46 protein-coding genes, 2 pseudogenes and 1 riboswitch are annotated in these 47,833 nt (G+C 62.3%); of the genes and pseudogenes, 26 read left to right on the top strand and 22 right to left on the bottom strand.

The window, feature by feature from the left end:
- Nucleotides 1-85: 85 nt before the first annotated feature.
- Nucleotides 86-736 (bottom strand): 3,4-dihydroxy-2-butanone-4-phosphate synthase, encoded by a 651-nt coding sequence (ribB, locus tag AAZU54_RS22950; protein ID WP_434727717.1) that lies wholly within the window; start codon nucleotides 734-736, stop codon nucleotides 86-88.
- An 80-nt stretch (nucleotides 737-816) separates the two neighbouring features.
- Nucleotides 817-958, bottom strand: a riboswitch (FMN riboswitch).
- 93 nt (nucleotides 959-1,051) lie between these two features.
- Here ribB and AAZU54_RS22945 point away from each other — a divergent pair.
- Both AAZU54_RS22945 and AAZU54_RS22940 read left to right on the top strand, forming a co-directional pair.
- A complete protein-coding gene (locus tag AAZU54_RS22945) occupies nucleotides 1,052-2,257 on the top strand; it encodes an RtcB family protein (RefSeq protein ID WP_392467693.1) in 1,206 nt (401 codons plus the stop codon).
- 87 nt (nucleotides 2,258-2,344) lie between these two features.
- Nucleotides 2,345-3,319 (top strand): zeta toxin family protein, encoded by a 975-nt coding sequence (locus tag AAZU54_RS22940; protein WP_186556639.1) that lies wholly within the window; start codon nucleotides 2,345-2,347, stop codon nucleotides 3,317-3,319.
- Nucleotides 3,320-3,356: 37 nt separating this feature from the next.
- Here the strand turns inward: AAZU54_RS22940 and AAZU54_RS22935 are convergent, their stop codons facing one another.
- From AAZU54_RS22935 to exaC, 11 genes are all read right to left on the bottom strand, one after another.
- Nucleotides 3,357-4,247 (bottom strand): alpha/beta hydrolase, encoded by an 891-nt coding sequence (locus AAZU54_RS22935; RefSeq protein ID WP_434727716.1) that lies wholly within the window; start codon nucleotides 4,245-4,247, stop codon nucleotides 3,357-3,359.
- 51 nt (nucleotides 4,248-4,298) lie between these two features.
- Nucleotides 4,299-5,564, bottom strand: a complete 1,266-nt coding sequence (locus AAZU54_RS22930) for a hypothetical protein (RefSeq protein WP_312151753.1) — start codon at nucleotides 5,562-5,564, stop codon at nucleotides 4,299-4,301.
- Between the two features lie 286 nt (nucleotides 5,565-5,850).
- Complete coding sequence (locus tag AAZU54_RS22925) at nucleotides 5,851-6,549, bottom strand: XRE family transcriptional regulator (RefSeq protein ID WP_405129873.1); 699 nt, start codon at nucleotides 6,547-6,549, stop codon at nucleotides 5,851-5,853.
- A 188-nt stretch (nucleotides 6,550-6,737) separates the two neighbouring features.
- Nucleotides 6,738-7,265 carry an inorganic diphosphatase gene (gene ppa, locus AAZU54_RS22920; protein WP_110737970.1) on the bottom strand — a complete coding sequence of 176 codons (528 nt, stop codon included), beginning with the start codon at nucleotides 7,263-7,265 and terminating at the stop codon, nucleotides 6,738-6,740.
- Between the two features lie 105 nt (nucleotides 7,266-7,370).
- A complete protein-coding gene (locus AAZU54_RS22915; RefSeq protein WP_434727715.1) occupies nucleotides 7,371-8,186 on the bottom strand; it encodes a zinc-dependent peptidase in 816 nt (271 codons plus the stop codon).
- Nucleotides 8,187-8,193: 7 nt separating this feature from the next.
- The gene (locus AAZU54_RS22910) at nucleotides 8,194-8,841 is read right to left on the bottom strand and encodes a DedA family protein (protein WP_186556643.1); all 648 of its coding nucleotides are present in this window, start codon (nucleotides 8,839-8,841) and stop codon (nucleotides 8,194-8,196) included.
- Nucleotides 8,842-9,115: 274 nt separating this feature from the next.
- On the bottom strand, nucleotides 9,116-9,574 hold the full coding sequence (locus AAZU54_RS22905) for a GNAT family N-acetyltransferase (protein WP_186556644.1): 459 nt from the start codon (nucleotides 9,572-9,574) through the stop codon (nucleotides 9,116-9,118).
- Nucleotides 9,575-9,683: 109 nt separating this feature from the next.
- Nucleotides 9,684-10,502: an ethanolamine ammonia-lyase subunit EutC gene (eutC, locus tag AAZU54_RS22900; RefSeq protein ID WP_405129874.1), complete on the bottom strand. Its 819-nt coding sequence runs from the start codon at nucleotides 10,500-10,502 to the stop codon at nucleotides 9,684-9,686.
- Between the two features lie 8 nt (nucleotides 10,503-10,510).
- The gene (locus tag AAZU54_RS22895) at nucleotides 10,511-11,905 is read right to left on the bottom strand and encodes an ethanolamine ammonia-lyase subunit EutB (protein ID WP_186556646.1); all 1,395 of its coding nucleotides are present in this window, start codon (nucleotides 11,903-11,905) and stop codon (nucleotides 10,511-10,513) included.
- A 49-nt stretch (nucleotides 11,906-11,954) separates the two neighbouring features.
- Nucleotides 11,955-13,403, bottom strand: a complete 1,449-nt coding sequence (eat, locus tag AAZU54_RS22890) for an ethanolamine permease (protein ID WP_312151763.1) — start codon at nucleotides 13,401-13,403, stop codon at nucleotides 11,955-11,957.
- Between the two features lie 224 nt (nucleotides 13,404-13,627).
- Nucleotides 13,628-15,148, bottom strand: a complete 1,521-nt coding sequence (gene exaC / locus AAZU54_RS22885; RefSeq protein ID WP_186556648.1) for an acetaldehyde dehydrogenase ExaC — start codon at nucleotides 15,146-15,148, stop codon at nucleotides 13,628-13,630.
- A 268-nt stretch (nucleotides 15,149-15,416) separates the two neighbouring features.
- Between exaC and AAZU54_RS22880 the strand changes: the two genes are divergently transcribed.
- The 4 genes from AAZU54_RS22880 to AAZU54_RS22865 all read left to right on the top strand — a co-directional run bounded on the left by AAZU54_RS22880 (nucleotide 15,417) and on the right by AAZU54_RS22865 (nucleotide 19,776).
- Nucleotides 15,417-17,447 (top strand): sigma-54-dependent Fis family transcriptional regulator, encoded by a 2,031-nt coding sequence (locus AAZU54_RS22880; protein ID WP_434727714.1) that lies wholly within the window; start codon nucleotides 15,417-15,419, stop codon nucleotides 17,445-17,447.
- A gap of 66 nt (nucleotides 17,448-17,513) precedes the next feature.
- Nucleotides 17,514-18,863, top strand: a complete 1,350-nt coding sequence (gene mpl, locus AAZU54_RS22875; protein ID WP_264236624.1) for a UDP-N-acetylmuramate:L-alanyl-gamma-D-glutamyl-meso-diaminopimelate ligase — start codon at nucleotides 17,514-17,516, stop codon at nucleotides 18,861-18,863.
- Nucleotides 18,863-19,492: a flavin prenyltransferase UbiX gene (gene ubiX / locus AAZU54_RS22870; protein ID WP_186556651.1), complete on the top strand. Its 630-nt coding sequence runs from the start codon at nucleotides 18,863-18,865 to the stop codon at nucleotides 19,490-19,492. Before mpl ends, ubiX begins: the two co-directional genes overlap by 1 nt.
- Nucleotides 19,489-19,776, top strand: a complete 288-nt coding sequence (locus AAZU54_RS22865) for a YceK/YidQ family lipoprotein (RefSeq protein ID WP_186556652.1) — start codon at nucleotides 19,489-19,491, stop codon at nucleotides 19,774-19,776. The genes ubiX and AAZU54_RS22865 overlap by 4 nt, the downstream gene beginning before the upstream one ends.
- A gap of 149 nt (nucleotides 19,777-19,925) precedes the next feature.
- Here the strand turns inward: AAZU54_RS22865 and AAZU54_RS22860 are convergent, their stop codons facing one another.
- From AAZU54_RS22860 to AAZU54_RS22850, 3 genes are all read right to left on the bottom strand, one after another.
- Entirely contained in the window at nucleotides 19,926-20,570 is a 645-nt protein-coding gene (locus AAZU54_RS22860; protein ID WP_434727713.1) for an oxidoreductase, read from the bottom strand.
- A gap of 26 nt (nucleotides 20,571-20,596) precedes the next feature.
- Nucleotides 20,597-22,330 (bottom strand): C13 family peptidase, encoded by a 1,734-nt coding sequence (locus tag AAZU54_RS22855; RefSeq protein WP_264236627.1) that lies wholly within the window; start codon nucleotides 22,328-22,330, stop codon nucleotides 20,597-20,599.
- A gap of 203 nt (nucleotides 22,331-22,533) precedes the next feature.
- The gene (locus tag AAZU54_RS22850) at nucleotides 22,534-22,989 is read right to left on the bottom strand and encodes a MaoC family dehydratase (protein WP_186556655.1); all 456 of its coding nucleotides are present in this window, start codon (nucleotides 22,987-22,989) and stop codon (nucleotides 22,534-22,536) included.
- Nucleotides 22,990-23,148: 159 nt separating this feature from the next.
- On the opposite strand from AAZU54_RS22850, the gene AAZU54_RS22845 reads away from it, so the two are divergent.
- The 3 genes from AAZU54_RS22845 to AAZU54_RS22835 are packed head-to-tail and all read left to right on the top strand — an operon-like array spanning nucleotide 23,149 to nucleotide 24,824.
- Complete coding sequence (locus AAZU54_RS22845; protein WP_186556656.1) at nucleotides 23,149-23,511, top strand: CidA/LrgA family protein; 363 nt, start codon at nucleotides 23,149-23,151, stop codon at nucleotides 23,509-23,511.
- Complete coding sequence (locus AAZU54_RS22840; RefSeq protein ID WP_186556657.1) at nucleotides 23,508-24,224, top strand: LrgB family protein; 717 nt, start codon at nucleotides 23,508-23,510, stop codon at nucleotides 24,222-24,224. Before AAZU54_RS22845 ends, AAZU54_RS22840 begins: the two co-directional genes overlap by 4 nt.
- Before the next feature lie 9 nt (nucleotides 24,225-24,233).
- Nucleotides 24,234-24,824 (top strand): LON peptidase substrate-binding domain-containing protein, encoded by a 591-nt coding sequence (locus AAZU54_RS22835; protein WP_312151303.1) that lies wholly within the window; start codon nucleotides 24,234-24,236, stop codon nucleotides 24,822-24,824.
- Between the two features lie 82 nt (nucleotides 24,825-24,906).
- Here the strand turns inward: AAZU54_RS22835 and AAZU54_RS22830 are convergent, their stop codons facing one another.
- Both AAZU54_RS22830 and AAZU54_RS22825 read right to left on the bottom strand, forming a co-directional pair.
- Nucleotides 24,907-26,223: a bifunctional DedA family/phosphatase PAP2 family protein gene (locus tag AAZU54_RS22830; RefSeq protein ID WP_312151305.1), complete on the bottom strand. Its 1,317-nt coding sequence runs from the start codon at nucleotides 26,221-26,223 to the stop codon at nucleotides 24,907-24,909.
- Between the two features lie 3 nt (nucleotides 26,224-26,226).
- Nucleotides 26,227-26,919 (bottom strand): DNA-3-methyladenine glycosylase, encoded by a 693-nt coding sequence (locus AAZU54_RS22825; RefSeq protein WP_434727712.1) that lies wholly within the window; start codon nucleotides 26,917-26,919, stop codon nucleotides 26,227-26,229.
- A 318-nt stretch (nucleotides 26,920-27,237) separates the two neighbouring features.
- On the opposite strand from AAZU54_RS22825, the gene AAZU54_RS22820 reads away from it, so the two are divergent.
- The 13 genes from AAZU54_RS22820 (at nucleotide 27,238) to AAZU54_RS22760 (ending at nucleotide 39,755) form a co-directional block, all read left to right on the top strand.
- Nucleotides 27,238-28,509 (top strand): glutamate-5-semialdehyde dehydrogenase, encoded by a 1,272-nt coding sequence (locus AAZU54_RS22820; protein WP_434727711.1) that lies wholly within the window; start codon nucleotides 27,238-27,240, stop codon nucleotides 28,507-28,509.
- Nucleotides 28,478-29,170 (top strand): nicotinate-nucleotide adenylyltransferase, encoded by a 693-nt coding sequence (gene nadD, locus AAZU54_RS22815; protein WP_186556662.1) that lies wholly within the window; start codon nucleotides 28,478-28,480, stop codon nucleotides 29,168-29,170. The genes AAZU54_RS22820 and nadD overlap by 32 nt, the downstream gene beginning before the upstream one ends.
- A gap of 44 nt (nucleotides 29,171-29,214) precedes the next feature.
- Nucleotides 29,215-29,634 carry a ribosome silencing factor gene (gene rsfS, locus AAZU54_RS22810; protein ID WP_186556663.1) on the top strand — a complete coding sequence of 140 codons (420 nt, stop codon included), beginning with the start codon at nucleotides 29,215-29,217 and terminating at the stop codon, nucleotides 29,632-29,634.
- A gap of 12 nt (nucleotides 29,635-29,646) precedes the next feature.
- Nucleotides 29,647-30,114: a 23S rRNA (pseudouridine(1915)-N(3))-methyltransferase RlmH gene (rlmH, locus tag AAZU54_RS22805; RefSeq protein WP_009397919.1), complete on the top strand. Its 468-nt coding sequence runs from the start codon at nucleotides 29,647-29,649 to the stop codon at nucleotides 30,112-30,114.
- 17 nt (nucleotides 30,115-30,131) lie between these two features.
- A complete protein-coding gene (gene mrdA, locus AAZU54_RS22800) occupies nucleotides 30,132-32,030 on the top strand; it encodes a penicillin-binding protein 2 (RefSeq protein WP_186556664.1) in 1,899 nt (632 codons plus the stop codon).
- A 38-nt stretch (nucleotides 32,031-32,068) separates the two neighbouring features.
- A complete protein-coding gene (rodA, locus tag AAZU54_RS22795; RefSeq protein ID WP_186556704.1) occupies nucleotides 32,069-33,172 on the top strand; it encodes a rod shape-determining protein RodA in 1,104 nt (367 codons plus the stop codon).
- Nucleotides 33,173-33,189: 17 nt separating this feature from the next.
- Nucleotides 33,190-34,200, top strand: coding sequence for a lytic murein transglycosylase B (mltB, locus tag AAZU54_RS22790; RefSeq protein WP_186556665.1), 1,011 nt, complete (start codon nucleotides 33,190-33,192; stop codon nucleotides 34,198-34,200).
- Nucleotides 34,200-35,195: a septal ring lytic transglycosylase RlpA family protein gene (locus AAZU54_RS22785; RefSeq protein WP_186556666.1), complete on the top strand. Its 996-nt coding sequence runs from the start codon at nucleotides 34,200-34,202 to the stop codon at nucleotides 35,193-35,195. Before mltB ends, AAZU54_RS22785 begins: the two co-directional genes overlap by 1 nt.
- Before the next feature lie 308 nt (nucleotides 35,196-35,503).
- Nucleotides 35,504-36,664 (top strand): D-alanyl-D-alanine carboxypeptidase family protein, encoded by a 1,161-nt coding sequence (locus AAZU54_RS22780; RefSeq protein WP_186556667.1) that lies wholly within the window; start codon nucleotides 35,504-35,506, stop codon nucleotides 36,662-36,664.
- A 76-nt stretch (nucleotides 36,665-36,740) separates the two neighbouring features.
- A complete protein-coding gene (locus AAZU54_RS22775; RefSeq protein ID WP_186556668.1) occupies nucleotides 36,741-37,016 on the top strand; it encodes a DUF493 domain-containing protein in 276 nt (91 codons plus the stop codon).
- Nucleotides 37,016-37,663 (top strand): lipoyl(octanoyl) transferase LipB, encoded by a 648-nt coding sequence (lipB, locus tag AAZU54_RS22770; protein WP_186556669.1) that lies wholly within the window; start codon nucleotides 37,016-37,018, stop codon nucleotides 37,661-37,663. The genes AAZU54_RS22775 and lipB overlap by 1 nt, the downstream gene beginning before the upstream one ends.
- A gap of 2 nt (nucleotides 37,664-37,665) precedes the next feature.
- Nucleotides 37,666-38,682: a lipoyl synthase gene (lipA, locus tag AAZU54_RS22765; protein ID WP_225915626.1), complete on the top strand. Its 1,017-nt coding sequence runs from the start codon at nucleotides 37,666-37,668 to the stop codon at nucleotides 38,680-38,682.
- A gap of 134 nt (nucleotides 38,683-38,816) precedes the next feature.
- The gene (locus AAZU54_RS22760) at nucleotides 38,817-39,755 is read left to right on the top strand and encodes a S66 peptidase family protein (protein ID WP_186556670.1); all 939 of its coding nucleotides are present in this window, start codon (nucleotides 38,817-38,819) and stop codon (nucleotides 39,753-39,755) included.
- A gap of 82 nt (nucleotides 39,756-39,837) precedes the next feature.
- Here AAZU54_RS22760 and AAZU54_RS22755 read toward each other — a convergent pair whose 3' ends face one another.
- The 5 genes from AAZU54_RS22755 to leuS form a co-directional block, all read right to left on the bottom strand.
- Entirely contained in the window at nucleotides 39,838-41,154 is a 1,317-nt protein-coding gene (locus AAZU54_RS22755) for a lytic murein transglycosylase (RefSeq protein ID WP_186556671.1), read from the bottom strand.
- A 61-nt stretch (nucleotides 41,155-41,215) separates the two neighbouring features.
- Nucleotides 41,216-41,380 (bottom strand): alternative ribosome rescue factor ArfA, encoded by a 165-nt coding sequence (arfA, locus tag AAZU54_RS22750; RefSeq protein WP_186556672.1) that lies wholly within the window; start codon nucleotides 41,378-41,380, stop codon nucleotides 41,216-41,218.
- Nucleotides 41,381-41,498: 118 nt separating this feature from the next.
- On the bottom strand, nucleotides 41,499-42,536 hold the full coding sequence (gene holA, locus AAZU54_RS22745) for a DNA polymerase III subunit delta (RefSeq protein WP_186556673.1): 1,038 nt from the start codon (nucleotides 42,534-42,536) through the stop codon (nucleotides 41,499-41,501).
- Between the two features lie 39 nt (nucleotides 42,537-42,575).
- On the bottom strand, nucleotides 42,576-43,181 hold the full coding sequence (lptE, locus tag AAZU54_RS22740) for an LPS assembly lipoprotein LptE (protein WP_186556674.1): 606 nt from the start codon (nucleotides 43,179-43,181) through the stop codon (nucleotides 42,576-42,578).
- A 61-nt stretch (nucleotides 43,182-43,242) separates the two neighbouring features.
- Complete coding sequence (leuS, locus tag AAZU54_RS22735; protein ID WP_428626289.1) at nucleotides 43,243-45,849, bottom strand: leucine--tRNA ligase; 2,607 nt, start codon at nucleotides 45,847-45,849, stop codon at nucleotides 43,243-43,245.
- 238 nt (nucleotides 45,850-46,087) lie between these two features.
- On the opposite strand from leuS, the gene AAZU54_RS22730 reads away from it, so the two are divergent.
- The 4 genes and pseudogenes from AAZU54_RS22730 to AAZU54_RS22715 form a co-directional block, all read left to right on the top strand.
- Nucleotides 46,088-46,402, top strand: a complete 315-nt coding sequence (locus AAZU54_RS22730; RefSeq protein WP_186556676.1) for a hypothetical protein — start codon at nucleotides 46,088-46,090, stop codon at nucleotides 46,400-46,402.
- Between the two features lie 136 nt (nucleotides 46,403-46,538).
- A complete protein-coding gene (locus AAZU54_RS22725) occupies nucleotides 46,539-47,300 on the top strand; it encodes a YdcF family protein (protein ID WP_186556677.1) in 762 nt (253 codons plus the stop codon).
- Nucleotides 47,301-47,374: 74 nt separating this feature from the next.
- Nucleotides 47,375-47,464 (top strand): annotated as a pseudogene (locus AAZU54_RS22720) (YdcF family protein); the annotation flags it as partial.
- Between the two features lie 74 nt (nucleotides 47,465-47,538).
- Nucleotides 47,539-47,628, top strand: a pseudogene (locus AAZU54_RS22715) (YdcF family protein); the annotation flags it as partial.
- Nucleotides 47,629-47,833 lie beyond the last annotated feature (205 nt).

Genomic DNA, 47,833 nt, shown 5'->3' with positions numbered 1-47,833 from the left:
CGAGGACCTTGTAGTCACCCTGCGTCTGCGTGGGAGCGGGCTTGCCCCGCGATAGGGTTGCACAACCAGTGCTGTAGACGATGGATCAGGCGGGCACCGCCTCGCGCTCCATCATCGCTACGCGGTACTGCGCCAGCTCTTCGATGGTCAGCATTGGCATGTTGTACTGGTGGGCATACACCGCCACCTGCTCACCGCGGGCCATGGTGCCGTCGGGGTTCATCAGCTCGCACAGCACGCCGGCCGGACGCAGCCCAGCCAGGCGCGCCAGGTCCACGGTACCTTCGGTGTGACCACGGCGAGTCAGTACGCCACCGTTGCGCGCACGCAGCGGGAATACGTGGCCAGGGCTGACGATCTGGCGCTGTTCGGCAGTCGAGCGCAGCGCAGCTTCGATAGTGGTGATGCGGTCCTGGGCAGAAACGCCGGTGGTGATGCCTTCGGCCGCTTCGATGGTAACGGTGAAGCCGGTGCCATGGCGGGCCTGGTTGTTCTGCACCATCGGCGCCAGTTGCAGGGCGTCGACGGTGGCTTCATCCAGGCACAGGCAAACGATGCCGCTGCAATCGCGGATCATCATGGCCATGGTCTGCATCGAGATGTTTTCGGCGGCGGCAATGATATCCGCTTCGTCCTCGCGATCGTTGTCGTCGAGCAACAGCACCGGTCGGCCAGCCTGGAAAGCGGCAATGGCAGCCGCGACATTGGGGAATTGCTTTTGCAGCATGGGGGACATGAAACGCTCCTCGTGAATAATCGATGAACGTCTCGGGGCGAACAAAACGCGCGCGCAGCAGCACCTTTATGGCTGCTACCAAACGCCTTCTTTCATCCGGACTATGACCGTCGGCCCTGGAATCTCACCAGATCTGCTGTCCCCCGACAGGGTCGGGGCGCTCGCGGGCTCATCTTTCGATTTACCGCCGGTGGGGACTTTCACCCCGCCCTGAAGACCGGCCAAGCATACAGCACTGTGCCACCTGGTTGGCAAGCCGCCGGCCTACGACCTTCGGCGGTATCATGGGTGAAAGCTTTTTGTGGAAACGACACCATGGACATTCTCCAAGTCGCCGGCGGCAAGCCGATCAAACTGTGGACCGACGGCGTGCCGGTAGAGGAGGAAGCCCGCCAGCAGTTGCTCAACACCGCGCGCATGCCGTTCATCTTCAAGCACCTGGCGGTGATGCCGGACGTGCACCTGGGCAAGGGTTCGACCATTGGCAGTGTGATCCCCACAGTGGGGGCGATCATCCCTGCGGCAGTGGGCGTGGATATCGGTTGCGGCATGATCGCCGCACGTACCTCGCTGCATGCGCGCGACCTGCCGGACAACCTGCATGGCCTGCGCAGCGCCATCGAACAGGCCGTACCTCACGGCAAGACTTTCGGCCGGCGTGATCAGGGCGCCTGGGACACTGTGCCCAACCAGGCCGAGCGCGTGTGGAGTGGCCTGGCCGCGCGTTTCAAGGCCATCACCGACAAGTACCCACGGCTGGAGAAAACCAACAACCGCCATCACCTGGGCACGCTCGGCGGTGGTAATCATTTCATCGAAGTCTGCCTGGATGAAGCCGACCGGGTCTGGTTCATGCTGCACAGCGGCTCACGCGGGGTCGGCAATGCGATCGGCAACCTGTTCATCGAGCTGGCCCAGGCCGACATGCGTCAGCACCTGGCCAACCTGCCCGACAAGGACCTGGCCTATTTCGAAGAGGGCAGCCGGCATTTTGCCGATTATGTCGAGGCGGTGCAGTGGGCTCAGGATTTTGCCCGACACAACCGCGAACTGATGATGCTGGCGGTGGTTGGCGCCACGCGCAAGGTATTGGGTAAGCGCTTCGAGGCCAGCCTGGAGGCGGTCAACTGTCACCACAACTACGTGCAACGCGAACAGCATTTTGGTCGCGAAGTGCTGGTGACCCGCAAGGGCGCGGTGTCGGCGCGCCAGGGCGAGCTGGGCATCATTCCAGGCTCGATGGGTGCCAAGAGCTTTATCGTGCGTGGGCTGGGTAATGAGCAGTCGTTCTGCTCGTGCAGCCACGGTGCCGGGCGAGTGATGAGCCGAACCAAGGCCAAGAGCCGTTTCACTGTCGAGGATCAGCGCCGCGCCACGGCCCATGTCGAGTGCCGCAAGGACAAGCAGGTGATCGATGAGATTCCCATGGCCTACAAGGACATCGATGCTGTCATGCTGGCTCAGCGCGAGTTGGTGGAGGTTGTGCATACCTTGCGCCAGGTGGTTTGCGTCAAGGGTTAAGCGGCTTAACTATCTACCTCGCTGGTTATGCTGCGTGCTCTACCTTGTTGATCTGCCCAATACGGGGCAGATCAACAAGAGACGATTATGAGTACCCAATATCCCTTCACTGCTGTCGATGTGCAAAACGCTTTCGAGCAGCTCCATAACAGCTTGTTCAACAAGACCCGTGAGATTGATGCGGGCGATAGCTTGCCCAGTCCGAAGATCCTCATCCTCGCCGGCGCCCAGGGCTCGGGTAAAACCTACCTGCTGGAGAACACCCTGTTACGCAGCAAGCGCTACGAAAACTATGTGCGCTTGTACCTGCCTTCCTTCCGCGAGCTGCACCCGTCCTACGAGACGATGAAGCCTAACGGCGTGCTGCATGTCTACGAGCACACCGAGGATTTTATCTGGCGGTTGGGCGAGATGATCTGTAGCTATGCCATGGAGAACAAGTACAACATCATCATGGAAACGGCCCTGGATAACCCAGGTTTCGCCAAGTTCCCCCCAGTAGCGGCGAATCTTGGCTACCAGTTCGAAGTGCATGTGATTGCTTGCCAGAAGGAGCTCAGCCATTGGGCCTCGCTCGACCGGGTGGTTAAAAGCGTGGCCAAAGGCGAGCTGGAGCGCGTGGTGACCTTGACCCAGATCGAGGAAGCGCAGGCCAACGCGCGAAAGATTCTCGATGCTTTCGAAAATGCCTGCACGCAGAAGGTTGGATCGCAAATCGTCCTGTATCTGCGCGGTATGGAGACCGATATGGAAAGTCGGCCGGTCTGCTACAGCACGTGCAACGCCATCGGCGAACTAGCCCCGCAGCAGAACTACTTAGGGCAAGCGTTTGTATATCTAGCGCATCTGAGCTTCAAGATCAGTCGCAACGCCAAGGAGAGTTTTCCTTGCTCATACATTCAATACTCGCAAGTTGTGCATGCCGGATTGATGGGCAAGGAAGTGCGCCAAAAGATGGCAGCGGCTTGTTGTAAAACCTTGGGCAAGGCACAGATTACTGACATGCCGACCGCTGTGTTCCGTGAGTTGTGCCTTTATGTCCTCAGATACGTAAACCCTTGAGCCCCATGACATGTAGTGTTGACGGGCTGTGCTGAGATTACTTGGCCATCGTCTCGATCACTCGTCGCAGGGACGCCGGCAACATCGGCCCATGCCCCAACCCGTCGAAGCGTTCGAAGCGCACCTGTAGTCCCTGCACCTTCGCCAGGTCAGCGACCAGTTCGCGTGCTGGACGCTCGACATCACCCTTGACCGCTGCGCGCGGGTTGGATGGCTCGTCACCGCCGCGCATCAGCAGCAGGTTCGGTCGGGCGTCACCCAGGCGTTGTTGCAAACCCTGCGCCTCATTGACGACGGCGCCATCATGCCACCACAGCGAGGGGCTGGCGGCAGCGTAGGTGCTGAACTCGCCAGGGCGGGTGAACAGTGCATGCAGTACCGCCAGGCCGCCGTAAGAGTGCCCCCACAGGGTCTGCCGACTGGCGTCGATGGGGGCCACCTCGGCCACCATCGGCCGCATGCGCTGGCTAAGCAGATCGAAGAACTGTTGCACGCCACCGCTGGGCTGTCCGCTGAGCGGATCGAGCTGCTCGCGCTGGCCTGGCAGGTCAGGGGTGTAGTCGTAGGTGCGAGCGCTGCGCTCGATGCGTTGCGCGGTTTGATAGCCTACGGCAACCAGCAGTGGTGCCTGGCCCTTGGCGAGTTGATCGAGCAGGGCTGGGTCGAGCGCGCCGAGGGCGGCGTTGCCATCGAGCATCCACAGCACCGGATAGCCTGTTGCAGGGGCGGGTCGCTGGGGCGTGCCGATCCATAGCTGGTAGTGGCGCTTGCCGTCGGCCGAATCCAGTGTGAGGGTGGTGAAGCGGTAGGCCAGGTCCTGACGTTGCAGCAGGCTGGTGTCCATTTTCTGCTCCGGCATGGGTCGTGCCAGGGCGGGGGCGCTGGTTATCACGAGGGCCAATGCCAGGGTGAAGGTGGTCAGTTTCATCAGGCGATCTCGTTATGGCTTGCTCCGCGCGTCATCTGCTGTGACGAGTCTTCAGAAGACTTCGCTATACAAGCATCGTCCAGCCGGTTGGGTCAGCAGGGGAGGCTTGGTAGGTGGGGTCGACCAGAGCCGGCACTGGATTTGTCCTAACGCAGGAAATTTTGGCGGATTGCTCAAGGTTGCTATTTTTACCTTGGCATCGGCGATGGCCACACACTGCGGCGCGTAAGTCTCGATGTCTTTTAGGGACGTGCGCGCATAGCGGCCAGGGCACAACAGTAGAACGTCACCAAATCGATATTGGCGAAAGGCGTAAATACTGTAGAGCCCGCTTTCCTTGTCAATGTATTTTAGCTTCCACACGTTTTGGTCAAACAGGGTGGGAGGATAGTCCTTAGCGTCAAGTACATAATCCAGAGGGCGATGATCTCGGAGTTTCAACATATTGGCGGCGGAGTAAACCCAGATACTCAACATCGCCGGCATCCACAGCGCATGCAGGAATATTCCGATGATCAAGATGAAGGTCGCTTTTCCTGCACGCGCTAGCAGAGGGCCTTTGAGCCTGAAGAACACCAGTATCGGAATCAGATAGAGGATCATCGAAAAGAAACAGATCACTATCAGCCCGCCGACTTCGATGCCTTCCTCAGCACCCCGCCAAGCGAGGAGAGTGAACTGAGCAGGAAAGATGCCACACACTGCCGTGAAGGCCAGCATCGCCCCCAGCCAGGCCTTGTATGACCAACCAATAACCCGGCGGATACCGTGGGCGCTTGTCTGCGGCACCAGCTTCTGTCCCAGGGCCTTGAGTGCAGGGCGTCGATTCAACAGGTAGTCAGCGGCGATAGCCGATGCTGCAGTAATAATCCCGAACATCAGCCAAGGAGGTAACGAGTTGTCGAAAACCGACAACACCAAATTTACTGTCATCAAGACGAAGCCGCCAATGACCACCCAGGCGAAACGCAGGGCGACTGCAGCTTCCAGTTTGCGACTAGGTTTGGCCAAGTCCACACACAACATGAACACCAAGGAAGGCACCGAAAGGACCATTATGATCATCAGAAACCCGAGTACTGCGAAGACCAGCCATATCAAGAGGTTGGAAGGACTGCTGATCGAGCTGAGAATGAGTTCAGGATGGCCGATGGCCCACAAGTATTTGGAAAGCAGTAGAAGGGAAACCAGACTAGCTAGCGGGGTAATCCACCATTTGCCGTCGTTCAGTAACTTGAGAAACGCGTGAGCGTTGCTCACTGGGGGCGCTTCTATTTGGCTGGATAGTGCTGATGCAGCCCTTGCTGGTGCCGTCATGATTTCACGATCCTTGTGTCACGTGGTGTGTCAGTGCCAACTCAAATTTTACGCATTAAAAAGCCGGCTTGTGGCCGGCTTCTCGGGGACGATCTTGGCTCATTTTTGGTAAGCCGCAACCGCCTTAAACGGTATGGCCTCAAGGACCATGAAAAAGATGGCAGACGGCTGTATGAGGCGTCGCCAGGCCCTCTGGAGCGCGGCCTTGGCCGGTCTGGGGCGAAATGTGCGGGCAAGGATACTAGGGCTCGCTCGTGTTGCCCAGCAAAAAGTGGCACTGGGTGTTTCAGCCTGATACTGGCTGGCTGAAATATGACCAATGAAACACCCGGCCAAGGATTTCCAGGCCTTGCGCATGGCGTTGGGCGGGGGTGTAGCGCTCGACGGCGTAATTGCGTCGGTCGTGGCTGTGTAAACACAGGGTGTCGTTGTTGCCGAGGCTGAGACTGTGCACTTTCAGTTGGCCGTTTTGCAGTAGGGCATAGGCTTGGCCTTCGACGACTTGAGTCATGCCCCGGTCGATGGCAACGATGGCGTTCACGGGGATCAGCGGGGCCATGTTGGCGGCGGGCATGTTCACGCAGATGGCCTGTTCCACTGCCACGCCAAGCGCTTCGAGGGCTTGCTGGGGGAGCGGCAGATAGCTGTGTTGGTCGGCTTGCAGACGCCTGTTGCGCACGCTGTGTAGGGCGATGTTTACCATGCGCGTATCGTCGCCCAGCAGCGGGCTGGCTTTTGCCGGGGTGGGCGTTAAGAGGCTTTGGCGCAGGATCGGGCTTGGATGTTTAGGGCCTTCGCCGCTTAGCAGCCAGCGACGGTGCACGCAGAACAGGTCGGCGGTTTCATCGAGGCGGGCCAGAGGAATACCGCGCTTGAACCAGTTGTTGACGTGCTGGGGCGTGACGCCGCGCTGGGCAGCGAAGTCGGAAGGGGTTAGTTCGCACTCCTGAAGGAGTGACTTTAGGCGGTCACCAGAGGTAGTCATGGGTCCGAGTCTAGCGGGCAAGCGGCTGCGGGAAAATGAACCTGAGGTTTGCATGGTGTGTGAGAAATGGCGTGTATTGAGAGACGGCTCCTAGGACTGAGTAGGACTTTTCTTGGATATTGCCCTTACCGCCGTTGAGCAGGCATAAAAAAGCCCCGCCGATGCGGGGCTCTAGATACCCATCGGGCTTAGCCTTTGTAGGCTGCAACCGATTTGGTGATCGCGGCACGGGCGGCGTCAGCGCCGTCCCAGCCTTCGATCTTGACCCACTTGCCCTTCTCGAGATCTTTGTAGTTCGCGAAGAAGTGCTCGATCTGCTGGATCAGCAGCGCTGGCAGGTCGGTGTACTCTTTGACGTCGACGTACAGCTGCGACAGCTTGTCGTGCGGTACGGCGATGACTTTGGCGTCGCCGCCGCCGTCGTCGGTCATGTTCAGGATGCCGACTGGACGGGCGCGGATGACCGAGCCTGGAGCGACCGGGTAAGGGGTCACGACCAGCACGTCGAGCGGATCACCGTCGTCAGCCAGGGTGTTGGGGATGTAGCCGTAGTTGGCTGGGTAGAACATCGGGGTAGCCATGAAACGGTCGACGAACAGCGCGTCGCTGTCTTTGTCGATCTCGTATTTGATCGGCGCGTGGTTAGCCGGGATCTCGATGGCGACGTAGATGTCGTTCGGCAGGTCTTTGCCAGCCGGAATCTTGCTGTAGCTCATTGGGCAGTGCCCCCGTGTCTGATCGGAAAATTGGCGGCGATTATAGGCATATTCTGCTGGGCCACGCCACGCCCTGCCTGATGTGCGGGCGTGTGCAGGAGCATGTCAGTGCTGATGATCGCGGTACAGCGGATGTTCGGCCTGCAGTTGGCTCAGGCGTGCTAATGGATCCTGGCGGTAGAACAGCGCCAATTGCTGGTACACCTGTGGATAAGCCTGGTGCAGCAGGTCGGGGGCGCTGAAGAAATACTCGCTGGTGACGGCAAAGAATTCGCCGGGGTTTTCCGCAGCGTAGGGGTCGATGGCGGTCTCGGCGTCAGGGTTGGCGTCCAGCTGCCGGTTGAGATCGTCGTAGGCCTGTTGCATGGCCTTGGACCAGTCGCCGACGTGCATGTCGCTGTGCAGTGGCGGCAGGCCGTTGGCGTCGCCGTTGAGCATGTCGAGTTTGTGCGCCAGCTCGTGGATCACCAGGTTGTAGGCCTCCCAGCCACCCCCGCTGAGCACGCCGTCCCAGGCCAGGATCACCGGGCCTTGTTGCCAGGCTTCGCCGCTGTGTTCGCCGTCATACACGTGCTCGACGCCGCTGGCGTCGCGGTGGCGCTGGGGGCTTTTGAAGTCGTCGGGGTAGAGGATGATTTCGTGAAAGCCTTGATACCAGTCCAGGTCGCCCAGGTGCAGCAGTGGCAACTGGGCCTGGGCGGCGAGCAGCAGGCGCTGCTGGTCGTCCAGCTCGACGCCGGGCAGGGTGGTCAGGTGCTTGTTATGCAGAAACAACACGCAGGCTTCGCGCAGCCAGCGGTCTTCTTCCTCGCTGATACCGTCGAGCAGTGGCAGCTGTTCACGAACAGCCTGCCACAGCTGGGCATCGATCGGATAACGGGCCAGGGTACGTCGACGCCGCCAGGCGCGTAACGACCACATGGGCCGGTCAGTGCGCCTTGGCGGCGCGGCCGAAGCGGCCACGCAGCAAACCGAGGATCATCGGCACCAGCGACAAGACGATGATGGCGACGACCATCAGCGACAGGTGCTGCTTGATGAACGGCACATTGCCGAAGAAGAAGCCCAGGGTGACCAGGCCGCCGACCCACAACAGCGAGCCGGCGACGCTGAAGGCCAGGAAGCGCGGGTAATGCATGTGGGCGATGCCGGCGACGAACGGCGCAAAGGTGCGCAGAATCGGCAGGAAACGCGCCAGGGTCACGGTCTTGCCGCCGTGGCGCTCGTAGAATTCGTGGGTGCGCTGCAGGTAATCGCGGCGGAAGATCTTCGAATCGGGTTTGTTGAACAAGCGTTCGCCCGCCGTTCGCCCGATCACATAATTGGTACTGTCGCCCATGATTGCCGCCGCCATCAGTAGGCCGGACAGCAGTACTGGGTCCATTCCGCCGCCTGCGGCCACGGCACCAGCGATGAACAGCAGCGAGTCGCCGGGCAGGAAGGGCATCACCACCAGGCCGGTCTCGCAGAAGATCACGGCAAACAGAATGGCGTAGATCCAGGGGCCGTAGTTGGTGACCAGCAGATCGAGGTAGGCATCGAGATGCAGGATAAGGTCCAGCGGGTTGAAATCCATGTACAGCACCTGTGTTCTTGACCCGCGACTACGGGCGCGCAAAGACGGAGATCGGCAAGGCCGTAGGCTTGTTTACCTGCGAGTGGGTAAATTTTCACACATGTAGGAGGGGCATTATACGGACAAGGGGAGATTGTGCCCGGGGAGATTGTAGCGGCGGGTTACGATGGTTTGGCTGGGATGAGGGCTACGTGGGAACGGGTTGCCGCAATCGCGGGGCAAGCCCGCTCCCACGCTTGGCCACAATCCGCATAGCGACCTCGCGTGGGGTAGCTCAATCCTGGTTGATCGGCAAAATGTAGCTGGTGAACTCGGTATCTTCGCGAAAGCCCATGGATTCGTAGGTTTTCTTCGCCACCTCGTTATCACTGCTGGTCGACACCCGCATGCGCACGGCATTGGTTTCTTTGGCCATTTTCTTGGCCTCGCGCATCAGGTGGTCGGCCACCAGCATGCGCCGGGCGTCTTCGGCCACGTAGATGTCGTTGAGAATCCACACGCGCTTGAGCGACAGCGACGAAAAGCTCGGATACAGCTGGCAGAAACCCAGCAGCTTGCTGTCGTCATCATCCGCCAGCGCCAGGTAGATCACCGACTCTTTGAGCCTGAGGCGCTTCTCGAGGAAGCTGCGCGAACTGTCCGGATAGGGCAACTGCCCATAGAACTCGCGGTACTTCACGAACAACGGGTTGAGCAGGTCGAGGTGTTCCAGGGTTGCCTTGATGATGCGCATGTGCGGCCCTCAGAGTCCATTTGGGGAAACAGCGGATTGCCAGCAGCTTTCAAGGGCATGCTGCCCCAATGCAGGCTAGAAGCGCAATCCACCTTCCGTGACATGATTTTTACTCTTCCCCAAGTAGGAAGTTTCCGCTTTTGCTTGAAGAGTTTTCAGTGTCGAGGTTATGGACCTCGGCTTCGTCCTTAAGATTCACCCCCGACAGCTGGCGCCGGCAGGCTTCGCGCATCAGGTACAACAGGCGGTGAGCGGCCATGCCGTAGCTCAAGCCCTCCAGGCGTACGTTGGAAATGCAGTTGCGATAGGCGTCGGTCAGGCCGACCTTGGGGCCGTAGGTGAAGTACAGGCCAAGGCTGTCTGGCGAGCTCAGGCCAGGGCGTTCGCCGATCAACATCACGGTCATGCGTGCGCCAAGCAGTTCACCGACTTCATCGGCCACGGCAACCCGGCCTTGCTCGACCAGCACCACCGGGGCACTGCTCCAGCCGTCAGCGGCGGCCTGCTCTTCGAAGCGCGCGAGCAACGGCAAGGTATGGCGGTGTACGGCCAGGGCCGACAGACCGTCGGCGACGACGATGGCCAGGTCGACGCCACCCGGATTGGCTTGGGCGTGATCGCGCAGTTGCTGGACCGACTCCTGGTTCAGCCGGCGGCCCAGATCCGGGCGTTGCAGGTACTGGTCGCGGTCGCTGGCGGCGCTGTGCAACAGCAGGCTGTCTCGGCCGCGTTCGCTCAGTTGGCTGCGCAGGCTGGCGTGATCGAAGGCCAGGTGCACCGCATCACGGGCCTGGGCGTGAGCGAACTGGAAATCCAGCTGGGCGCCGGTCGGCAGGCTGATGCCGCTGCGGCCCAGGGCAATCCGCGCCGGGGTGAGATTGCGCAGGGCCAACCAGGGGTTGTCGTGGGTGGGCGTGTGTCGTTCCATGGTCACCTCTAGGCCAACTGCGCCAAGGCTTGGCGGAAAGCTGGCGGCAGGTTGTCGCCAAAGCGAATGCGGCCATCGGCCTGGGTGAAGATGCCGGTGCGCTCAAGCCACGCCTCGAATTCCGGTCCGGGCTTGAGGCCCAGAGTCTGGCGCGCATACAGCGCGTCGTGGAACGAGGTGGTCTGGTAATTGAGCATGATGTCGTCGGAGCCGGGGATGCCCATGATGAAGTTGATCCCGGCCACACCCAGCAGGGTCAGCAGAGTGTCCATGTCGTCCTGGTCGGCTTCGGCGTGGTTGGTGTAGCAGATGTCGCAACCCATCGGCACGCCCAGCAGCTTGCCGCAGAAGTGGTCCTCCAGGCCGGCGCGGATGATCTGCTTGCCGTTGTACAGGTATTCCGGGCCGATGAAGCCGACCACGGTGTTGACCAGAAACGGCTTGAAATGGCGGGCCACGGCATAGGCGCGGGTTTCGCAGGTCTGCTGGTCAACGCCATGGTGAGCGTTGGCCGACAGGGCGCTGCCTTGGCCGGTTTCGAAATACATCAAGTTCTGGCCGAGGGTGCCGCGCTTGAGCGACAGGCCGGCTTCATAGCCTTCCTGCAGGACATTGAGATTGATGCCAAAGCCGGCGTTGGCCGCCTCGGTGCCGGCGATGGACTGGAATACCAGGTCCAGCGGCACGCCGCGGTTGATCGCCTCGATCGAGGTGGTGACGTGAGTCAGCACGCAGGCCTGGGTGGGGATCTGGTAGCGCTGGATGATCGCATCGAGCATTTCCAGCATGGCGCAGATCGAAGAAATACTGTCGGTGGCCGGGTTGATGCCGATCATGGCGTCACCGTTGCCATACAGCAGCCCGTCGAGGATGCTCGCGGCGATCCCGGCCGGTTCATCGGTCGGATGGTTCGGTTGCAGGCGGGTCGACAGCCGACCGCGCAGGCCCATGGTGCCGCGGAACTGGGTCTCCACGCGGATTTTCTGCGCGACCAGCACCAGATCCTGCACGCGCATGATTTTCGACACTGCCGCAGCCATTTCCGGGGTCAGGCCGGGGGCGAGGGCGCGTAGGCTGTCTTGCGTGGCGTCTTCGCCGAGCAGCCAGTCGCGCAGGCCGCCCACCGTCAGGTGGCTGACCGGGGCAAAGGCTTCGGCGTCATGGCTGTCGATGATCAGTCGGGTGACTTCGTCTTGCTCATAAGGGATCAGCGCCTCACTCAAAAAATGCGTGAGCGGGATGTTGGCCAGGGCCATCTGCGCGGCGACCCGTTCGCCGTCGTTGCTGGCCGCGACCCCAGCCAGAAAGTCGCCCGAGCGCGCCGGGCTGGCCTTGGCCATGACTTCCTTGAGGCTGTCGAAGCGGTAGACCAGGTTGCCTACCGTGTGTACGAAACTTGCCATACAGACTCTCCAGAGCGCCGCAGGAGCTACCTGCGGCGCGTATCGGCGATCAGTGCAGGGCCTCTTCGGCCTTTTGGATCGCGGCGAATTCCTCTTCCGGCGTCCCCGCTACCAAGTGGTGGCGGCTGTAGAAAGCAAAGTAGGCAATTAATACCCCATAGATCACTGCCGCGCCAATCACCACGCGCGGATCGACCAGGAACCCGGCGACCACCGCCAGGCACGCCAAGACCAGGGCCACGCCCGAGGTGAAGATGCCGCCTGGGGTGCGGTACGGACGCTCCATCTTGGGGCGACGAATACGCAGGGTGATGTGTGCGGCCATCATCAGCACGTACGACAGGGTGGCGCCGAACACCGCGACCAGGATCAGCAAGTCACCCTGGCCAGTCAGCGACAGGGCGAAACCGATGATCCCCGGGATGACCAGGGCCAGCACGGGCGCTTTGCTTTTGTTGGTCTCGGACAATTTGCGTGGCAGGTAGCCGGCGCGAGAAAGCGCAAAGATCTGCCGCGAATAGGCGTAGATGATCGAGAAGAAGCTGGCGATCAGGCCAGCAAGGCCGACCAGGTTGACGAAGTTGCCCATCCAGGTTGAGCCGCCGTAAGCCTTCGACAGCGCCTCGACCAGAGGATTGCCCGAGGCCTTGAGCGCTTCGGAACCCGCGCCACCAGGGCCGATCACCAGAATCAGCAGGGCAAAGGCGAGCAGCACCAGCATGGCCCCGATCAGACCGCGCGGCAGGTCGCGTTTGGGGTTCTTGGTTTCTTCGGCAGCCAATGGCACACCTTCGACCGCCAGGAAGAACCAGATCGCATAGGGGATCGCCGCCCACACGCCGATGTAGCCGAATGGCAGGAAGCTGCTGGCGCCTGCCGCGCTGGTTGGGGCGATATCGAACAGGTTGGCTGCATCAAAATGGGGCACCATGCCGATCAGGAACACCACCAGGGCAATCGCCGCCACCGCGGTGATGATGAACATCAGTTTCAACGCCTCGCCAACACCGAAGATGTGGATACCGATGAAGATGATGTAGAAGGCGAGATAAATCATCCAGCCGCCGATGCCGAACAGTGACTGGCAATAGGCGCCGATGAACACCGCGATAGCGGCCGGGGCGATGGCGTATTCGATGAGGATCGCGGTACCGGTCAAGAAGCCACCCCAGGGGCCGAAGGCGCTACGGGCGAAGCCGTAGCCGCCGCCTGCGGTGGGGATCATCGACGACAGTTCGGCCAGCGAGAAGCACATGCACAGGTACATGGTGGCCATCAGCAGGGTGGCGAGGAACATGCCGCCCCAGCCGCCTTGGGCCAGGCCGAAGTTCCACCCGGCGTAGTCGCCGGAGATCACGTAGGCGACCCCCAGGCCGACCAGCAAGACCCAGCCGGCGGCGCCTTTTTTCAGTTCACGTTGCTGGAAATAGTCTGAGCCGACTTTTTCGAAGTCGACGGAAGCACCTGCCGGCGTGCCGGTGGATTGATCGCTTGGCATAGATTCACCTGTTGTTTTTCTTGGTGGCCGGAAGGCTTCCGGCCGATGGTGATAGGTACTGCAGGAAGCGAGCCAGAGCGGTTCGTTCAGGCGATCCGGTCTGGAATGGTAAAAGTCAGTGGCGGCCTCTTCGCGGGCAAGCCCGTTCCCACAGGGACAGCACAGTTTCAAATGCAGTGGTGTACCTGTGGGAGCGAGCTTGCCCGCGAAGGGCGTGACGCGGTTTAGAAGAAGCCCAGCGGGTTGATGTCGTAGCTCACCAGCAGGTTCTTGGTCTGCTGATAATGATCGAGCATCATCTTGTGCGTCTCACGGCCAACCCCCGACTTCTTGTACCCGCCAAACGCCGCGTGCGCCGGGTACAGGTGGTAGCAGTTGGTCCACACCCGGCCTGCCTTGATCCCACGGCCCATGCGGTAGGCGCGGTTGATATCACGGGTCCACACGCCGGCGCCCAGACCGAACTCGGTGTCGTTGGCAATCGCCAGCGCTTCGGCTTCATCCTTGAAGGTAGTGACGCTGACCACCGGGCCGAAGATCTCTTCCTGGAACACGCGCATCTTGTTGTTGCCCTTGAGCAGGGTCGGCTGGATGTAATAGCCGGTCGCCAGGGCGCCTTCGAGTTTTTCCACCTTGCCGCCAGTGAGCAGCTCGGCGCCTTCTTCCTGGGCGATGTCCAGGTACGAGAGGATTTTCTCGAACTGTTGCTGCGAGGCCTGGGCGCCGACCATGGTGTCGGTGTCCAGCGGGTCGCCACGCTTGATCTTCTTGACCTTGTTCAGCACCGCTTCCATGAACTGCGGGTAGATCGACTCCTGCACCAGCGCCCGCGAAGGACAGGTGCACACTTCGCCCTGGTTGAAGAACGCCAGGACCATGCCTTCGGCAGCCTTGTCGATGAAGCTCGGCTCGGCCTGCATGATGTCTTCGAAGTAGATGTTCGGCGACTTGCCGCCCAGCTCGACGGTGGACGGGATGATGTTCTCGGCTGCGCATTTCATGATGTGCGAGCCGACTGGGGTGGAGCCGGTGAAGGCGATCTTGGCGATGCGCTTGCTGGTGGCCAGGGCCTCGCCCGCTTCACGGCCATAACCTTGCACCACGTTGAGCACGCCCGGCGGCAGCAGGTCGCCGATCAGCTCGACCAGCACGGTGATGCCCAGTGGGGTCTGCTCGGCCGGCTTGAGCACCACGCAGTTACCGGCGGCCAGGGCCGGGGCGAGTTTCCAGGCGGCCATCAGGATCGGGAAGTTCCACGGAATGATCTGCCCGACCACGCCCAGCGGTTCGTGGATGTGATAGGCCACGGTGCCTTCGTTGATCTCGGCGGCGCCGCCTTCCTGGGCGCGGATGCAGCCAGCGAAGTAGCGGAAGTGGTCCACGGCCAGTGGGATGTCGGCGTTGAGGGTTTCGCGCACCGGCTTGCCGTTGTCCCAGGTTTCGGTGATGGCCAGCAGTTCGAGGTTCTGCTCGATGCGGTCGGCGATTTTCAGCAGGACGTTGGAGCGGTCCTGCACCGAGGTGCGGCCCCAGGCGTCGGCGGCGGCATGCGCGGCGTCCAGCGCCTTATCGATGTCTTCGGCAGTGGAGCGGGGGAATTCGGCGATCAGCTTGCCGTTCACCGGAGAAGTGTTTTCGAAATATTGCCCTTTGACCGGAGCTACGAACTCGCCACCGATGAAGTTCCCGTAACGGCTCTTGAAGCTGACCTTGGAGCCTTCGGTACCGGGATGTGCGTAACGCATGGTGTCTCTCCTGGCTATTGTGTTTGTTGGGGAGTTGGAAAGCGTAGAGCAAAGCTTGGGCCACTGCCGGGCGCTCCTTGTGAATCAAGGAGTTACTGCGCTCATTCCGGTATTGTTGAGCCCCTGTGTACCCGCTATGGCACGGGCGCAGTGACAGTTTGTACCGCTAATGACACGCTGCGTGACCTGTGGGTCAGTGCGCCATTGCAAAGCCTTGCCGGGTGGAGGATGCTGGCCCTGAGTCTCTATCTGCGGAGCACAACAACAAATGCAGAGCAATGCGTTCAGCCGCCATGCCCATCAAGTCCTGACAGTTGCCCGTGGCGAGGGCAGCGGACCTGCTAGCGACCCTTCGATCGCCCGCTCCTGGCTGCGCTGCCTGGAGGACTATCATCTCGACCCTGACCGTGGCCAGGCGCCGGTGGTGCTCGAACACGGGCGCCTGCTGGAAACCCGCGAACGCCTGCGCCAGGTGTTGCAGATCGCCGGCACCGAAATGAACAGCCTGCACCAGCAGCTATCGGGCGCGGGGCACGCGGTATTGCTGACCGACGCCCGTGGGGTGATCCTCAATTGCGTCACCGCGCCTACCGAGCGGCGTATTTTCGAGCGCGCCGGGCTGTGGTTGGGCGCCGACTGGAGCGAGGCCAGTGAGGGCACCAATGGCATTGGCACCTGCCTGGTCGAGCGTCAGGCGCTGACCATCCATCAAAACGAACATTTTCGTGGCCGCCACACCGGGCTGACCTGCTCGGCGAGCCCGGTGTTCGACCCGCATGGCGAGCTGCTGGCGGTACTCGACGTGTCTTCGGCTCGGCCAGATGTCTCGCGCCAGAGCCAATTCCATACCATGGCGCTGGTCAACCTCTCGGCGAAGATGATCGAGAGCTGTTATTTCCTGCGCCATTTCGAACATCAGTGGCTGCTGCGTTTCCATTTGCAGGCCGAATCGGTCGGGCTATTCAGTGAAGGGTTGCTGGCATTCGATGGCGAAGGGCGGATCAGTGCGGTCAACCAGAGTGCGTTGAATCTGCTCGGCACTATTCGTGGTGGAGTGCTGGGCAAGCCTGTGGATATGTTTTTTGCCTGTAGCCATGATGATTTGCTCGGCCGTGCCACGCCGCAGGGCAGCGCAGTCTGGCCACTGCATACCCGCGACGGCCGCCAGGTGTTCGCCAGTCTGCGTGGCCAGCCCCACACAGCAGCTTGGGCAGTGCCAGCGGCGATGCCGCTGCAAACGGCCGAGGCGCAGGCGCAGATCTGTCTGCTCGATCCGGCCCTGAAAGCTGATTTCAGCCGCGCCGTTCGCGTGTTCGAGCGCGACGTGCCGCTGCTGCTGCGCGGCGAGACTGGATGCGGCAAGGAGGCGTTCGCCCAGGCCGTGCACCAGGCCAGCCAGCGTCGGCACAAACCTTTTGTGGCCATCAACTGCGCTTCGCTGCCAGAGAGCCTGATCGAGAGCGAGTTGTTCGGTTATCGCGGTGGCAGTTTCACCGGTGCGCGCAAGGAAGGCATGCGCGGCAAACTGCTGCAGGCCGATGGCGGTACGTTGTTGCTCGATGAAATCGGCGATATGCCGCTGGCGTTGCAGACGCGACTGCTCAGGGTGCTGGAGGATCGCCAGGTGGTGCCGATTGGTGGTGAGGCGCAGGCGGTGGATGTGCGGATCATCAGCGCTACCCACCGCAACCTCTTGCAGCGGGTGGAGCAGGGCAGCTTCCGCGAAGACTTGTACTACCGGCTCAACGGCCTGGAAGTGGCGTTGCCGGCGGTGCGTGAGCGCAGTGACAAAGCGCCGCTGCTGGACTTTCTGTTGCGCCAGGAAGCTGAAGGGCAGTGCATCGAGATCGAGCCGCAGGCGCGCCAGGCGCTGTTGGCATTCGCCTGGCCGGGTAATGTGCGGCAACTGCGCAATGTGCTGCGCACGCTGGGGGCGCTGTGCGACAACCAGCGCATTACCTATGCCGACTTGCCTGCGCTGGTGCGCTCCAATACGCAGTGCGTGGGCGCGGGCTTGCCCCGCGATAGCGACATGGGGCAGTTCGCTGGTGTCTGCGCCGACGCTATCGCGGGGCAAGCCCGCTCCCACGCTGATCTACCTCCACGCGCTGATCTACCTCTGCATGCCGATCTTCCTTTACGCGCCGATCTTCCTCTAGAGGATGCTGAGCGCAGTGTCTTGCTGGCTGTGCTGGAACTAAACCGCTGGCACCTGACCAACGTCGCCAGCCACCTGGGCATCAGCCGCAATACCTTGTATCGAAAACTTCGCAAACACGGCATCGCCAGGGCTGGCTGAACGAAACAGCGGGTGCGATTTCGCTCGCCCTGGGCTACCCTGCCTCGACGTTTTGCGAGGTCGATCATGCACATTCATATTCTTGGTATTTGCGGCACTTTCATGGGTTCCCTGGCGGTCCTGGCCAAGGAGCTGGGCCATCGGGTCACCGGCTCCGATGCCAACGTCTATCCGCCAATGAGCACCCAGCTCCAGGCCCAGGGCATCGAGCTGACCCAGGGCTACGACCCTGCCCAGCTGGAACCGGCGCCGGATCTGGTGGTGATCGGCAATGCCATGTCGCGCGGCAACCCTGCGGTCGAATATGTCCTGAACAAGGGCCTGCCGTACGTTTCCGGCCCGCAGTGGCTGGCTGACCATGTGCTGCAGGGGCGCTGGGTGCTGGCGGTGGCCGGTACTCATGGCAAGACCACGACCAGCAGCATGCTGGCCTGGGTCCTGGAGCATGCCGGCATGAGTCCGGGGTTCCTGATCGGCGGCGTGCCGCAGAACTTCTCGGTGTCGGCGCGCCTGGGCGACACGCCGTTCTTCGTGGTCGAGGCCGATGAATACGACAGCGCCTTCTTCGACAAGCGTTCGAAGTTCGTGCATTACCACCCGCGTACCGCGATCCTCAATAACCTTGAGTTCGATCATGCGGACATCTTCCCGGATTTGGCTTCTATCGAGCGGCAGTTCCATCACCTGGTGCGGACCATCCCAAGCGAAGGCCTGGTCATCCATCCGACCACCGAGCAAGCCCTGGAGCGGGTCATCGGCATGGGTTGCTGGACGCCGGTGCAAACCACGGGTGAAGGCGGCCAGTGGCAAGCGCGCCTGCTCAGTGCCGATGGCTCGCACTTTGAAGTGCTGTTCGACGGGGTTGCCCAAGGCATCGTGAAGTGGGAGATGACGGGCCAGCATAACGTCGCCAACGCCTTGGCTACCTTGGCCGCTGCCCGCCACGTCGGCGTGGTACCGGCGATGGCGATTGACGGTCTGAGCGCCTTCAAGAGCGTCAAGCGGCGGATGGAAAAGGTCGCCGAAGTACAGGGCGTGACCATCTACGATGACTTCGCCCACCACCCGACCGCCATTGCCACCACCCTCGACGGCCTGCGCAAGCGGGTGGGCGAAGCGCCAGTGATTGCAGTGATCGAGCCGCGCTCCAACTCGATGAAGTTGGGCGCTCACCGCGATGGCTTGCCGGAAAGCGTCAACGACGCCGACCAGGTCATCTGGTACGCCCCGGCCAACCTCGGCTGGGACCTGGCAGCCACTGCCGCCCAGTGCAAGGTGCCGTCCGTGGTTGCCGACAGCCTGGAAGCGATCATCGAGCGGGTCAAAGGCCAGGCACGGCCGGGCACCCACGTGGTGATCATGAGCAACGGCGGCTTCGGCGGCCTGCACGGCAAACTGGCCGAGGCGTTGCAGTGATGAGCGGGCCGGAACGCATCACCCTGGCCATGACCGGCGCCTCCGGGGCGCAGTACGGCCTGCGCCTGCTCGACTGCCTGGTGCGGGAGGACCGAGAGGTGCACTTTCTCATCTCCAAGGCCGCGCAACTGGTGATGGCCACCGAGACCGACGTGCTGCTGCCAGCCAAGCCCCAGGCGATGCAGGCCTTCCTCACCGAATACACCGGCGCCGCCGATGGGCAGATCCGGGTGTATGGCAAGGAAGACTGGATGTCGCCGGTGGCCTCTGGCTCCGGAGCACCAGCGGCGATGGTGGTGGTGCCGTGCTCGACGGGGACGTTGTCGGCGATCGCTACAGGCGCCTGCAACAACCTGATCGAACGCGCTGCCGACGTCACCCTGAAAGAGCGTCGCCAGTTGATTCTGGTGCCGCGTGAGGCGCCGTTCTCCACCATTCACCTGGAGAACATGCTCAAGCTGTCGCAGATGGGCGCGGTGATCCTGCCGGCGGCGCCGGGCTTCTATCACCAGCCGCAGACTATCGATGATCTGGTCGACTTCGTTGTCGCGCGGATTCTCAATCTGCTGAACATCCCGCAGGACATGCTGCCGCGTTGGGGCGAGCATCATTATGGGGTCGATGATTGAGGCGGGCGTTGCTGGGGTTGCTGGTGCTGGCCCAGCTGGGTGGCTGCGCCACGGTGCGTACGCTGGATGCCAGCAAGCCGGGGGCGCCCTTGGTGTATGCCGGGACGCGTCTGGATTGGTATGTCATGAACGGCGGCTGTTGCCCGCTGGATAGGTTTGGCGCCGAGGCGCCGGCTTATCCGCGGTTGGATTTACCGGGGAGCCTGTTGCTCGATACCTTGTTGCTGCCATTGTCGGTGTTGACGGCGCTTGGGGTGAGCTTCAACGCTACTGGTGGTCTGTGAGATTTTTGGGGCCGCAACGCGGCCCTTCGCGGCGGTTCGTCGCCCCGACAAGCCCGCTCCCACAGGGAGGGCGCCGCTCTGAAGATGGGCGCGGTCCCTGTGGGAGCGGGCTTGCCCGCGAAGGCCGCAACGCGGCCCCAGGATCTTAATCACTTCCGACCAAGCCTGCGCAGCTCATCCGATTCCACAACCCGAATGCCGTCTTCCTCCTCCAGCGCCAGCCGCCACAGCGCACGTGCCAAGGTGCACGCCTCGATGCCGCGGTATTTGCCCGGCATGAACTTGGAGAACGGCGCCGCCAAACGCTCGCGCAGGCGCGGTTCGATCCGCTCGCCAAGCAACAGTGACGGCCGCACGATGGTCAGCTGTGGCCAGTCCTGGGCCTTGAGCGCCTCTTCCATCTCGCCCTTTACCCGGTTGTAGAAAATCGACGACTTGGCATCGGCGCCAATCGCGCTGACCACCAGCAGGTGCCGCGCGCCCATCTCCCGGGCACGCTTGCTGAAGGCCACGACCATGTCCAGATCCACCGCGCGGAAGGCCGACTCCGAGCCTGCCTGCTTGAGGGTAGTACCCAGGCAACAGAACGCGATATCGACGCGTCCGCCCAGTTGCGGGAGAAACACCGCCGGGTCACCCACTGGGTTTTCCAGGTGCGGGTGCTCGGCCAGGGGTCGGCGAGTTGGCGCCAGCACCCGGCTGATGGTCGGTTCGTTGAGCAGGCGGTCGAGCAGGTGTTCACCGGTTAGACCAGTGGCTCCGGCAAGCAGGACATGCTGAGGCGTCAAGTACATGATGTCTCTCCCTTGTTACACACAGCTTAGTGGCTGGCAGGGTTTTTTTCCTGCGCCGGGTTGGCTGTCTGAGCTTCATTGCGCAAGGCTTGCTCGGCCTGTTGCCGGCGTAGGCGCTGCCAGTGCGAGAGCACGGCGGGCGGCGCCCACAGCTGCGGTTCCGAGGCTTCGAAGCCTTCCCTTGCTTCCCGTTCGGCAACGCTGGCGCGCGCCAGTTCAAACGCCTGTTTCAAGTCGTCGGTCTGGTTCAGCGCTTCAGCGAACAGGGCATCGCCGAAATAAGTGAAGTCGGCTTCTTCCGAGCAACCGAACGACACCCGGTCGGGGCGCGCGGCGGTCATGATCAAGGTCCGGTCGTCCTTGAGCGGGGCGATATAGCCGCCTGAATAGCAGGCGGAGATGACGATGACTTTGTCGCGATCTTTTAACGGCGCCAATGAACTGGCCAGTTCGTCGGCGGACAGGTCGGCCAGTTGCAGGCGCGGCTGGTCGAGCACCAGTTGATGGTCGTGGCTGCCATGGCTGGTCAGATAGACGAACACCAGGTCTTCCGGACCGCTGCGCTCGGCCAGGGTCTTGGCGGCGCGGGTGAGGTTCTCGCGGGTGGCCATGGGGCGGTCGGTCAGGTGATCGCGGTGGTTGACCAGGGTGATCTGGCCATGGGCGCCAAAGCGTACCTTGAGCATGTTGCTGACGTAGTCGGCCTCGCGCAGGAATACGCTCTGCTGGCCATCGCCAGCGACCACCAGGCTGTAGAGCTGGATCGGCGGCTTGGAGTGCGGGACCTTGGCCAGGGCGTCTGCGAGCAGTTTGCCTTGATTGAGCAGGGCCAGGTCCAGCGGGTCGGGCAACAGCTTGCCTTTTTCGTCACGCACCCGCACACCCTTGACCCAGTAGCCGCTCTCGACCCGGCCGTTGGCCTGGGTCAGCCGGCCATGGCCCTGGTAAGCGTCATCGACGAAACCGCCAAGGTATTGGCTGCCGTCAGCCAGGTGCAGGTGGCCTTGGCCATTGAAGCGCCATTGGCGAAAGCCGCCCTTGTAACGGCTGCCATCGCTGCCAAGCAGTTCGCCTTCGCCATCGAGCGAGCCGTCCTTGAATTCGCCGATCCACACGTCGCCGTCGACGTTCTCGTAGCGGCCGCGGCCTTCCAGGCGGTTGTCCTTGAACTCTCCGATGTACTGCTCGCCCTCGACGCTGTCGTAGGTGCCGCTGCCTTGCAACTGGCCATCGATGAAGCGGCCGCTGAACTGATTGCCACTGGCATCACTGCGCACCCCGGCGCCATTGGGTTTGCCCTTGGCGAACAGGCCCTGATAGCGGCTGCCATCGGCCAACTCCAGTTCACCAGCACCGTGGTACTGGTCGTCCTTGAATTGGCCGCGATAGACCTGATCGTTCTGCTTGAGGGTGCCTTCGCCATCGCGCCGGCCGTGCTTGAAGGTGCCGGCGTAGTGGCTGCCGGGGGTGGTCAGGTCGCCCAGGCCATCGAACAGGCCGCCAGCGAACTGCCCGCGGTAGACCTCGCCGTTGCTGCCGTGCCATTCGCCTTGGCCATGCCATTGGCCATTGTTGAAGGTGCCGGCGTACCAACTGCCGTTGGGGTAGTCGATGCGGCCTTCGCCCTGCAGCAGGCCGTTGACCACTTCACCGCGGTAGCGGCCACCATCGGGCAGGCGCGCGTCCGGCGGCGACAGCGGTTCGCCTTCGCCACAAGCGGCGAGCAACAAGGTCAGGGCAAGGGGCAGCAGAGGACGCATGGCGGATTCCGGGCGATAGATCTACCGAGTATGCCGCAGAATGTGTTGGCACAGACAGCGCTGGCGAGCCAGGGAATGCGTGGGGCTGACGCAGCCTGCGATGGGCTGCACAGCAGCCCCCAAGGCATCCAGTCGCTAAAGCGAGGGCAATACACCCTCGTTTACAGGCTTCGTCAGCGCCTACAGATCAGTGCAAGGAAGGATCAGACGAAGCACAACGATAACGGCTCAGCGATATACGCGGGTTTCTCCTCGCCTTCGATCTCCAGGGTGGCGGTAGCCTTGAGCAGCCACTGCCCCGGCTTCTTCTCGGTGGCATCGGTTAGCTCGACTTTGAGCCGAACCTGGCTATCGACCTTCACCGGCTGGATGAAGCGCACGCTGTCCAGGCCATAGTTGACCACCATCTTCAGCCCTTCAGGCAGGACCAGGATGTCTTCCATCAACTTGGGAATCAACGACAGGGTGAGGAAACCATGGGCGATGGTGGCGCCGAAGGGGGTTTTGCTGGCTTTTTCAGGGTCGACATGGATGAACTGGAAGTCGCCGGTAGCCTCGGCGAACAGGTTGATGCGCTGCTGATCGATTTTCAGCCATTCGGAACGTCCCAGTTCCTTTCCAACGTACTGCGAAAGCTCTGCAACAGGTACATAGGGCATCGTGACTCTCCGGATTGTCATTGCTGTTCGGGTGGTACGAAAGTCCAAGATCAGCACGTCGCGCGGTTGCGGTCAAGTTGCCATGTTTTCGGCGAATATCGGCTTATAGGCATAACCAACGCGTGCTTATAATGGCCGCCATGCCCGAAGGAGATGCTTATGCTGTTGCGTGGTTTGACCTGGCTGGTGTTGTTCCAACTGCTGGGTACGGCAATCAACCATCTGTGTGTGCCCATTCTGCCTGGGCCGATCATTGGTCTGCTGCTGTTGCTGGTGTTCCTGATGATTCGCGGCGAGGTCGGCAAGCCGCTGAACGAGGCCGCTTCCAGTCTGCTGCGCTACTTGCCGCTGTTGCTGGTACCGCCGGCGGTAGGGGTGATGGTGTATGCCAATGACATTGCCGCAGACTTTTGGGCCATCGTCGGTGCGCTGGTGCTGTCGTGCCTGGCCACCCTGGTGTTCGTCGGCGTATTAATGCAAAAGCTCATCCATCGCCAAGGCAAACGCGAGGAGCAACCATGACCCTCGACTGGCACGGCGCGCTCAACGCGGTCATTCATCACCCGCTGTTTGGCATCGGCATCACCTTGGGGGCCTACCAGATCGTGCTGGCAGGTTATGAGAAAACCCGCTGGATCTTCCTGCAGCCGGTGCTGGTGTCGATGCTGCTGGTGATCGGCGTGCTGGTCACCTGTGGTATCGACTATGCCGAGTACCGCAAAAGCACCGAGATCATGAATATCCTCCTCGGCCCGGCCACGGTGGCCTTGGCGGTACCCCTCTACCTGAACCTGCGGCGCATTCGCCAGCTGTTCTGGCCGACATTTACTACGCTGGTAATCGGAGGCCTGTTTGCCACCCTGGCGTGCCTGTTGCTGGGTTGGTGGTTCGGTGCCGAGCACATGATCCTGATGACCATGGCGCCAAAGTCGGTGACCTCGCCGATTGCCATGCTGGTGGCCGAACAAATCGGTGGCGTGGCCGCGCTGGCGGCGGTGTTCGTGTTGATTACCGGAGTGATCGGGGCGATTTTCGGTCCGGCGCTGCTGACCCGCTTTGGCGTACTCAGCCCAGAGGCGCGGGGCATGTCGCTGGGCGTGACCGCGCACGCGGTGGGCACTTCGGTGGCCTTGCAGGAAAGTGACGAATGCGGCGCCTTCGCCGCGTTGGCGATGAGCCTGATGGGTGTGGCCACGGCGGTGTTCCTGCCGTTGGCGGTTAGCCTGGTGGCCTGAGGATTTGTGATGACGCTACCGCTGTTTCCGCTCAATACCGTGCTGTTTCCCGGTTGCATGCTCGACTTGCAGATCTTCGAGGCGCGCTACCTGGACATGATCGGCCGCTGCATGAAACAAGGCAGCGGTTTTGGCGTGGTATGCATCCTGGAGGGCGAGCAGGTTGGCAAGGCGCCGCCGGTGGTGGCTTCGATTGGCTGTGAGGCGCTGATTCGCGACTTCACCCAGCAGGACAACGGCTTGCTGGGGATCCGCGTCGAGGGCGTGCGGCGCTTCGAGGTGATCCAGACCGAGGTGCAGAAGGACCAATTGCTGCTGGGCGAGGTGCACTGGCGGGCGGACGGCGCGGACAGCGAATTGACCGAGCATGAGGATGATTTGCTCGCGCTGCTGCTGGCCCTGGGTGAGCACCCGATGGTCGAGGCACTGGATATGCCTCGGCCGGTCGACGGCCAGCTGTCGTTGGCCAATCAGCTGGCTTACCTGCTGCCGTTCATGGAAGAGGACAAGTTGGATTTGCTGACGATCGATTCGCCGCAGGAGCGTTTGGCGGCAATTCAGAACCTGCTCGAGCGGATTCAGGGCGAGTTGTTTGCCTGATAGGTCGGTTACCTGTGCGGCTCCATTCACATCCTTGGCGTGGGAGCGGGCTTGCCCCGCGATGAGGCCGGCCCTGACTCACTCAATACTGATAACGCAGCAAAGCCTGCGGCAACGCATGCAAGGCAAAGAACGCCAACAACGCCACGCACGCCGGCAACACCAGCCACCAAACCCGCTGGCCCAAGGCGTTCAGCGGCTGGCGATACTGCACCAGGGTCAGGCTCACAGCGCACACACAGCACGCCAGCAGCGCACCGGCGAGAATGTCGGTCGGCCAATGCGCGCCCAGGTACACCCGCGACAGCGCAATCGACAGCGCCGGCAGGCAGCCAAGCAGCACCCAGGTCAGCCGCATCCGCGGCGGTTGGCCACGTCCGGCTAAAATGGCCATCACCAAGAAGAACGCAAACGACGCCGAACTATGTCCGCTGGGCATGCTGTAGCTGGTCAGCGGGTCGGTCAGCACTTCAGGTCGTGCCCGCGCAAACAACCACTTCAACGTGCCATTAGCCAGCGCAGTACCCATCAATGCACCACCGGCAAACAGCGCATGACGCCATTGCCGTGCCAACAGCAGTAAACCGGTCAGCAGCGCGCCAAGGAACAGCTGGGTCTGGAAGTCGCCCAGACGGGTAACCAGCACCACCACGCCATCCACGGCCTGGCTGCGATGCTCCTGCACCAGGGTCATTACGCCCTGGTCGAACTCGTGCAGATAAGGCCAGCCGATGAACAGCCCGGCCAGCGCCAGGAAGCTCAGGGCGGCGATCAAGCGGGTGCCATGGCGCTGGTCGCGGATGCTGCTATTGAGGCTCAGGCCGATCAGTACCGCCAGTGTCCCGGCGATCAGCCCGGCATCGAGCCAGAAGCCTTCCGGCAATGGCAGGCGCATGGCCGCGCCAGTGGCCCAGCCGGGCAGCAGGTAGGCCACCGACCAACCGGCGCCGGCCACCATGCTGACGGCGATGAAGCGCGGCAGGGGCATGTCGAACATGCCTGCGACCATCGGCAGCATCGGCCGCAGTGGACCAATGAAGCGCCCGACCAGCAAGCTGGCGATTCCGTAGCGTTGGAAGTAGGTTTCGGCGCTGCCGATCCATTCCGGGTGATGGCGGATCAATGGCAGGCGGCGGATGTTCTGGTGGAAGTACTTGCCGATGCTGTAGGACAGCGCATCGCCGAGCAGCCCGCCGGCAAAGCCCAGCAGCAGGGTTTCACCGAGGGTGAAGGCGCCACTACCGGCTAGCACCGCGACCGCAAACAGCAGCACGGTGCCCGGTACGATGATGCCGGCGATGGCCAGGCATTCGATGCACGCCACCAGAAAGATTGCCAGGCCAAGCCACTGCGGGTTGGCGCTGAGCCAGCCGGTCAGGCTGTCGAGCCATTGGCCCATGAGTCAGCTTCCTTGTTCCAGAATGAAGTAGTCCCGGCCTTCGACTTGGCCCCGACGCAGCGGGTTCCGTGTGCAAAAGCGGGCAAATTGAGCATCGACGAAACGGTACGGCAGGTGTTCGTCGCGCCCGTGCGGGATGCCCAGGCGCGCGCATTGGATGATCTGCGGCACACTGATGGCGCAGTCTTCGACATAGAGACGATCTGGGTCGAAGCGCTTGGCGTCCCAGTGCGGCACTTTCAGGCCCAGCGCGCGGCAGAGCAAGGTCTGCCCGGCGCACAGGCGTTCGTCTGGGCGGATGTTGCCGTTGGCGTCAGGGTTGTTCAGCTGCATCTGTGCCAGGCTGTTGGCATCGGAGATGGCGTCCAGCCACGGGTAGGCGGACTTGATCAACACGGCGTTGCCGGGGCCATGGGCGCTGAAATTGAGCGAATCCCCGCCACGGGCGTAATACATGTAGATGTGCCCGCCATCGAGAAACAGCGCCTTGCGTTTTTCGGTGAAGCCGAGCGAGGCGTGGCTGCCTTTGTCGCTCAGATAGTAGGCCTCGGTCTCGATGATCCGCGCGGCCAGCCAGAGATTGCCGTGGCGATGGCGAATGACCTTGCCCAGCAAAGCCTTGGCCAAGGTCTGGGCATCACGGTCGAAAAAGCTGTCGGGCAGGGCAAGTGCCGGGCAGGGGGCTGGGTCGGGCATGCTGATCGTTCGTGGTTGAGTGGCGCGGATCATAGCAATTAATCGCTTAATCGAGGCTGAACTGAGCGACTGCGTGGTATCAGTGATCACCTCATCGCGGGGCAAGCCCGCGCCCACGCAGACTTTGAGAAATCCCCGTGGGAGCGGGCTTGTCCCGCGATAGCGTCGGTTCGGACAAGGAAATTTCTGATAAGGCCCGTTACATCTTTCCTACCCATTACCCTCGCCATCTTCTACCATCCGCCACCCGCCGCTGGGCGTATAGGGGCGTGCCAGTTATAATCAGCCGATTTCCCCTTTCGCCAAGACACCGAGCCCATGACTGAGTCCGTTCTTGACTACATGACCCGCCTGGGTCGCGCCGCCCGCGAGGCCTCTCGCGTGATCGCCAGCGCCAGCACCGCGCAGAAGAACCGCGCCCTGCAGGCCGCCGCCGACGCGCTGGACGCTGCCCGCAGCGAGCTGACCGCAGCCAATGAACAGGACCTGGCCGCTGGCCGTGCCAATGGCCTTGAGCCAGCTCTGCTCGACCGTCTGGCCCTGACCCCGGCGCGCATCGACGGCATGATCACTGGCCTGCGCCAGGTTGCCAGCCTGCCGGACCCAGTCGGCGCCATCCGTGACATGAGCTACCGCCCGTCGGGGATCCAGGTGGGCAAGATGCGCGTACCGCTCGGGGTGATCGGCATCATCTATGAGTCGCGCCCGAACGTGACCATTGACGCTGCCAGCCTGTGCCTCAAATCGGGCAACGCCACCATCCTGCGTGGCGGCTCCGAGGCGATTCATTCCAATCGCGCCATCGCCACCTGCATCCAGCGTGGCCTGGCTGCCGCCGGCCTGCCGGCGGCGGTAGTGCAAGTGGTCGAGACCACCGATCGCGAAGCCGTCGGCGCGCTGATCAGCATGCCGGAGTTCGTCGATGTCATCGTCCCGCGCGGCGGCCGTGGTCTGATCGAGCGCATCAGCCGTGATGCGCGCGTGCCGGTGATCAAGCACCTCGATGGCATCTGCCACGTCTATATCGATCAGCACGCTGATCTGGACAAGGGCTGGCGCGTGGCCTTCAACGCCAAGACCTACCGCTACGGCATCTGTGGCGCGATGGAGACGTTGCTGGTCGATCAAAGCGTGGCCAGCGACTTCCTGCCGGAAATGGCCCGCCGCTTCCAGGACAAGGGCGTCGAGCTGCGCGGCTGCGAGCGTACCCAGGCGATCATCGAGGCCAAGCCTGCCAGTGAAGACGACTGGCACACCGAATACCTCGACGCGATCCTGTCGATTCGTGTGGTCGACGGCCTGGACCAGGCTATCGAGCACATCAACCATTACGGCTCGCACCACACCGATTCGATCATCACCGAACACCAGGGCCAGGCCCGGCGCTTCATGGCCGAGGTGGACTCGGCGTCGGTGATGCTCAATACCCCGACCTGCTTTGCCGACGGCTTCGAATATGGCCTGGGCGCAGAAATCGGGATTTCCACCGACAAGCTGCACGCCCGCGGCCCGGTCGGCCTGGAAGGCCTGACCTGCGAGAAGTATGTAGTGATCGGCGATGGTCAACTGCGCGGCCAGGAGTCCTGCTGAGTTGAGCACCGCCCAGCCAGTGCGGCGCGTCGGCATTCTCGGCGGTACCTTCGACCCGGTGCATATCGGCCACCTGCGCAGCGCGCTGGAAGTGGCCGAATTCATGGGCCTGGACGAGCTGCGCCTGCTGCCCAACGCTCGACCGCCACACCGCGACACGCCACAGGTGTCGGCGCAGGATCGCCTGGCCATGGTGCAAAGCGCGGTTAGCGGGGTCGAATGCCTGAGCGTTGATGCCCGGGAGCTGGCACGCGACAAGCCGTCGTACACCATCGACACCCTGGAATCGATCCGGGCCGAGCTGGCGGACGACGACCAACTGTTCCTGGTGCTGGGTTGGGATGCATTTTGCGGCCTGCCTGGCTGGCATCGCTGGGAAGAGTTGCTGCAACACTGTCACATCCTGGTGCTGCAACGCCCGGATGCCGATGTCGAACCCCCTGACGAGCTGCGCAACCTTCTGGCGGCGCGCTCGGAGAGCGATCCCGCCGCCATGTCTGGCCCGGCGGGGCATATTTCGTTCGTCTGGCAGACGCCGCTCGCGGTGTCTGCCACGCAAATCCGACAGCTGCTGGCCAGCGGCAAGTCGGTGCGGTTCCTGGTGCCGGACGCAGTACTGGCCTATATCGAGGCGCACGATCTGTATCGTGCGTCCAACTGACGGCGCCATTGGGCGCCTCATTCAATGAGTTGAACGAGTTTTATATGACCAAGCAAAACATCATCAAGGCCGAAGAACTGGTCGAGCTGGCCAAGGCCGCACTGGAAGACGTCAAGGCCCAGGACATCCAGGTCATCGACGTACGCGAGAAGCACAGCCTGACCGACTACATGATCATCGCCACCGGTACCTCCAACCGCCAGATCAACGCGATGCTGGAAAAGGTTCGTGAACTGGTCAAGGCCAAGGGTGTGCAGCCGCTGGGCGAAGAAGGCAAGGGCGAGAGCGACTGGGTCCTGCTCGACCTCAACGACGTTATCGTGCACATGATGACCGCCGCAGCGCGTCAGTTCTACGACCTGGAGCGCCTGTGGATGGGTGCCGAGCAGAGCCGTGCCGCCGATGGCAAGCACCACAGCTCGGAAACCGGTGCCAACGAGTTCTTCGACAAGCTCACCAAGTAATAAGGAAGTGCCGTGCGTCTGCGATTGATCGCGGTCGGCTCGCGTATGCCCAAGTGGGTCGAGGAAGGCTGGCATGAATATGCCAAGCGCCTCCCTTCGGAGCTGTCGCTGGAGCTGGTGGAAATACCGCTGAACACCCGGGGCAAGAATGCCGACGTCGCTCGCCTGATTCGTCAGGAGGGCGAGGCCATGCTCGCCAAGGTGCAGCCGGGCGAGCGTATCGTCACCCTCGAGGTGCACGGCAAGCCTTGGAGCACCGAGCAGTTGGCGGTCGAGCTGGATCGCTGGCGCCTGGATTCGCGCACGGTGAATTTGATGGTGGGTGGGCCGGAGGGCCTGGCGCCGGAGGTGTGTGCGCGCAGCGAACAGCGCTGGTCGCTGTCGCCGCTGACCCTGCCGCATCCGTTGGTAAGGATACTGATCGGCGAACAGATCTACCGCGCCTGGACCGTGTTGTCCGGGCATCCCTACCACAAATGAGCCTGTAAGCCCGCCCGATGTCGCAGCCGATTCGCCTCAAAGACCACGAGAAAGACGCCCGCCTGGTGCGCAACCGCGTCGTGGTCGGCGCTGTGGCGATCATGTTGCTGGTGTGCGTGCTGATCGCGCGGCTGTATTACCTGCAGATCATCCAGTACGACTATCACTCCACCTTGTCGGAGAACAATCGGGTGCATGTGCAGCCGATTCCGCCGACCCGTGGGCTGATTTTCGACCGAAATGGGGTGATCATCGCCGATAACCGGCCCAGCTTCAGCCTGACCATGACCCGCGAGCGGGCCGGTAACTCTGGCAAATGGCAGGAAGTGCTGGATGTGATCGTCGAGGTGCTGGAGCTGACCCCGGATGACCGTGCGCTGTTCGAGAAGCGCATGAAGCAGGGGCGCCGACCGTTCGAGCCGGTGCCGATCCTGTTCGAGCTCAGCGAAGAACAGATCGCCCGGGTGGCGGTGAACCAGTTCCGTCTGCCGGGGGTGGAAGTGGCGGCGCAGCTGGTGCGCCATTACCCACAAGGTGCGCATTTCGCCCATTCGGTCGGCTATGTCGGGCGGATCAACGAGAAAGAGCTGAAAACCCTCGATCCGGTCAACTACAGCGGCACCCACCATATCGGCAAGACCGGCATCGAGCGCTTCTATGAAGACGCCTTGCACGGCCAGGTCGGTTACGAGGAAGTCGAGACCAACGCGCGCGGTCGTGTTCTGCGGGTGCTCAAGCGTACCGACCCGATTCCTGGCAAGGACATCGTCCTGAGCCTGGACATCAAATTGCAGGAAGCGGCCGAGCTTGCCCTGGGCGGGCGGCGTGGCGCGGTGGTGGCGTTGGATCCGCGCTCGGGTGAAGTCCTGGCGATGGTCAGCCAGCCGAGTTTCGACCCCAACCTGTTCGTCACCGGTATCGGCTTCAAGGCCTATGCCGAGCTGCGCGACTCGATCGACCGGCCGCTGTTCAACCGCGTCTTGCGCGGCCTGTATCCGCCAGGCTCGACCATCAAGCCGGCGGTGGCGATTGCCGGGCTGGACAGTGGCGTGGTCACCGCCAGCAGCCGGGTATTCGACCCGGGCTACTACCAGTTGCCCAACTATGACCACAAATACCGTAACTGGAACCGCAGTGGTGATGGCTGGGTCGATCTGGACCTGGCGATCATGCGTTCCAACGACACCTACTTCTACGACTTGGCGCACAAGATGGGCATTGATCGCCTGTCCACTTACATGAACAAGTTCGGCCTCGGCCAGAAAGTCTCGCTGGACATGTTCGAGGAGTCTTCCGGCTTGATGCCGACCCGTGAGTGGAAGCGCGCCACCCGCCGTCAGGCCTGGTTCCCGGGCGAGACGCTGATCCTGGGTATCGGCCAGGGCTACATGCAGACCACGCCCTTGCAGATGGCCCAGGCTACGGCGCTGATCGCCAGCAAAGGCAAGTGGTTCCGGCCGCATCTGGCCAAGACCATCGAAGGCCAGCCGCCGGTGGACGAAAACCCGATCGATGACATCATCCTGCGCGACAAGGCCGACTGGACCCGAGTCACCCATGGCATGGAGCAGGTCATGCACAACGCCCGCGGTACTGCCCGCGCCGCCGCCGCTGGCGCCCAGTACCGGATTGCCGGCAAGAGCGGTACCGCCCAGGTGGTGGCGATCAAGCAGGGCGAGAAGTACGACCGTAACAAAGTCCAGGAGCGCCATCGTGACCACGCTTTGTTCGTCGGCTTTGCGCCGGCAGAAGACCCCAAGATCGTGGTCTCGGTGATGATCGAGAACGGCGAAGCCGGTGGCCGTGTGGCCGCCCCCGTGATGCGTCAGGTGATGGATGCCTGGTTGCTCGATGAGAGCGGCCGGCTGAAAACCGAGTTCGCGCCGCCCACCGTCGCCCAGGAAGCGCCGCAATGATGAACAACTTTGATCGCATGCTCTCCAGCGAAGACGTGATGCGTCGGCGCGCCAGCTTCCTGCAGCGCATCCATGTCGACGGCCCGCTGCTGATCATCCTGCTGACCCTCGCCGCTGGCAGCCTGTTCGTGCTCTATTCGGCCAGCGGCAAGAACTGGGACTTGCTGATGAAGCAGGCCACCTCGTTCGGCATCGGCCTGGTGTCGATGTTCATCATCGCCCAGCTCGAACCACGTTTCATGGCCCGCTGGGTGCCGTTGGCGTACCTGACCGGGGTGTGCCTGCTGGTGGTGGTCGACGTCATGGGCCACAACGCCATGGGCGCGACCCGCTGGATCAACATCCCGGGGGTGATCCGCTTCCAGCCTTCGGAATTCATGAAGATCATCATGCCGGCAACCTTGGCCTGGTATCTGTCCAAGCGCACCTTGCCGCCGGATCTCAAGCACGTGGCGATCAGCCTGGTGCTGATCGGCGTGCCGTTCATTCTAATTGTCCGCCAGCCTGACCTGGGTACCGCGCTGCTGATCCTCGCCTCGGGCGCGTTCGTGCTGTTCATGGGGGGCCTGCGCTGGCGCTGGATTATCAGCGTGCTGGCCGCCGCGGTGCCGGTGGCCGTGGCGATGTGGTTCTTCGTCATGCACGACTACCAGAAGCAACGGGTATTGACCTTCCTCGACCCGGAAAGCGACCCGTTGGGCACCGGCTGGAACATCATTCAGTCCAAGGCCGCGATCGGCTCGGGCGGGGTGTTTGGCAAGGGTTGGTTGCTCGGTACCCAGTCGCACCTGGATTTTCTTCCTGAAAGCCACACCGACTTCATCATCGCCGTGCTCGGCGAGGAGTTCGGTCTGGTCGGGATCTGCCTGCTGTTGATCGTCTACCTGCTGCTGATCGGCCGCGGCCTGGTGATCACGGCCCAGGCGCAGACCCTGTTCGGCAAGCTGCTGGCGGGCAGCCTGACGATGACCTTCTTTGTATACGTGTTCGTCAATATCGGTATGGTTAGCGGTTTGTTGCCCGTAGTGGGGGTGCCGCTGCCCTTCATTAGTTATGGCGGAACTTCGTTGGTGACGCTGCTGTCAGCGTTTGGCGTTCTGATGTCGATCCACACACACCGCAAATGGATCGCGCAGGTTTGAATAAGGTGACCAATTTCATGCAAGCAGTGCGTACCTGGGCTGCCCGTTGTCTGCCGTGGATCGGCGCAATCGGTCTGTTCGGCGCTGTCCAGCAAGCCAATGCCGGCGACTATGACGGCTCGCCACAGGTGGCCGAGTTCGTTGGCGAAATGACCCGCGACTATGGTTTTGCCGGCGAACAACTGATGGGCGTGTTCCGCGAGGTGCAGCGCAAGCAGTCGATCCTCGATGCGATTTCGCGTCCGGCCGAGCGGGTCAAGCCGTGGAAAGAATACCGGCCGATGTTCATTACCGACGCGCGCATTGCCCGCGGGGTCGACTTCTGGCGTCAGCACGAGGCCACCTTGGCCCGTGCCGAGCAGGAATATGGCGTGCCGGCCCAGGTGATCGTGTCGATCATCGGCGTGGAGACCTTCTTTGGTCGCAACACCGGCAACTACCGGGTGATCGACGCGTTGTCGACCCTGGGCTTCGATTACCCGCCACGGGCCGAGTTCTTCCGCAAGGAGCTGCGCGAGTTCCTCTTGCTGGCCCGGGAGGAGCAGCTCGATCCGCTGATGCTCAAGGGCTCCTACGCCGGCGCCATGGGCTTGCCGCAGTTCATGCCGAGCAGTTTTCGCAACTATGCCGTGGACTTCGACGGTGATGGCCACATCAATATCTGGAACAATCCCGATGACGCCATCGGCAGCGTGGCCAGCTACTTCAAGCGCCACGGCTGGGTTGCGGGCGAGGGCGTGGTCAGTCGCGCCCAGGTGCGTGGCGAGCGGGCCGATGAAGGCCTGACCACGGGTATCGAGCCGGTCAAGACAGTCGGGGAGTTGAAAGCCCTGGGTTGGTCGAGCCATGATGCGCTGCGCGATGATCTGCCGGTGACCGCCTTCAAGCTCGAGGGTGAAAACGGTCCTGAATACTGGATGGGCTTGAAGAACTTCTATGCGATCACGCGGTACAACCGCAGTGTGATGTACGCCATGGCGGTGCATCAGCTCTCGGAACAGCTGGTTCTTGCACGGGGCGTCAAGTAATGCGCGTATTTTCTCTGAATTCCTTCAAGCTGCTGACCTGCATCGCCGTTGGCGTGGTCCTGGCCAGCTGCTCGTCCAGCCGGCCGGCCCAGCAAAGCGGCGGCAACGTGGTTCGTTCGCAACCTGGCCTGGACATCAACCGCGCTCACAAGGACGGTGCGCCGTGGTGGGACGTGGATGTCAACAAGATCCCTGACGCCACGCCAACCGTGCACACTGGCAATTACAAGGCCAACCCGTACACGGTGCTGGGCAAAACCTACTACCCGATCCAGGACTCGCGCAACTACCGCGCCGAGGGCACTGCGTCCTGGTATGGCACCAAGTTCCATGGCCAGAACACCGCCAATGGCGAGGTCTATGACCTCTACGGCATGAGTGCCGCGCACAAGACCCTGCCGCTGCCGGCCTACGTGCGGGTGACCAACCTGGACAACCACCGTAGCGTGATCCTGCGGGTCAACGACCGTGGCCCGTTCTATTCGGACCGCATCATCGACCTGTCCTACGCGGCGGCGAAAAAACTCGGTTACGCCGAAACCGGCACCGCGCGGGTGCGCGTCGAGGGGATCGACCCGCAGCAGTGGTGGGCCCAGCGTGGTCAACAGGCGCCGTTGGTGCTCAAGGAACCGCAAGTGGCCCAGACCCAAGCGCTGCCAGCCAGCACGGGCAAGGTCGAGCAATGGACTCCGCCAGCGCAGCAGCATGCTGCGGCGGTAGTACCGGTGCAGATCGCCAGCAACAGCGCGCCAAGCGCCAATGGCGGCATGTACCTCCAGGTGGGCGCATTCGCCAACCCGGACGCAGCTGAACTGCTGCGCTCCAAACTCAGCACCATGGTCAGCGCCCCGGTGTTCATCAGCTCGATCGTACGTAACCAGCAGACCCTGCACCGCGTACGCCTGGGGCCGATGAGCAGCCAGGGCGAAGTCCAGCAGACCCAGGACAGCGTGCGCATGGCCAATCTTGGCCAGGCCAAGCTGGTGACCGACTAGGGAACTCCTGCGCCAGACGGTGGACTGAAGGGGCACGACGCACTGATTTGCGTCACCCCTTTCGCGGGCAAGCCCACTCCCACAAGGACAGCGATGACCCTGTGGCAGCGGGCTTGCCCGCGAAGAAGTCGACGCCGACCTGTCTGTTTTGTCATGAATTGCCAGACGCGCCCATGTACAATGGCCGTTTTTTCCCGCAAGGCCCCTGGCCTCGGGTTTGGGCTGCAGCGCAGCTCGCATAACTAGACTGACTAGCCGTTGGGCCTCGCCCACGAAACATCAGACCATTAGCGATTTTCGAGAGACGGATGAACATCACCAACCTTGCCAAACGACTTTGCCTGCCCGTACTGCTGATGATCACGCCTGCTGCCTTCGCAGCGGAGCAGATGATGCCATCGCCACCGCAGTTGGCCGCCAAGTCCTACGTACTCATGGACGCGTCCAGCGGCAACGTGCTGGTCGAAAACAACGGTGACGAGCGTCTGCCGCCAGCCAGCTTGACCAAGCTGATGACTGCCTACATCGCCACCCTCGACATCCGTCGTGGCCAGATCGGCGAAAACGACCCGGTCACCGTCAGCGAAAACGCCTGGCGTACCGGTGGTTCGCGCATGTTCATCAAGGTCGGCACCCAGGTCAGCGTCAGCGACCTGCTGCACGGCATCATCATCCAGTCGGGTAACGACGCGTCGGTCGCCCTGGCCGAGCACATCGCCGGCAGCGAAGATGCCTTCGCCGACATGATGAACAAGACCGCTACCGATCTGGGCATGGGCAACAGCCACTTCATGAACCCGACCGGCCTGCCGAACCCGGAGCACTACTCCTCGGCCCACGACATGGCCCTGCTGGCGCGTGCGATCATCAACGAAGACCCGGCTCACTACGCGATCTACTCGCAGAAAGAGTTCTTCTGGAACAACATCAAGCAGCCGAACCGCAACCTGCTGCTGTGGCGTGACAAGACCGTCGATGGCCTGAAAACCGGCCACACCGACGAAGCCGGCTACTGCATGGTCGCCTCGGCGGTACGTGACGGCCAGCGCCTGATCGCCGTGGTGTTCGGCACCAACAGCGAGCAATCGCGTGCTGCCGAAACCCAGAAGCTGCTGACCTACGGTTTCCGCTTCTTCGAAACCCAGACCTTCTACCAGAAGGGCACCGAGCTGACTCAGGCTCCGGTCTGGAAGGGCGCCACCAGCCAAGTCAAGGCGGGCCTGGCCAACGACCTGACCATGACTATGCCTAAAGGCCAATTGAAGCGCCTGGCCGCTTCGATGACCATGAACCCACAACTGACCGCGCCAATCGCCAAAGGTGACGTGATCGGTAAAGTGGAAGTCAAACTGGACGAGAAAGTGGTCCACAGCGCTGACCTCATCGCCCTCGATGGCGTCGAGGAAGGTGGTTTCTTCCGCCGTATGTGGGATAGCATTCGTCTATTCTTCTACGGGTTGTTCAACTGATAACGTGACCTGCCACGCTCCCGCTCACTCCAGCGGGAGCGTCGTTGTTGCCACGGCTTACGAGGCCGTTTCCGCCATGAGCGAACCTGACGTCAAGTCGCACAAGATTGAATTCCCCTGCGCCGATTATCCGATCAAGGTGATTGGCGACACCGTAGTCAATTTCAAGGACACGGTGATCGAAATCCTCAAGAAGCACGCCAAGGTCGACATGGCCACTCTGGCCGAGCGTCAGAGCAAGGAAGGCAAGTACACCACGGTGCAACTGCACATCGTTGCCGAGAGCGAGGACCAGCTGCACGATATCAACAGCGCCCTGCGCGCTACCGGCATCGTGAAAATGGTGCTCTGATGCCCGCTTGTCTCGGTTTTCGCGAGCTTGGCCTGCAGCCCTATGAACCGGTGCTGGAGGCTATGCGTCGTTTTACCGAGCAGCGTGGAGCGGACAGCCAGGACGAAATCTGGCTGGTCGAACATCCTGCGGTCTTCACCCAGGGCCAGGCCGGCAAGGCCGAGCACCTGCTGGTGCCGGGCGACATCCCGGTGGTGCAGACCGATCGCGGCGGCCAGGTGACCTACCATGGCCCCGGGCAGCTGGTGGCCTACCTGTTGCTCGACGTGCGCCGGCTGGGCTTTGGCGTGCGGGAGCTGGTCAGCCGGATCGAGCACAGCCTGATCGATCTGCTCGCCAGCTATGAGGTCGACGCCGCCGCCAAACCCGATGCGCCGGGTGTATATGTCGACGGGGCGAAGATTGCCTCGCTCGGCCTGCGAATCCGCAATGGTCGTTCGTTCCACGGCCTTGCCCTGAACGTGGACATGGACTTAGCGCCATTTCGCCGAATCAACCCCTGCGGGTATGCGGGGCTGGCCATGACCCAGCTACGTGATCTGGCAGGTCCGATCGAACTCACCGAGGTCAGGACAAGGCTGCGCGGACAGCTGGTCAAGCACCTCGACTATGCTGAGCAGACGACCCTCACGGGCGGAATCGACTGAATATGACAATTGTGCAAGAAGCCGTGCCGAACCTGATCCCATCCCAGGATGTCACCCCGCGCCCTGCGCCGAAGAAGGTGGAAGCTGGGGTGAAACTGCGTGGCGCCGACAAGGTGGCGCGTATCCCGGTCAAGATCATCCCCACCGAAGAGCTGCCGAAGAAGCCTGACTGGATCCGCGTGCGCATCCCGGTTTCTCCCGAGGTAGATCGCATCAAGCAACTGCTGCGCAAGCACAAGCTGCACAGCGTTTGCGAAGAGGCCTCCTGCCCGAACCTGGGCGAGTGCTTCTCCGGTGGTACTGCGACCTTCATGATCATGGGCGACATCTGCACGCGTCGCTGCCCGTTCTGCGACGTTGGCCACGGCCGACCGAAGCCACTGGATGTGGATGAGCCGCACAACCTGGCCGTGGCTATCGCCGATCTGCGCCTGAAGTACGTGGTGATCACCTCGGTTGACCGTGACGACCTGCGTGATGGCGGTGCCCAGCACTTTGCCGATTGCATTCGCGAAATCCGCAAGCTGTCGCCAGGCGTGCAGTTGGAAACCCTGGTACCGGACTACCGAGGACGCATGGACGTGGCGCTGGCGATCACCGCGCAAGAGCCGCCAGATGTGTTCAACCACAACCTTGAGACCGTGCCGCGCCTGTACAAGGCCGCCCGTCCTGGTTCGGACTACGACTGGTCGCTGGACCTGCTGGAGAAGTTCAAGCAGCTGGTGCCGCATGTCCCAACCAAGTCCGGCTTGATGCTGGGCCTGGGCGAGACCGACGAGGAAGTCATCGAAGTGATGCATCGCATGCGCGAGCACAACATCGACATGCTCACCCTCGGTCAGTACCTGCAGCCTTCGCGTAGCCACTTGCCGGTGCAGCGCTTCGTCCATCCGGACACCTTCGCCTGGTTCGCCGAGGAAGGCTACAAGATGGGCTTCAAGAACGTCGCATCCGGGCCACTGGTGCGTTCGTCCTACCATGCTGACCAGCAGGCGCACGAAGCCAAGATCAAGCTCTGAGCCTGGCTTGAGTCAAACATGCCGATGCGCGCCGAAAGGCGCCATCGGCATTTTTATTGGGGGATCGCTACCCGCTGGGCAAGGCTGATGCTTTCGCCCATCGTGGCTCGCCTATCCCCACAAGGAGTTGCTCGATGAACTGTGTTGAACGCGGGGTTGCCCCATTGCCCCAGGCGCTGCCGACCAATGCCTGCTTCGCCATCATTGCTCCCGCAGGCCCTGCGCGGCTGGATCAGGCCAAGGCTGGTCAATGGTTTACCGACCGCGGCTACCAGTGCCGAATCTACCCCGGTGTCAGCCAGGCCCAAGGGTACCTGGCCGGCTCCGATCAGCAGCGTTTGCAGGATCTGCATGATGCCTTCAGCGACCCGCAGATCGACGCCATCCTGTGCATGCGCGGTGGTTACGGCAGCATGCGCCTGCTCGACCAGATCGACTTCGAGCTTATCGCGCGCCATCCCAAGCCGTTGATCGGCTATAGCGATATCACCGCGCTGCACACGGCGATCAACCAGCGCGCAGGATTGCTCACTTTCCATGGCGGCATGCTCAATGCCGATCTACTGGGAGAGAAGCTGGAGCCGACGGTCAGTTCCTTGCTGGAGCAGTTGCGCGGGCGGCTGGGGCAGGGCGCGGCGATTGCCCATCCGCACAACTACCCATTGACCAGCGTGCTGCCAGGCGCTGCCAGCGGGCGTCTGGTGGGCGGTAACCTGTCGTTGCTAGGGGCCACACTGGGCACCTTGGCTGAGATCGATACACGCGACAGCATCTTGTTCATCGAGGATGTCAACGAGCCGCTGTACCGGGTCGACAGGTTGCTGACCCAATTACGCCTAGCTGGCAAGCTGGAGGGTGTGCGTGGGGTGCTGGTGGGGGATTTTGCCGGGGTTACGGTTTCGGCCATGACGCCGCTGCTGGAGGATATCTTCGCGCCGTTGGCGGTGCCGGTGCTGGCCGGATGGCGCAGTGGCCATTGTGATCCGAATATTTGCTTGCCGCTGGGAGCGCGGGTGCGCTTGGACAGCGAAAAGCACAGCCTGAGCTTGGAGCAGACGTTGTTCAGGTCGTAAGGCTATCGCGGGGCAAGCCCGCTCCCACGTTGTAAACGTCAGTGGACGTAACGTGGGAGCGGGCTTGCCCCGCGACAGCTCGCTAGCGGCTACGCAGGCTGTCGAGCAACTTATGCGTCGGGTAGCCATCCGCCGGCATCCCTTGCGCTTGCTGCGCATTGCGAATCGCCTTGCGGGTATTGGCGCCAATGATGCCATCAGCATTGCCCGCCTCATGCCCGCTGGCATTGAGCAAGTTCTGCAACTCGATGCGCTCGCTGCGGCTCAATGGCAGATCTTCTTTCGGCCAGCTGCCAGCAATGAAGCCCCAGCCCGAGAAGCGATCACCCAGCAGGCTTACCGCCAGGGCATAGGATGATGAGTTGTTGTACTTGAGAATCGCGCGGAAGTTGTCCAACACCAGGAAGGCAGGGCCTTTGGCGCCGGCAGGCAGCAGCAGCGCGGCCGACAGCTGGTTGCTACCGGCAGGCAGTTGCGTGCCACTGGGCAGTTTCACGCCCAGTTGCAGCCACTCGCTGACCGTCTTGCGCTGGGCACCGTCGGCAATCCAGTAATCGAAGCTGGCTGGCACCTGGACTTCGAAGCCCCACGGTTGACCACGCTTCCAGCCCGAGCTTTGCAGGTAATGGGCGGTGGATGCCAGGGCATCGGCGGTGCTGTTCCAGATATCGCGACGGCCATCACCGTCGAAGTCCACCGCGTGGGTGTTGTAGGTGGTCGGGATGAACTGGGTCTGGCCCATCGCCCCGGCCCACGAGCCACGCATTGCCTCGGGTTGGATGTCGCCGTTCTGCAGGATCTGCAGCGCCGCAATCAGCTGGTCCTGGGCGAACTGCGGGCGACGGCCTTCGTAGGCCAGGGTCGCCAGCGAGCGGATCACCGACTTGCTGCCCTGGAACTGGCCGAAGTTACTCTCCATGCCCCACACCGATACCAGCACCTGGCGGTCTACGCCGTAGCGCTGTTCGATACGCGACAGCAGCTCGGCATTTTGCTCAAGCAGCTTCTTGCCGTTGCGCACGCGCAGTGGCGACAGCGCGCCATCGAGGTATTCCCAAACTGGGCGGGTGAACTCGGGCTGGCTGCGGTCGGCCTTGATCACGTCCATATCGGGTGTGACGCCGCTGAAGGCGCGGTCGAACAAACTTGCGCTGATGCCGGCCTGCAGTGCTTGCTGACGGAAGCCCGCCTGCCATTGGGCGAAGGTCTGCAGGGGCTGGATTTCAGTACTGACGTCAGGTGTGCTGCCGGGCAGGTTGACCACCGGAGCGGGCTGGGCAGGGGCTAGCGGCAGAGCGTCGGCGGCGGTGGGTTTCTCCGCGCAGGCGACGAGCAGGATGAGGCTGGAGGCCGCGATCAGCTGGCGGGGTTGCCAGCGTGGGAACAGACTGAAGAGCATGCACAGATCCAGGAATTACAGGTCAGGTGCCGACCATACCATGCCTGCGCTTTTGATGCTTTCATGCGGCCAAAAAGTAACAAGCCTCCCAATCTCTCGATTGGAAGGCTTCGCGGCGGTAGCTGCCTTTGCCTTTGCCTGGTTGTTCCTGTCGGCTGCGGAACAGTGGCTGGGCGATGATGGATTTGGCCTTGTTCGGGCCGTGTTTTTTCGGCTTTTTGCTCATCTTGAAGGTCCAGCGTAGTGAGTGACGGGCGCACTGTAGGTCGCTTGGAACGGGTGGGCCAATTGATTGTTTATATGATCAGTGAATGGCTCCGCTACGCGGCCCCAAAATCTCAAGCCTACTGAGAAGGCAAGCTCAACCGCTGCCCAGCCATCAACAGCGACAATCGCGCCAGGCTGGTCCAGGGCGAGCCCTCGGCCTGGCCCTTGATCTGCGCATCGATGCGTTGGGCATCCTGCAGCAACTGCGCCCAGCGTTGCGCCGAGAGGCGTTGCAGGGCCTTGCTGACCAGGGGCCGGCGCTTGTCCCACACCGGTGGCCGGGCCTGGCTGAACGCCTTGTCCAGCGGCACGCCCTGGCTGAATTGCTGGGCAATACCCGCCAGCAAGCGCAACTCACGAGCCAGCGCCCAGAGAATCACCGGCGGCTCTACACCCTCGCCGCGCAACCCCTCGAGCATACGCAGCGCATGCGCCGCCTCACCCTTGAGGATCGCATCGACCAGGCCAAACACATCAAACCTGGCACTGTCGGCCACCGCCGCCTGCACGGTTTCCACCGTGATCTGGTTGCCGTCGGCCAGCAGCTTGAGCTTTTCGATCTCTTGCGCGGCGGCCAACAGGTTGCCTTCGACCCGAGCGGCGATCAGGTCCACCGCATCGCGCTGCGCCGACAAGCCTGCCTGGGACAAGCGCTGGTTGATCCATTGCGGCAACTGCTGGGCGTCCACCGGCCAGATCTGGATGAACTGGCAGTGCGCACCTTCGACCAGCGCCTTGCCCCACTTGGTCTTCTGCGCGCTGCCATCGAGCTTGGGCAGGCTGATCAGCAGCAGGGTGTCTTCAGCAGGGTTGGCGCAGTACTCCATCAAGGCCGCCGCGCCTTTGTCGCCGGGCTTGCCCGAAGGCAGGCGCAGTTCCAGCAGGCGGCGCTGGGCAAACAGTGACAGGCTGGCACCCGCCAGGAGCAGGCTGCCCCAGTCGAAGTTGGCGTCGGCACTGAACACCTGGCGTTCGTCGAAGCCTTGCTGGCGAGCAGCCGAGCGAATGGCATCGGCGGCTTCCTGGCACAGCAGCGGATCGTCGCCGCTGACCACGTAGACCGGGGCCAAGGCACCTTGCAGGTGTTTGTTGAGTTGGGCGGGGGCGAGCTTCATGAGCACAAGGCGGGGCACCCGGGGGTGCCCCGTACGGGCTTAAGTGCCCGGGATTTCCAGAGGGGACTGTTGCGGTGTTTCATCGCGATAGCGCTGGGCGGCAGCGGCGGCTTCGGCTTCAGCCTTGGCGCGCTCGTCGGCCTCCTGCTGCAACTGGTCAAGCTGGGCGGGGGTCAGCATCTGCAGGCGCACGACCATGCCTTGCACCAGGTCGCGACGCAGTTCTTCGCGAGTCTGGATGCCTTCCTGGTCGGAGCCGGTGATGTTGTCGCCATCATGCACGTAGATCTTGCGCACTTCCAGCTTGTCGCTGAGCAGCGGCACGTTGTTCAGGCCAAGAATGCTGTAGTCGAGCACGGTGGTCAGCTCGTACTCGGCCGAACGGTTGCCGCCGCTGTAGGTGGCGGCGCGCTGAGTTTCTTTCTCATCGGTCAGCACCAGGCGGTAAGGAGCGCCGGTGTGCACGTCGACGCCGCTACGCTGCAGCACCTGGCGCAGTTGAGTGACGGTTTCGCCGTAGGCGTTGCGGGCACTGACGTCCAGCTCTTTGATCGCCAGTTCGCTGGTGCCAGTGCCGCGCAGCTGGAAACCACAGGCGCTGAGCATGACAGCCAGGCCCATTACCAGCAGATTGCGTTTGATCATGTTGAAGCTCCCTTGTGGGCCTGTTCCGCCCGCCCGCAGTGGCTGCGGGCGGGCGTTGCCATCAGTTGGCGACGATGTTGACCAGCTTGCCCGGAACCACGATGACCTTGCGGATTGTCAGGCCGTCGGTGAAGCGCAGGACGTTTTCGTTGTTGCGGGCGGCTGCCTCGACTTCCTCGCGGCTGGCGGCGGCAGGCATTTCAACCTGACCACGCAGCTTGCCGTTGACCTGGACCACCAGGGTCACGGTGTCTTGTACCAGGGCGGCTTCGTCGACGCTCGGCCAGGCGGCATCGATCACCGACTGGCTGTGACCCAGCGCTTTCCACAGCTCGTGGCTGATGTGCGGGGTGATCGGCGCCAGCAGCAGGGTGACCGCTTCCAGACCTTCCTGGAGCAGGGCACGGTCCTGCGCGGTGGCTTGTGGAGCCTTCTCCAGCACGTTCATCACGGTCATCACCTGGGCGATGGCGGTGTTGAACTTGTGGTATTGGCCGACATCGGTGCTGGCCTGCTTGATGGCTGCGTGGATCGAGCGGCGAATGACTTTTTGCGCGTCATCCAGGGCGGCGATGTCGAGCTGGCCCGGCAGGCCTTGGCTGACGTGTGCCTGGGCCAAGCGCCAAACGCGACGCAGGAAGCGGCTGGCACCTTCGACGCCGGAGTCGGACCACTCCAGGCTCATGTCGGGCGGCGAGGCGAACATCATGAACAGACGGCAGGTGTCGGCGCCGTAGGCATCGATCATCGACTGCGGGTCGACGCCGTTGTTCTTCGACTTGGACATCTTCTCGGTGCCGCCGATTTCTACCGGCAGGCCGTCGGTCTTCAGACGCGCGCCAATGATCTTGGCCTTGGCATCACGCTCGATTTCCACGTCGGCCGGGTTGAACCAGTCCTTGCCGCCGTTGCTGGCAACGCGGTAGTAGGTCTCGGCGACCACCATGCCCTGGGTCAGCAGGTTCTTGAACGGCTCGTTCGAGGTGACCAGGCCTTCGTCGCGCATCAGCTTGTGGAAGAAACGCGCGTACAGCAGGTGCAGGATGGCGTGTTCGATACCGCCGATGTACTGATCGACCGGCAGCCAGTGGTTGGCCGCTTTCGGATCGACCAGGCCCTGGTCGTAGTTCGGCGAGGCGTAGCGGGCGAAGTACCAGGACGACTCGACGAAGGTGTCCATGGTGTCGGTTTCGCGCTTGGCCGCAGTGCCGCATTTCGGGCAGCTGCACTCGTAGAACTCAGGCATGCGCGCCAGCGGCGAACCGGCGCCGTCCGGTACCACGTTCTCCGGCAGGGTCACCGGCAGTTGATCTTCCGGCACCGGTACGTCGCCGCAGGACGGGCAGTGGATGATCGGGATCGGGCAGCCCCAGTAGCGCTGGCGGCTGATACCCCAGTCGCGCAGACGGAACTGAGTGCGCGATTTGCCCAGCTCCTTGCGGATCAGCGCGGCTTCGATGGCGTCGAAGGCGCCCTGGAAGTCCAGGCCGTCGAACTCGCCGGAGTTGATCAGCTGGCCATGCTCGCCGTAGGCGGCTTGCCATTCGCTGGACACTTCGTCACCGGCGCTGGTACGGATCACAGCCTTGACCGGCAGGTTGTACTTGTGGGCGAACTCGAAATCACGCTCATCGTGGGCAGGTACGGCCATGACCGCGCCGTCGCCGTAGTGCATCAGCACGTAGTTGGCGACCCACACTGGCAACTTCTCGCCAGTCAGCGGGTGCTCGACGAACAGGGAAGTGGGCATGCCCTTCTTCTCCTGGGTGGCCATGTCGGCCTCGGCGACACTGCCGCTCTTGCATTCGTCGATGAACGCCTGCAACGCCGGGTTGCCCTGGGCGGCCTGGGTGGCCAGCGGGTGCTCGGCGGCGACTGCGACGTAGGTGGCGCCCATCAGGGTGTCAGGACGTGTAGTGAAGACCTTCAGCGTGCCCTCATGACCGATGCTGGCCTGGTCATAGGGGAACTGCACTTCCATGCCGCGCGACTTGCCGATCCAGTTGCGCTGCATGGTCTTGACCTGCTCAGGCCAGCCCGGCAGCTCGTCGAGGCTTTCCAGCAGCTCGTCGGCGTAGTCGGTGATACGGAAGTAGTACATCGGGATTTCGCGCTTTTCGATCAGCGCGCCGGAACGCCAGCCGCGGCCGTCGATGACCTGTTCGTTGGCCAGTACGGTCTGATCGGCAGGGTCCCAGTTGACGGTGCCGTTCTTGCGGTAGATGACGCCTTTTTCAAACAGGCGGGTGAACAGCCACTGCTCCCAACGGTAGTAGTCAGGCTTGCAGGTGGTGACTTCACGCGACCAGTCGATGGCCAGGCCCAGGCTCTTGAGCTGGGTCTTCATGTAGTCGATGTTTTCGTAGGTCCACTTGGCCGGGGCGACGTTGTTTTTCATCGCCGCGTTTTCCGCAGGCATACCGAAGGCGTCCCAGCCCATTGGCTGCAGGACGTTTTTGCCGAGCATGCGCTGGTAACGGGCGATCACGTCGCCAATGGTGTAGTTGCGCACGTGGCCCATGTGTAGCTTGCCGCTCGGGTACGGGAACATCGATAGGCAATAGTAGGTGTCTTTGCCTGGCTGTTCGGTAACAGCGAACGATTGTTGCTCGTCCCAGGATTTCTGGGCGGCGGCTTCTACTTCACGGGGCGTGTATTGTTCGTGCATGGCTACTTTTGGCTGAGAGAGAAGAGACCTTGTTCCCGGCAGCGGAACCTCGCTGCGTCCGGCACTCCGGTGTCGGTAAGAGTGAACGCCGTAGCATACATGAGCGCTGCGCGTCGTGGGAAACCCTATTGCGCCGAGCGGCCTTGCGGGCCGTTTGTCGCTGCAAGCGGCTGCTTTTTGCAGTGACGCTAAGCTCAGGTGTGGGGGGAGATATCTTTATCTTCAATGAGGTGAACGGATGGGAGAATCGCAGCTACCCGCAAGCAAACCGGAGCTTTACGAACGCTTGATCGACCGTTTGGGACTGGCGCTGGAAGTGGCCAGGACCTCGGTGAGATTACGCGACGAAATGCCAGCAGAACTGGAGTTGCGCGGCCTCAGCCATGCAGAGTTCGAAGTGATCAAGGCCTACCTGGAATCCCTCCCGGAAAGCCGTTTTGCCAGTGCCGCTGCCCACCAGCAGCCGGAGCCGTCGTCAGCAAAGATCGTCTGGCTCAAGGACAAGAAACGCCCCGCCACCACGGCGAGATCCAGGACGCTGCCATTCCGATAGTCGTTCAGGATTCCAGGCGCAGAGGGTCACGCGCCGGTTCTTTTTCCAACACATACCACATGATCGGCGCCGGATGCGTACTTGTTGCCCGGCGCCGATCCTCTTAGGCTGCACGCCTTCACAGGAGGTGTGCGCCGTGCCGATTCGTTACTTCATCAAACAATGGTTGTTGCCCCCGGGGTTACTGTTCCTGTTGCTGCTGGCTGCCTGGTGGCTGCGCAAGCGGCGGCCGCGCCTGGCGTTGGCCTGTTTCGTTCTGGGCCTGGGCGGTTTGTGGTCGATGAGCTTGCCGTGGGTGGTGGAGCACGCTGCGCGGCAGTTGGAAACCGAACAGGCGTTGAGCCTTGAGCAGTGGTCCGGGCTGGCCGCACGCGCCGATGCGATCGTGGTGCTCGGGGCGGGGCGTGAGCGCGGTGATCCGGCTTGGGGGGGGCAGGACCAGCCCACCGGCACCGCGTTGGAACGCATGCGCTATGCCGCGCAATTGGCCAAGGCTTCGGGCCTACCGGTGCTGATCAGTGGCGGGCTGCATTATGGTACGCCGCCGAGTGAGGCGCAGTTGATGGCCGATCGGCTGCGCGATGACTTTGGCGTGCAGGTCAAGTGGAAGGAAGAGGGCAGCCGCACTACCTGGGAAAACGCCCAGATGAGCGCGCAAGTGTTGCAGCCGCTGGGTATTCGCCGGGTGGTGGTGGTGACTCAGGCCTGGCACATGCAGCGTTCGCGTTGGAGCTTCGAGCGGGCGGGGTTTGAGGTGGTGGCGGCGCCGGTGGGGTTCCTGGGCCAGGATCATGCGCGGCCGTTTGCCGGGCTGCTGCCTGATAGCCGGGCGGTTTGGCAGAGCGGGCAGTTGCTCAATGAGGCGGTGGGGTTGGTTGGGTATCGATTGTTCTACTGAGCGTAGGCGGTGGCGAAGCTATCGCGGGGCAAGCCCGCTCCCACGCCGCTGTAAGGACGATTGGCGTGGGAGTGGGCTTGCTGCCTGATAGCCGGGCGGTTTGGCAGAGCGGGCAGTTGCTCAATGAGGCGGTGGGGTTGGTTGGGTATCGATTGTTCTACTGAGCGTAGGCGGTGGCGAAGCTATCGCGGGGCAAGCCCGCTCCCACGCCGCTGTAAGGACGATTGGCGTGGGTGTGGGCTTGCTGCCTGATAGCCGGGCGGTTTGGCAGAGCGGGCAGTTGCTCAATGAGGCGGTGGGGTTGGTTGGGTATCGATTGTTCTACTGAGCGTAGGCGGTGGCGAAGCTATCGCGGGGCAAGCCCGCTCCCACGCCGCTGTAAGGACGATTGGCGTGGGAGTGGGCTTGCTGCCTGATAGCCGGGCGGTTTGGCAGAGCGGGCAGTTGCTCAATGAGGCGGTGGGGTTGGTTGGGTATCGATTGTTCTACTGAGCGTAGGCGGTGGCGAAGCTATCGCGGGGCAAGCCCGCTCC

The organism is Pseudomonas sp. Je.1.5.c (assembly GCF_051129895.1).
Classification (GTDB): domain Bacteria; phylum Pseudomonadota; class Gammaproteobacteria; order Pseudomonadales; family Pseudomonadaceae; genus Aquipseudomonas; species Aquipseudomonas urmiensis.
Note: the sequence above shows the minus strand (reverse complement) of the source record. Positions and strands in the feature narration are given on the sequence as shown.

Excerpts from the sequence above, each read along its gene's own strand:
- leuS (WP_428626289.1), bottom strand. The coding sequence starts at position 45,849 with ATGCACGAACAATACACGCCCCGTGAAGTAGAAGCCGCCGCCCAGAAA.
- lptE (WP_186556674.1), bottom strand. The coding sequence starts at position 43,181 with ATGATCAAACGCAATCTGCTGGTAATGGGCCTGGCTGTCATGCTCAGC.
- AAZU54_RS22850 (WP_186556655.1), bottom strand. The coding sequence starts at position 22,989 with ATGCCCTATGTACCTGTTGCAGAGCTTTCGCAGTACGTTGGAAAGGAA.
- ubiX (WP_186556651.1), top strand. The coding sequence starts at position 18,863 with ATGAGCGGGCCGGAACGCATCACCCTGGCCATGACCGGCGCCTCCGGG.
- mpl (WP_264236624.1), top strand. The coding sequence starts at position 17,514 with ATGCACATTCATATTCTTGGTATTTGCGGCACTTTCATGGGTTCCCTG.
- AAZU54_RS22945 (WP_392467693.1), top strand. The coding sequence starts at position 1,052 with ATGGACATTCTCCAAGTCGCCGGCGGCAAGCCGATCAAACTGTGGACC.
- AAZU54_RS22855 (WP_264236627.1), bottom strand. The coding sequence starts at position 22,330 with ATGCGTCCTCTGCTGCCCCTTGCCCTGACCTTGTTGCTCGCCGCTTGT.
- AAZU54_RS22780 (WP_186556667.1), top strand. The coding sequence starts at position 35,504 with ATGAACATCACCAACCTTGCCAAACGACTTTGCCTGCCCGTACTGCTG.
- AAZU54_RS22930 (WP_312151753.1), bottom strand. The coding sequence starts at position 5,564 with ATGACGGCACCAGCAAGGGCTGCATCAGCACTATCCAGCCAAATAGAA.
- eat (WP_312151763.1), bottom strand. The coding sequence starts at position 13,403 with ATGCCAAGCGATCAATCCACCGGCACGCCGGCAGGTGCTTCCGTCGAC.
- arfA (WP_186556672.1), bottom strand. The coding sequence starts at position 41,380 with ATGAGCAAAAAGCCGAAAAAACACGGCCCGAACAAGGCCAAATCCATC.
- lipB (WP_186556669.1), top strand. The coding sequence starts at position 37,016 with ATGCCCGCTTGTCTCGGTTTTCGCGAGCTTGGCCTGCAGCCCTATGAA.
- rodA (WP_186556704.1), top strand. The coding sequence starts at position 32,069 with ATGCGTCGGCGCGCCAGCTTCCTGCAGCGCATCCATGTCGACGGCCCG.
- AAZU54_RS22905 (WP_186556644.1), bottom strand. The coding sequence starts at position 9,574 with ATGCGCATCATCAAGGCAACCCTGGAACACCTCGACCTGCTCAACCCG.
- AAZU54_RS22760 (WP_186556670.1), top strand. The coding sequence starts at position 38,817 with ATGAACTGTGTTGAACGCGGGGTTGCCCCATTGCCCCAGGCGCTGCCG.
- AAZU54_RS22835 (WP_312151303.1), top strand. The coding sequence starts at position 24,234 with ATGACGCTACCGCTGTTTCCGCTCAATACCGTGCTGTTTCCCGGTTGC.
- AAZU54_RS22935 (WP_434727716.1), bottom strand. The coding sequence starts at position 4,247 with ATGAAACTGACCACCTTCACCCTGGCATTGGCCCTCGTGATAACCAGC.
- AAZU54_RS22775 (WP_186556668.1), top strand. The coding sequence starts at position 36,741 with ATGAGCGAACCTGACGTCAAGTCGCACAAGATTGAATTCCCCTGCGCC.
- ppa (WP_110737970.1), bottom strand. The coding sequence starts at position 7,265 with ATGAGCTACAGCAAGATTCCGGCTGGCAAAGACCTGCCGAACGACATC.
- AAZU54_RS22880 (WP_434727714.1), top strand. The coding sequence starts at position 15,417 with ATGCAGAGCAATGCGTTCAGCCGCCATGCCCATCAAGTCCTGACAGTT.
- AAZU54_RS22940 (WP_186556639.1), top strand. The coding sequence starts at position 2,345 with ATGAGTACCCAATATCCCTTCACTGCTGTCGATGTGCAAAACGCTTTC.
- eutC (WP_405129874.1), bottom strand. The coding sequence starts at position 10,502 with ATGGAACGACACACGCCCACCCACGACAACCCCTGGTTGGCCCTGCGC.
- rsfS (WP_186556663.1), top strand. The coding sequence starts at position 29,215 with ATGACCAAGCAAAACATCATCAAGGCCGAAGAACTGGTCGAGCTGGCC.
- nadD (WP_186556662.1), top strand. The coding sequence starts at position 28,478 with ATGGTCAACTGCGCGGCCAGGAGTCCTGCTGAGTTGAGCACCGCCCAG.
- AAZU54_RS22845 (WP_186556656.1), top strand. The coding sequence starts at position 23,149 with ATGCTGTTGCGTGGTTTGACCTGGCTGGTGTTGTTCCAACTGCTGGGT.
- AAZU54_RS22895 (WP_186556646.1), bottom strand. The coding sequence starts at position 11,905 with ATGGCAAGTTTCGTACACACGGTAGGCAACCTGGTCTACCGCTTCGAC.
- mltB (WP_186556665.1), top strand. The coding sequence starts at position 33,190 with ATGCAAGCAGTGCGTACCTGGGCTGCCCGTTGTCTGCCGTGGATCGGC.
- holA (WP_186556673.1), bottom strand. The coding sequence starts at position 42,536 with ATGAAGCTCGCCCCCGCCCAACTCAACAAACACCTGCAAGGTGCCTTG.
- AAZU54_RS22830 (WP_312151305.1), bottom strand. The coding sequence starts at position 26,223 with ATGGGCCAATGGCTCGACAGCCTGACCGGCTGGCTCAGCGCCAACCCG.
- AAZU54_RS22825 (WP_434727712.1), bottom strand. The coding sequence starts at position 26,919 with ATGCCCGACCCAGCCCCCTGCCCGGCACTTGCCCTGCCCGACAGCTTT.
- AAZU54_RS22755 (WP_186556671.1), bottom strand. The coding sequence starts at position 41,154 with ATGCTCTTCAGTCTGTTCCCACGCTGGCAACCCCGCCAGCTGATCGCG.
- lipA (WP_225915626.1), top strand. The coding sequence starts at position 37,666 with ATGACAATTGTGCAAGAAGCCGTGCCGAACCTGATCCCATCCCAGGAT.
- AAZU54_RS22915 (WP_434727715.1), bottom strand. The coding sequence starts at position 8,186 with ATGTGGTCGTTACGCGCCTGGCGGCGTCGACGTACCCTGGCCCGTTAT.
- AAZU54_RS22785 (WP_186556666.1), top strand. The coding sequence starts at position 34,200 with ATGCGCGTATTTTCTCTGAATTCCTTCAAGCTGCTGACCTGCATCGCC.
- AAZU54_RS22730 (WP_186556676.1), top strand. The coding sequence starts at position 46,088 with ATGGGAGAATCGCAGCTACCCGCAAGCAAACCGGAGCTTTACGAACGC.
- AAZU54_RS22820 (WP_434727711.1), top strand. The coding sequence starts at position 27,238 with ATGACTGAGTCCGTTCTTGACTACATGACCCGCCTGGGTCGCGCCGCC.
- mrdA (WP_186556664.1), top strand. The coding sequence starts at position 30,132 with ATGTCGCAGCCGATTCGCCTCAAAGACCACGAGAAAGACGCCCGCCTG.
- AAZU54_RS22925 (WP_405129873.1), bottom strand. The coding sequence starts at position 6,549 with ATGACTACCTCTGGTGACCGCCTAAAGTCACTCCTTCAGGAGTGCGAA.
- ribB (WP_434727717.1), bottom strand. The coding sequence starts at position 736 with ATGTCCCCCATGCTGCAAAAGCAATTCCCCAATGTCGCGGCTGCCATT.
- exaC (WP_186556648.1), bottom strand. The coding sequence starts at position 15,148 with ATGCGTTACGCACATCCCGGTACCGAAGGCTCCAAGGTCAGCTTCAAG.
- AAZU54_RS22840 (WP_186556657.1), top strand. The coding sequence starts at position 23,508 with ATGACCCTCGACTGGCACGGCGCGCTCAACGCGGTCATTCATCACCCG.
- AAZU54_RS22910 (WP_186556643.1), bottom strand. The coding sequence starts at position 8,841 with ATGGATTTCAACCCGCTGGACCTTATCCTGCATCTCGATGCCTACCTC.
- AAZU54_RS22860 (WP_434727713.1), bottom strand. The coding sequence starts at position 20,570 with ATGTACTTGACGCCTCAGCATGTCCTGCTTGCCGGAGCCACTGGTCTA.